General features: G+C 45.6%; 45 protein-coding genes and 1 tRNA gene (2 of these 46 cut by a window edge). 19 read left to right on the forward strand and 27 right to left on the reverse strand.

What is annotated here, in order from left to right; genetic code table 11:
* The 16 genes from T499_RS0110800 to T499_RS0110875 form a co-directional block, all read right to left on the reverse strand.
* Positions 1-670, reverse strand: the 5' portion of a protein-coding gene (locus tag T499_RS0110800) for a DegT/DnrJ/EryC1/StrS family aminotransferase (RefSeq protein ID WP_033150985.1). The gene continues 455 nt to the left of window position 1, outside the view; 670 of the gene's 1,125 nt are visible here — the first part of the coding sequence; its start codon is at positions 668-670; the stop codon falls past the left edge of the window.
* Positions 671-672: 2 nt separating this feature from the next.
* The gene (locus T499_RS0110805) at positions 673-1,131 is read right to left on the reverse strand and encodes an acyltransferase (protein ID WP_033150986.1); all 459 of its coding nucleotides are present in this window, start codon (positions 1,129-1,131) and stop codon (positions 673-675) included.
* Positions 1,128-1,547 (reverse strand): sugar 3,4-ketoisomerase, encoded by a 420-nt coding sequence (locus T499_RS0110810; protein WP_033150987.1) that lies wholly within the window; start codon positions 1,545-1,547, stop codon positions 1,128-1,130. Before T499_RS0110810 ends, T499_RS0110805 begins: the two co-directional genes overlap by 4 nt.
* Positions 1,534-1,947: a sugar 3,4-ketoisomerase gene (locus tag T499_RS0110815; RefSeq protein ID WP_033150988.1), complete on the reverse strand. Its 414-nt coding sequence runs from the start codon at positions 1,945-1,947 to the stop codon at positions 1,534-1,536. Before T499_RS0110815 ends, T499_RS0110810 begins: the two co-directional genes overlap by 14 nt.
* Positions 1,947-3,380 carry a lipopolysaccharide biosynthesis protein gene (locus T499_RS0110820; protein ID WP_033150989.1) on the reverse strand — a complete coding sequence of 478 codons (1,434 nt, stop codon included), beginning with the start codon at positions 3,378-3,380 and terminating at the stop codon, positions 1,947-1,949. The genes T499_RS0110815 and T499_RS0110820 overlap by 1 nt, the downstream gene beginning before the upstream one ends.
* Positions 3,380-4,564 carry a CDP-glycerol glycerophosphotransferase family protein gene (locus T499_RS0110825; protein ID WP_198021296.1) on the reverse strand — a complete coding sequence of 395 codons (1,185 nt, stop codon included), beginning with the start codon at positions 4,562-4,564 and terminating at the stop codon, positions 3,380-3,382. The genes T499_RS0110820 and T499_RS0110825 overlap by 1 nt, the downstream gene beginning before the upstream one ends.
* Before the next feature lie 136 nt (positions 4,565-4,700).
* On the reverse strand, positions 4,701-5,879 hold the full coding sequence (locus T499_RS0110830) for a hypothetical protein (protein WP_033150990.1): 1,179 nt from the start codon (positions 5,877-5,879) through the stop codon (positions 4,701-4,703).
* The gene (locus T499_RS0110835; protein ID WP_033150991.1) at positions 5,879-6,628 is read right to left on the reverse strand and encodes a DUF6564 domain-containing protein; all 750 of its coding nucleotides are present in this window, start codon (positions 6,626-6,628) and stop codon (positions 5,879-5,881) included. The genes T499_RS0110830 and T499_RS0110835 overlap by 1 nt, the downstream gene beginning before the upstream one ends.
* Positions 6,628-7,626: an NAD-dependent epimerase/dehydratase family protein gene (locus T499_RS0110840; RefSeq protein ID WP_033150992.1), complete on the reverse strand. Its 999-nt coding sequence runs from the start codon at positions 7,624-7,626 to the stop codon at positions 6,628-6,630. The genes T499_RS0110835 and T499_RS0110840 overlap by 1 nt, the downstream gene beginning before the upstream one ends.
* Entirely contained in the window at positions 7,623-8,354 is a 732-nt protein-coding gene (locus T499_RS0110845; RefSeq protein ID WP_033150993.1) for a metallophosphoesterase family protein, read from the reverse strand. Before T499_RS0110845 ends, T499_RS0110840 begins: the two co-directional genes overlap by 4 nt.
* Positions 8,351-9,472: a phosphonopyruvate decarboxylase gene (gene aepY, locus T499_RS0110850; protein WP_033150994.1), complete on the reverse strand. Its 1,122-nt coding sequence runs from the start codon at positions 9,470-9,472 to the stop codon at positions 8,351-8,353. Before aepY ends, T499_RS0110845 begins: the two co-directional genes overlap by 4 nt.
* A 3-nt stretch (positions 9,473-9,475) precedes the next feature.
* Complete coding sequence (gene aepX / locus T499_RS0110855; RefSeq protein WP_033150995.1) at positions 9,476-10,786, reverse strand: phosphoenolpyruvate mutase; 1,311 nt, start codon at positions 10,784-10,786, stop codon at positions 9,476-9,478.
* Positions 10,787-10,790: 4 nt separating this feature from the next.
* Positions 10,791-11,357: a dTDP-4-dehydrorhamnose 3,5-epimerase gene (rfbC, locus tag T499_RS0110860; protein WP_033150996.1), complete on the reverse strand. Its 567-nt coding sequence runs from the start codon at positions 11,355-11,357 to the stop codon at positions 10,791-10,793.
* Between the two features lie 274 nt (positions 11,358-11,631).
* Positions 11,632-12,696 carry a GumC domain-containing protein gene (locus tag T499_RS0110865; protein ID WP_033150997.1) on the reverse strand — a complete coding sequence of 355 codons (1,065 nt, stop codon included), beginning with the start codon at positions 12,694-12,696 and terminating at the stop codon, positions 11,632-11,634.
* 6 nt (positions 12,697-12,702) lie between these two features.
* A complete protein-coding gene (locus T499_RS0110870; protein WP_033150998.1) occupies positions 12,703-15,165 on the reverse strand; it encodes an SLBB domain-containing protein in 2,463 nt (820 codons plus the stop codon).
* 82 nt (positions 15,166-15,247) lie between these two features.
* On the reverse strand, positions 15,248-17,611 hold the full coding sequence (locus T499_RS0110875) for a beta-galactosidase (RefSeq protein ID WP_033150999.1): 2,364 nt from the start codon (positions 17,609-17,611) through the stop codon (positions 15,248-15,250).
* Between the two features lie 107 nt (positions 17,612-17,718).
* On the opposite strand from T499_RS0110875, the gene T499_RS0110880 reads away from it, so the two are divergent.
* Positions 17,719-19,638 carry an alpha-glucuronidase gene (locus T499_RS0110880; protein WP_033151000.1) on the forward strand — a complete coding sequence of 640 codons (1,920 nt, stop codon included), beginning with the start codon at positions 17,719-17,721 and terminating at the stop codon, positions 19,636-19,638.
* A 40-nt stretch (positions 19,639-19,678) separates the two neighbouring features.
* Here T499_RS0110880 and T499_RS0110885 read toward each other — a convergent pair whose 3' ends face one another.
* The 4 genes from T499_RS0110885 to T499_RS0110900 are packed head-to-tail and all read right to left on the reverse strand — an operon-like array spanning position 19,679 to position 22,454.
* Positions 19,679-20,857 (reverse strand): alpha/beta hydrolase, encoded by a 1,179-nt coding sequence (locus T499_RS0110885; RefSeq protein WP_232221094.1) that lies wholly within the window; start codon positions 20,855-20,857, stop codon positions 19,679-19,681.
* A gap of 23 nt (positions 20,858-20,880) precedes the next feature.
* A complete protein-coding gene (locus T499_RS0110890; RefSeq protein ID WP_033151002.1) occupies positions 20,881-21,300 on the reverse strand; it encodes a hypothetical protein in 420 nt (139 codons plus the stop codon).
* Positions 21,297-21,485, reverse strand: a complete 189-nt coding sequence (locus T499_RS0110895; RefSeq protein ID WP_033151003.1) for a type II toxin-antitoxin system antitoxin — start codon at positions 21,483-21,485, stop codon at positions 21,297-21,299. Before T499_RS0110895 ends, T499_RS0110890 begins: the two co-directional genes overlap by 4 nt.
* A 3-nt stretch (positions 21,486-21,488) precedes the next feature.
* Positions 21,489-22,454 (reverse strand): SPFH domain-containing protein, encoded by a 966-nt coding sequence (locus tag T499_RS0110900; protein ID WP_033151004.1) that lies wholly within the window; start codon positions 22,452-22,454, stop codon positions 21,489-21,491.
* A gap of 131 nt (positions 22,455-22,585) precedes the next feature.
* On the opposite strand from T499_RS0110900, the gene mnmA reads away from it, so the two are divergent.
* Positions 22,586-23,665: a tRNA 2-thiouridine(34) synthase MnmA gene (mnmA, locus tag T499_RS0110905; protein ID WP_033151005.1), complete on the forward strand. Its 1,080-nt coding sequence runs from the start codon at positions 22,586-22,588 to the stop codon at positions 23,663-23,665.
* Positions 23,666-23,704: 39 nt separating this feature from the next.
* On the opposite strand, the gene T499_RS0110910 is transcribed toward mnmA, so the two are convergent.
* From T499_RS0110910 to frr, 3 genes are read right to left on the reverse strand one after another with little or no spacing between them, the layout of a single operon-like run.
* Entirely contained in the window at positions 23,705-26,149 is a 2,445-nt protein-coding gene (locus T499_RS0110910; RefSeq protein ID WP_033151006.1) for an alpha/beta hydrolase family protein, read from the reverse strand.
* A 10-nt stretch (positions 26,150-26,159) separates the two neighbouring features.
* Complete coding sequence (gene rsgA / locus T499_RS0110915; protein WP_028907320.1) at positions 26,160-27,089, reverse strand: ribosome small subunit-dependent GTPase A; 930 nt, start codon at positions 27,087-27,089, stop codon at positions 26,160-26,162.
* Complete coding sequence (gene frr, locus T499_RS0110920; RefSeq protein ID WP_033151007.1) at positions 27,090-27,650, reverse strand: ribosome recycling factor; 561 nt, start codon at positions 27,648-27,650, stop codon at positions 27,090-27,092.
* 217 nt (positions 27,651-27,867) lie between these two features.
* Between frr and T499_RS0110925 the strand changes: the two genes are divergently transcribed.
* The 4 genes from T499_RS0110925 to T499_RS14300 are packed head-to-tail and all read left to right on the forward strand — an operon-like array spanning position 27,868 to position 37,350.
* A complete protein-coding gene (locus tag T499_RS0110925; RefSeq protein WP_198021297.1) occupies positions 27,868-29,838 on the forward strand; it encodes a sensor histidine kinase in 1,971 nt (656 codons plus the stop codon).
* 1 nt (position 29,839) lies between these two features.
* Positions 29,840-31,822, forward strand: coding sequence for a PAS domain-containing sensor histidine kinase (locus tag T499_RS14295; RefSeq protein WP_052173667.1), 1,983 nt, complete (start codon positions 29,840-29,842; stop codon positions 31,820-31,822).
* A 2-nt stretch (positions 31,823-31,824) separates the two neighbouring features.
* Positions 31,825-34,596 (forward strand): ATP-binding protein, encoded by a 2,772-nt coding sequence (locus T499_RS0110935; RefSeq protein ID WP_198021298.1) that lies wholly within the window; start codon positions 31,825-31,827, stop codon positions 34,594-34,596.
* Between the two features lie 18 nt (positions 34,597-34,614).
* Complete coding sequence (locus T499_RS14300) at positions 34,615-37,350, forward strand: ATP-binding protein (protein WP_198021299.1); 2,736 nt, start codon at positions 34,615-34,617, stop codon at positions 37,348-37,350.
* A 37-nt stretch (positions 37,351-37,387) separates the two neighbouring features.
* Here the strand turns inward: T499_RS14300 and nhaD are convergent, their stop codons facing one another.
* The gene (nhaD, locus tag T499_RS0110945; protein ID WP_033151010.1) at positions 37,388-38,719 is read right to left on the reverse strand and encodes a sodium:proton antiporter NhaD; all 1,332 of its coding nucleotides are present in this window, start codon (positions 38,717-38,719) and stop codon (positions 37,388-37,390) included.
* A gap of 205 nt (positions 38,720-38,924) precedes the next feature.
* Here nhaD and T499_RS0110950 point away from each other — a divergent pair, with 205 nt between their 5' ends.
* The 3 genes from T499_RS0110950 (at position 38,925) to recA (ending at position 41,929) form a co-directional block, all read left to right on the forward strand.
* On the forward strand, positions 38,925-39,530 hold the full coding sequence (locus T499_RS0110950) for a DUF6621 family protein (protein WP_013065334.1): 606 nt from the start codon (positions 38,925-38,927) through the stop codon (positions 39,528-39,530).
* A gap of 97 nt (positions 39,531-39,627) precedes the next feature.
* Entirely contained in the window at positions 39,628-40,866 is a 1,239-nt protein-coding gene (locus T499_RS0110955; protein ID WP_013065478.1) for a saccharopine dehydrogenase family protein, read from the forward strand.
* Positions 40,867-40,906: 40 nt separating this feature from the next.
* Positions 40,907-41,929 (forward strand): recombinase RecA, encoded by a 1,023-nt coding sequence (gene recA, locus T499_RS0110960; protein ID WP_013063920.1) that lies wholly within the window; start codon positions 40,907-40,909, stop codon positions 41,927-41,929.
* A gap of 39 nt (positions 41,930-41,968) precedes the next feature.
* On the opposite strand, the gene T499_RS0110965 is transcribed toward recA, so the two are convergent.
* Positions 41,969-43,369 (reverse strand): hypothetical protein, encoded by a 1,401-nt coding sequence (locus T499_RS0110965; RefSeq protein WP_033151011.1) that lies wholly within the window; start codon positions 43,367-43,369, stop codon positions 41,969-41,971.
* A 180-nt stretch (positions 43,370-43,549) separates the two neighbouring features.
* On the opposite strand from T499_RS0110965, the gene dnaK reads away from it, so the two are divergent.
* The 4 genes from dnaK to T499_RS0110985 all read left to right on the forward strand — a co-directional run bounded on the left by dnaK (position 43,550) and on the right by T499_RS0110985 (position 49,723).
* Positions 43,550-45,463: a molecular chaperone DnaK gene (gene dnaK / locus T499_RS0110970; RefSeq protein WP_033151012.1), complete on the forward strand. Its 1,914-nt coding sequence runs from the start codon at positions 43,550-43,552 to the stop codon at positions 45,461-45,463.
* A 901-nt stretch (positions 45,464-46,364) separates the two neighbouring features.
* On the forward strand, positions 46,365-48,317 hold the full coding sequence (locus T499_RS14305) for a hypothetical protein (RefSeq protein WP_157054599.1): 1,953 nt from the start codon (positions 46,365-46,367) through the stop codon (positions 48,315-48,317).
* Positions 48,318-48,491: 174 nt separating this feature from the next.
* On the forward strand, positions 48,492-48,986 hold the full coding sequence (locus T499_RS0110980) for a GNAT family acetyltransferase (protein WP_033151013.1): 495 nt from the start codon (positions 48,492-48,494) through the stop codon (positions 48,984-48,986).
* Positions 48,987-48,997: 11 nt separating this feature from the next.
* A complete protein-coding gene (locus T499_RS0110985; protein ID WP_033151014.1) occupies positions 48,998-49,723 on the forward strand; it encodes a DUF2461 domain-containing protein in 726 nt (241 codons plus the stop codon).
* Between the two features lie 4 nt (positions 49,724-49,727).
* Here T499_RS0110985 and T499_RS0110990 read toward each other — a convergent pair whose 3' ends face one another.
* Positions 49,728-50,462 carry an MBL fold metallo-hydrolase gene (locus tag T499_RS0110990; protein ID WP_033151015.1) on the reverse strand — a complete coding sequence of 245 codons (735 nt, stop codon included), beginning with the start codon at positions 50,460-50,462 and terminating at the stop codon, positions 49,728-49,730.
* 164 nt (positions 50,463-50,626) lie between these two features.
* Between T499_RS0110990 and T499_RS0110995 the strand changes: the two genes are divergently transcribed.
* The 6 genes from T499_RS0110995 (at position 50,627) to asnS (ending at position 56,872) form a co-directional block, all read left to right on the forward strand.
* A complete protein-coding gene (locus tag T499_RS0110995) occupies positions 50,627-51,925 on the forward strand; it encodes a phenylacetate--CoA ligase family protein (protein WP_013064721.1) in 1,299 nt (432 codons plus the stop codon).
* Positions 51,926-51,941: 16 nt separating this feature from the next.
* Positions 51,942-52,367 (forward strand): ACT domain-containing protein, encoded by a 426-nt coding sequence (locus T499_RS0111000; RefSeq protein WP_033151016.1) that lies wholly within the window; start codon positions 51,942-51,944, stop codon positions 52,365-52,367.
* Between the two features lie 86 nt (positions 52,368-52,453).
* Positions 52,454-52,528, forward strand: a tRNA-Val gene (locus tag T499_RS0111005).
* A gap of 107 nt (positions 52,529-52,635) precedes the next feature.
* Complete coding sequence (gene purB / locus T499_RS0111010) at positions 52,636-53,982, forward strand: adenylosuccinate lyase (protein ID WP_013063464.1); 1,347 nt, start codon at positions 52,636-52,638, stop codon at positions 53,980-53,982.
* Between the two features lie 53 nt (positions 53,983-54,035).
* The gene (locus T499_RS0111015) at positions 54,036-55,385 is read left to right on the forward strand and encodes a pseudouridine synthase (RefSeq protein WP_013064086.1); all 1,350 of its coding nucleotides are present in this window, start codon (positions 54,036-54,038) and stop codon (positions 55,383-55,385) included.
* A gap of 47 nt (positions 55,386-55,432) precedes the next feature.
* Positions 55,433-56,872 (forward strand): asparagine--tRNA ligase, encoded by a 1,440-nt coding sequence (asnS, locus tag T499_RS0111020; protein ID WP_013064884.1) that lies wholly within the window; start codon positions 55,433-55,435, stop codon positions 56,870-56,872.
* 42 nt (positions 56,873-56,914) lie between these two features.
* On the opposite strand, the gene T499_RS0111025 is transcribed toward asnS, so the two are convergent.
* Positions 56,915-57,671: the 3' portion of a CvfB family protein gene (locus tag T499_RS0111025; protein ID WP_033151017.1), read on the reverse strand. It continues 89 nt past the right edge of the window; 757 of the gene's 846 nt are visible here — the last part of the coding sequence; its start codon lies off the right edge, out of view — the gene reads right to left on this strand; the stop codon is at positions 56,915-56,917.

Here is a 57,671-nt window from a genome sequence, read left to right on the forward strand (position 1 = left end):
TCTTCTGAGAGCCATAGTTTGCCAATGCACGAACAGCAGCTGCCAACTCTGGATCGTTAGTAGTCACAGCACCTGCATCACCAAGCGCACCAAGGTTTTTTCCGGGATAGAAACTATGACCAGCAGCATCACCAATAGAACCTGTCATTCGACCATCCAAAAACTTACATCCATGAGCCTGAGCATTGTCCTCTATCAGCTTGAGATTATACTTTTTGCAAAGGGCACCAATCTTCTCTGTATAAGAAATACGGCCATAAAGGTGAACAATTGCAATGGCCTTTGTCTTTGGAGTAATAAAACTCTCAATCAGATCGTCATCAATCTCCAAGGTATTTTTCTTAGGTTCACAAAACACTGGTTTTAAGTCATTCTCAGTAATAGCCAAGATGGTAGCTATATATGTATTGGCAGGAACAATCACCTCATCACCAGGCTGCATAACCCCCATCTCGATATATGCACGAAATATCCAAATAAGTGCATCCAAGCCATTGGCACATCCTATAGTATATTTCGTTCCGATGAACTCTGAATAATGATTTTCAAATTGTTCATTCTCCTTACCTTGAAGATACCAACCTCCATTAACAACACGGCTAACAGCCTCGTTAATCTCTACACCATGCAGAGCCGTTACATCTTTTAAACTTAAAAAAGGTACGTTCATAACTAAAAATCTACTTTTCTATAAAACCTTGCAGGATTTCCCATCCACAATTCACCAGCAGGCACATCCTTTGTTACAACAGAACCAGCTGCAATAAAAGCTCTTTCACCAATAGTAATACCTGGCAATATAGTTGAACCTGCACCTATCGAAGCGCCTTTACAAACTTTAGTTTCCAATTGTTTCCATTCAACATTCTTTGAACGAGGATACATATCATTAGTAAATGTTACATTAGCTCCTACCATCACATTATCTTCTAATGTTATGCCATCCCAAATTTGAACTCCACATTTAATGGTTACATTATTTCCAATCACAACCTCATTCTCTATTAAGCAATGTGAGCATATATTACAATTCTCTCCTATCTCACAATGAGGGAAGATAACACAAAACTGCCAGATATTTGTACTATCTGGTACACTTTTGTTCATACAATCAGCTAATTGATGTATCATCTGTTTCTAAAATCTATGAATTCATCATAATCGCGAATATAGTCATTGGCATCATATTTCTCAGATGCCAAAACCATAGCCACGGCACCAGAAGAAAAATCATCTAGATCACGCCAAATTCCAGGCTTCACATATAAGCCCTGATATGGTCTGTTTAGAGTAAAACTCCGTTTAACATTGCCATCATCTAAAGTTACTCTGAAGCTACCACTAGCAGCTACTATCAATTGACTCAGCTCTCTATGCGCATGAGAACCTCGAGATTCTCCACCGGGAACATCATATAAATAATAGACTCGTTTCACATCAAAAGGTACTGTGTTGCCATTTTGGACAACTGAAATATTCCCCCTTCTATCACTATGATGTTGATTAAGCTCTATTATTGTACAATCATAAACACTATATTTCTCCATTCTTTTTCATGTTTAAGAACTCATCATAATCACGAATATAATCGTTTGCATCATACACTGTAGATGAAAGCACTAATGCCAACGAGTTCGTAGAGAAATTTTCCATCTCACGCCATAGTCCTTTTGGCACATACAATCCATAATAGGACCTATTTAAGGTGAATACATTTTTATTTTGCCCATCGTCCAAAACTACATCGAAACTCCCAGACAAAGCTACTATAAACTCTTGATTCTCTCTATAAGCATGACCTCCACGGCACTCACCTCCTGGCACATCGTATAACCAATAAGTTCTTCTGATTTTAAAAGGGATATGTGTATCTTGCTCAATAAAAGACAAGTTTCCCCTCGAATCCAAAAACTTCGGTAATTCCATTATTTTAGGACTATCCATCATTATTCAATTATTTTAAGTATTTTTAGCACATCATCATCTACGATCTTAAAACACAAACAGCACACCATATATACAATTATTCCAATAATGCCCCCTCCAAATAATTGCAGCCAAACATTAGTAACGAAATGAAGGAATGTCGATACAGATAATACCATTATACATAGTGACAAAAATATATACCGCCAATCCTTTATTTGCCCCCAAGCTCCATATCCGAACATACGGCCAGGCAAATACGCATTTATAAAGAAGCAAATGAATGTTGATACGAAATCACCAATAACAATAGCCTCTACTCCAATTGGAATGGTAATAGCAAAAGTCACAAGAATTAAGGGTAATTTTGAAAAATCCAATTTCATAAACAAGTCCGATCGCCCTACAGCATTCAAAAGATTCATATTGATTGCAGAAAGAGGTGTAAACATTCTAGCTAAACATAACCACTGCATCAAAGCAACACAAGGAAGCCACTTTTCTGTCAACAGAATAATAACTATGGGTTTTGCCAACAATGCGATTAAAACCATAATCGGGAAAATAACCATTGCTGTGAAAAATAACGATTTCCGGTAGACAGAAACCAACTTTGTTACATCATTCTGCAATTCGCTGAGTACTGGAAAAGTAACATTTCCAATAACATCGTAGGATGTAGTAGAAATCAGTTCTGAAAATTGAGAAGCTCTAGTAAAAAAACCTAATTGTTGACTACGATAATATTTTCCGATGCAAATGGTGCTAATATTATTTAGTACTACAGAATAAACTCCCGTAACCATCAGTTTCGACCCAAACCCAAACAGATAACAAAAGGACTTCTTAGAAAATGTGAAAGAGGGTTTCCATTTAGAATATACTGGGAATAAAACAATCAAAACCAAGGTAGAACACAGACTTTGTCCAACTAATGCCCACACTCCACAGCCATAATAAGCCATAAAAACACCAATAAAACCACTGATGATTGTCGATATAACATTAATCTGGGCAAGAGATTTAAAGTCAACCTTTGCCATCAGTTTAGCTCTTTGTACAATGTTAAAAGAACCTAAAATAAAATTTAGAGAAAGAATACGTGTCAAATCAACCAATATTGGCTCACCATAAAAAATCGCTATCCATGGAGCTGCTGCAAACATTATCCAATATATCCCAATGGACATACCTACATTTGCAACAAATGCTGTTGAATAATCTATATCTTGACAATTTTGGCGTTGAATAAGGGCTTTTGCCAGTCCTCCTTCAATAAATACACTAGAAATGGATATAAAGACAGACAGCATCCCCATCAAACCATAGTCTGATGGAGATAACAAACGAGCCAAAATTATACCAATAAAAAAAGAAGCCCCGCGTATTAGAACCTTTTCAATGAAATTCCAAGCTACGCCATGCAAAAGTTGTGAACGAACAGATTCTGCCATTAAATTCGGTACAATATCTGATTATCTATACTATCCAATATATCATTAACAATATTCTGAGAAGGAGAACCTTTTGGCATCAGAACTTCACTGATAAACTTTGTACGTTTCTCTTTCATAGAATCCTCCCCGCTTATTACATCTTGTATAAAACTTTCAATATCATCTGCATTACGAGCCATATAATGATAATCAAGACAACTAAGGCCAAATTTATTATGTAAAGTATTCAAATCTATTCCATTCAAAGTTCGTAAAACGGGTTTATTTAGATATAAATACTCCGCGATGAAAGAACCACTATCATGAATCATCGCATCACTCGACAAAAAGAGATCAACATAATCCCCCTCTACCACAACAGCATTTGGCATATTTGACCACTCTTCATAATATCTATCCGTTTTTTTCTGTCCCCATATTTCATTCAACTTGTTTCGCAACACAGGGTGTGGTTTAAAAGCAAATTGTACTTTATCTCGATACTTTCGTGCAAGCTCTATCATAGTGTCATAATATAACATAAATGAAGCATACTTATAAGTATCAGAATCAAGAACACTATGATGAGGAGCCCAAATAATGCGTTTTAATTTATTATCTTTAACCTTCCAATCTGTTCCTTTACAGATTGTCTGATTATAAATAAAGCATTCAATACCAGGATATCCAGTCACCACAACATTCCTTCCATGATTCCTTGAATAATCCGTAGCCATAGATTTATGGATATCTGTCTCAAGATATCTTCTCCACACTACATTATGAAGGAACTCATTGTATGCAAGTACGTTATCTGCAGTATCATTAAAAAAATAGGGGACATACACTGTCAAGATTTCCTTAAAATTCGTGATATAATATCGATTATCGATAAGTCCCTTATATGGATTTGTATAGAAAATAATATCAGGTCTCAATTCTACATGCACATCAACATATGTTTTATTTTCTGTGTTATATGCAGGATATACCTTATACCCCTTCTTTTCAAAGAACCTATAGCATTGTATCATCCTTTTAACCATATTATCGTAGCCATAATTAACTATGGGGCATATCAATACTATCGGTTCAAATCTAGTACTTTTTTCCATCAAACGGTAGACTCCATCGTACTTCCAAGTTTCTTCAAAAGTTGCAAAGAAAACACAACGAATCTTTTTTTTATTTCTAAGATTCATCAATGCCTTCCTATGATAATATCTACAATAGAACAATTGCAGCATATTAATAATATCAGCATAATATGTTCTAAAATGGTCTAACATCTATACTACTTAAAATAATCATTAATTACTACTCAAACTACCCTGTATTCTACTTTTGGCGAGCCTCTATAAGCCCATCAATTAACAAATTTGCTACACTTTCTGCTCCCTTTATATTTACAATCTTGGGAATATTGACATTAAACTTATTTTTTACATTACATATTATTTCATCAGTATAAACTATAGCACCATTAATAACATTTTCAATGCCATCTAAATAGATTGAAGCACGATTAATTTGTTCCATCCTTTCTAATGGATAGTCTTTACAAAAATAACCTTTCACCTCACTTCCTGTTGCATCTATTACAAATGGATAACCTCCTATATGTCCATCAACTCCTGGGGTATGAATTTTAATTTTTATATTATTCCTTATTGCTAAAAGTATACTATTGATAATATCAAAATTGCTAGAGGCGTTCATCATATTACGTTTCTGATCGGTAGGCATAGGAATTCCACAGGCCTTATAAACATCATCATGATTGATGTCAAGTTCCTTGCCTTGGTACTTGATGCTCAGCAATAGCTTAACACCCTCCGTATGACCTTCCTTACTGATTACCACATCATGGAAGTGACTTGCCACAAGGGTAATATCAATATCATTCAAATTCTTGATGTCAAACTTCTCAGCCACAAAGAACTTCATACGGGGAATTAGATGGTTTAGATTACCGCTACCAAAATCAAAGTAAGGCATACCAGCACTCTTCAGCCAAGGAATTACAGCATCAGAATAAGAAGTATTGATACTTATGGCATTACAATCTGCATTGCCGTAAGCCTCCATTATATTCTTCCCAAGGAGAACAGACATAGGGCTCCAAATACCGTATGCACGAAGATTGGACCAAGAAATGGTTCCGTACTTCAGTCCTGCATACAATCGACTACTATTGACAATAAAATCTGGCTGTATCTTTCTCAAAGAAGCCTCAATAGAAGCAACGTCCTTAAAATCACAACCTCCTTCAACCACAATCTCACTACGCATCTGCCTACGAATAGTTGCTGCAGTACGTATGATGTTTACGTCCTGCTGCATCTTCTCAGCATTGCGCCCTACTACAACCAGTTTTAACTGAGGGTCTGCTAACGATACCAGATAGTCCAGCAGATAGCATCCAACACTACCCAAGCCAAAGATGGCAATGGTTATCTTCTCACCTCCATCTAATTTCTTCTTAAGGAGGTTCAGCTTCTCGTTTAACGTCTTCATTAGCTTAATGCTTTGATCGCCTCACGGTAGTCTGCCACAGTATTGCAGTTGAACCAGAGGTTGATTCTTACTATATCTAATTGTGAGCTCTTGTAGGCTCCAAAATATTTCTGAATGATTTCCAGATTAGTGCCTTGTTCCTGTTCTGGAGTCAAGAACTGACATATCTCTCTCACTCTACTAAGTTTCTTAAACTTCCACATCTGGCCAGAATTATAGATGGATGTAAAAGGTTCGTGAATCTCTAAGCAGGTGTGGCTGGTATCATAGATGTAATGAGGATAGTTGTTCGCATCAAAATAAAGCGCAACAGCCTTATTGGAAAGAATGGGTTCATTATTCACTGAAATGACATCCTTCTTAGAAGTGATAATCTTCTCTACACTCTCCGTATCAAAGAACAAATCGCCCTCAATGAAGGTAATCTCATCAGCTTCCTTTGAAACCACTTCTATTCCTTTCAACAGGCTATAACCAGAACCATAATCTTGGTAGTGATCGTTATAAACCAGTTTCATCTTATGGTTCACATCCTTCATCTCAATGCGGATAAACTTCTCCAAATCCTCATACTTATAACCGCCTACCACAACGATCTCGTCCACAAGATCAAAGGTCTTATGAACTTGAAGACTAATCAATGAGTTAACTGGACTATCTTCATAATAGAGACACTTTAACACATCCTCTTTCGTATCCTTATTGAAGCGGCTGGACATACCGGCCACTGTGATAATGAGACTCTTCATTACTTTTCAATTGATGCAACGCACATATCAAGACCCTTATCAAGCGTAATGATTGGAGTCCAGTCTGTACGTGTACGAATCTTTTCTGTATTCAGAATTCTACGCTCAGGGTCTGAGCTGCGGTAGCCGTTGAAGATTATCTCCGGCTTGGGAAGTCCCATTTTCTCTGCTATCTTGTAGGTCAGATCAATGATGGTAATTTCCTCATCGGTAGCCACATTATAGACAGTACCATCAAGAGCTTTGTCTGAATTGATCAATGCCATTACTGAACGGCAGCTGTCAATGTTATGCAAGAATGCACGACGGTTCTTCTTGGAGTTCTCCAGCAGTGTCACCGCCCCCTTCTCCAGCAACTCATTAATGATGTGCGGAATAATATGTTTAGCAAAACGCTCATGCTTGCTATAGACGTTAGCAAAACGGATAGAGCAGCCTTTAATCTTGCCTTTGTCCACAACATCCTTCATAAAGAATTCCGTCATCAGTTTACCACAGGCATAACTGGTACGCTGACTGTGTTCTGCAGTTGACATCATCAGATAGTCGCTCTCACGAACACCTCCGTTCTCGTTCCAAGACTGCATGGAATACACTTCACTGGTTGAACAGTTGATGTATGTATCAGCCTTAACGCGGATAGCCTGTTCCAAGAACGACTTCATGGAAATCACATTGGTTTCCCAAGTGTGCTCCACCTCATAGAAGTGTTCCGTATGTACTACTGCTGCACAATTGATATAAACCGTCCGGTCATAGGCGCCCTTTTCTCGCAAAACCTGATCCTCGATGGCCTTCATCTGATCAGTATTATTGATGTCGTATTCATGGAACACGAATCCGGGATTGTCTAGATACTCTTTAACGGAATCTATTGAACTTGCAAAGAAGTTGTCAAAACCTATGATGCGACTATCCTTCTCTGCCTCTAATATTTGTCTCACCAGTTCGCTACCGGTCATTCCGGATGCTCCACTTAATACATATAGACTTTTCATATTCCTAATGTCAATCTGTCTTTATAAAATCTATCTACGATATCACTGTACAGTTCTTGCTCTTCTTTCATATCATACCAAACGCAACGATGTTCATAATTGCCACTCTCAACATCCAATATGCCATACTGTGCGTATGGATTGTGGTTCCTAGGTTGTCCTACAGAGCCAGGATTGATGAAAACTGTCCGTTTCTTGTTCCGATAGGCAACATTATCTGAAACAAAGAAATACTCAACATAATGAGGGACGTGGGAATGACCGCTAATTACATAGTCATACTCTACGAAACGTTCATCATTCATCTTATCAACACCAAACTTACCCCAGTAAGGGTCATCCAAATTACCATGCATAAACAGGAAGGATTTTTCTCCTATTCGGCACTTCTGGAATCCGCTATGTTCCATTTCCTTATCCAAGTAGTCATGTGACTCTAGTGTAAGAATTGAATTGGTATATTTCAGTACAGACCTACCTCTCTCGGTAGCAAAACGCTCAAGGTTACCGCCAAAAATAGAGTATTCGTGATTACCCCAAAGGTTCACCAACAATGGCTTATCTATGCCCTTAACCATCTCAATTATTTCATTGGGCCGTGGCCCATAATTGACCAAATCTCCTATAATGGCACAAGCATCTACTTTGCAAATAGTAGAGATATCTGCAAGAACAGCCTTGAATGCTGTTACATTGGCGTGAATGTCAGAAAGAATAACAATTCTCATTTCTTCAAGAACTGCATTAAAGCATCTTTGTTCTGAACAGGAGTTGTAGTCGGGCGACCAAGATCTTTGCGGTTCCCCTTCTTTACTTTTACCTCCAGGAATACCGGTCCCTCACAAAGTTTAGAAAGCTGCCTCTTTAATTCTTCCTTATTATCAACTGAGAGAACCTGCTTATATCCAACCGCCCTAGCTACAGCTGGCAGGTCTATCTTCAAGCCAACTGTAGGCTGGCCACCTACTGAATCATGTGCGCCATTATTAAAAACTACATGAACATAGTTTTTCGGAACCTTATTAGCAACGATAGCCATACTGCCCATGTGCATAATGCTGGCACCATCGCCATCGAAGCACCAAACCTTTCTATCCTGCTTAGCCAAAGCAATACCAAGAGCAATCTGAGAGGCATGCCCCATAGAACCTACTGTCAAGAAATCACGCTCATGACCTTCGTTCATAGCTGTGCGATACTCGAAGAGTTCACGAGAAATCATACCTGTGGTTGATACAATGGCATCCTTTTCACCAAGTGCAGAAGCAACTGTCTGAATAGCCTCTTCACGCGACATCGTCAAATCGTTCTTCTCAACATTCTGAAGGGTATAGGCATCAAAAGTATCTTTCTCGATAACGATAGCATAGCACTGTTTGGTAGCCTGCATAAAGGCTACAGCCTTCTTAATCTGGGCTTCAGCCTTATCCTCTTCCTTGCTCAGAACAGTATAGTCAATACCCATCACATTCAGCAGGCCAGTAGTAACCTTACCCTGTTTCACATGCTGCGGTTCATCGTGAACACCTGGTTTCCCACGCCAGCCAATTACCAACAGAACTGGGATGTTATATACATCTGGATCAGTAAGTGATGCAAGAGGATTAATAATATTGCCTTGACCAGAATTCTGCATATAAACGACCGGAATCTGATTGGTCGCCAAATAATGACCAGCTGCCAAACCCATAGCACCACCTTCATTGGCAGCAATGATATTATGTGCTGCGTCTGCATGGTCTGTAATATAGGCACACAGATTCTTCAATAAGGAATCAGGCACACCAGCATAAAAATCAATTCCATAGCTGGCAAGTGTATCATAGAAAAACTTTGGAGATATCATAGCTTAATTCTTCTTTGTTCCTGGAATCAAATTCAAAATCTGCTTGATAGGCATGCAGTATTCATCAGAAGCCTCTAAACTACGAGATGTTTCCAGAATACGCTCAGCGCACTTCACCATAGCAGGATATGCACTACGCAACATGTGATTAGCATAGATAACCACATTAATGCCCCACTCTGCCAGTTCTTCTTCAGTAAACTGGTTATAAGTAGTAGGTACTGCTACAATTGGTGTATGAGCATCCTTCTCACGGAAACGCTGGCAGAACTCCTTGATATCATCACCACTCTTATTCTTTGAGTGAATCATCACACCGTCGGCTCCTGCTGCCACATAAGCATGGCAACGCTCCAAAGCATCGTCAACAGGCTTGCCTGCAATCAGAGACTCACAACGCGAGATAATCATGAAGTCGCGTGTAATCTGAGCATCCTTACCAGCCTTAATCTTATTACAGAAGCCCTCGATGGTATCCTGCGTCTGGATGGCATCTGTGCCAAAGAGTGAATTCTGCTTCAAACCTACCTTATCCTCGATGATAACAGCCGATATTCCGAGGCGTTCAAGCGTGCGAACTGTAAAGACAAAGTGTTCCAATTTGCCACCAGTATCACCATCATAGATAACAGGTTTGGTGGTAACTTCCAGCGTATCATTTAAGTCATGTAGACGTGTGGTTAAGTCAACAGCCTCGATATCAGGTTTCCCCTTTGAAGTAGAATCGGTAAGAGAGGATGCCCACATACCATCAAACTCACGATGCTGACCATTCACCTCAACAGATGTATGTTCTGCTATAAGACCTGTTAGACCATTATGAGATTCCAATATACGAACCACAGGTTTAGCAGATATCAACCGTCTCAATGAAGATAGACGTTGCTGAGGTGTCACTCCCAAAGAATCAATTTCTTCCTTTAAGCCAGAGGCGGATATCCCCTTTGTATAAGGAATTTCTATTACCTCGCCACCAAGCTTCTCCATAGTCTTATATACCTCATCACGGATATACTTATCAGGCCCCTGTTGCCAATCATCACCATGAATAATATAGTCTGGCTCATACTTTAAAAGATTAGGTACATAACTCCATTCTTCCTGAGGAACAATTGAAGAAACGCCTTTGATATTCTCTATAACATTTTTCCGTTGCTCATAAGTAAGATAAGGCAAACGTTTATGAGTAGCTATTGCTCTATCTGTAAATAGACCAATCATCACATCGCCAAACTTGGCGCCCTCATTAATGATGTTAATCAAACCTGGGTGCATAATATCACCTATCATACCTAAATAAACAGTTTTCGCCATATTATTATTTATTTATGCTAAACACAAACGGACTATCAAAAACCTTCAACAATGGATGTCTTGTGTCCTTTTCACTTAAAATCGCCCTATCTGTAGGAATATGCCAATCAATGCCTAACGAATCATCCAAAATACTAACACCTCCATCAGCCTCAGGATGATAGAATTCATCGCACTTATATTGGAACACAGCAGTTTCGCTGAGTACGGCAAAACCATGAGCAAAGCCTTTGGGGATAAAGAACTGACGGTGATTATCTTCGGTGAGTTCTACAGCAACATGCCTGCCATAAGTGGGTGAGCCTCTGCGAATATCTACTGCGACATCAAGGACAGCACCTTCGACGCAGCGAACCAATTTGCTTTGAGTAAAGGGAGGGTGCTGAAAATGTAAACCTCTCATTACGCCATAACTTGACTTGGACTCGTTGTCCTGAACGAAATTAATTGGGCCGATTTTTTCTTCGAACTCTCTTTGAGAGAAGGATTCGAAGAAATAGCCACGGCTATCTTCAAAAATGCGGGGTTCAATAATGAACACGCCGTCAATTGATGTTTTTATAACTTCCATAATCTATATTATTGCACCGACGAGTAAAATTTATCACATAAGCACAAAGAAAATATTCCGGACTGACGAATATAAAACACTATAGGTCAGCACGTTACAAAATAATTAGTTTTTATTAACTACGTGGTACTTGGGAGCTTTAAGAAATCGATTTCCCTTTTCCGCATGCAAAGATAAGGGAATTTTATGATACCACCAAATAAAAAAGGCGGAAAATGACGATTTATTCTTTATTTATTCGTCACTTCCCGCCTTTTTATGTGGCATTATACCATTATGACAAGCCTAACAGCTGCTTTAAAAGATTTTCCTTAAGCAATACCCATATTGTAGTGAACAAGGCAGCTACAAACAAACAGAGCATTATCATCTGCCCTCTTTTGGGACCTGCAGGCCCTAGTGGAACTGTTGCGCGTTGAAGGGTTGTAAAGGCTGGAGTTGCCTCCTGTACTTTGGCTTTGTATGCCAATACCTGCGCACTTAGGGTATTATAGTTGTTATACTGCAACTGCAAATCGTTCTCCAAATCGGTCTGCATCTGACGGATGCTTTCCAATACTACATCTTGGTTGGCATCAACAAACTCCACGTATTTTTGACGCGCATGTTCATAATCTTTTTTAGCCTGTGACTGCAACATCTCGGCATATTCCAAATCGTGGCGAGACTTCTGAGTGCGATAATCTGTCAAGAAGTCCTGCAAACGCGCTTTAACCGAGTCAGCTAACAGAGCGGCAATATAAGGATCCTGGGTAGTAACATTGATTGAAATGAGATTTGATTTCTTATCAATCCTACAAACCACATTCTTCATAATCATGCCAGATATACGAGCCTGCTCACCTGTCAACTCAAAGTTATTAACCAACGTGTCAGGTTTACCTTCGGGTGCCATCAAGCCAAAGAAATCCTTCCACCATGGCTCCTTCCACTCATTCTTGAGGTAATCGTAATAAGTCATGGTAGTTTTATCTTTCTTGCCATGAACCTTGATAGGGAACAAAGAGGTTTTAAAATCAGTACTCTTCATCAAGTCGGGGTACAACGAAGGGGTAATAGCATCGCCACCAGCATTGCCACCTCCACCAAGACTAACACCAAAGGAACTGGCTAAGGAAGCTAACTGACTCGTACCGCCACCTCCACCAGACTCCGGCGCCAACAACACCTCACACTGATAGTAAGTAGGGATAGACTTAGCAATCACTACAGCCACCACAAAGGCGATAGGCAATACGATATAATAGAGCTTTCTGTTATTCTTGATAGCCTGCCAGATGGCAACAAAATCAATGGATTTAACCTTTTTGGTCTGAGAAATTATCTGATTCTGCTCCATATTACGTTAGAATGTCTTTATCAGGTTTGTAACTGTGGCCAGCATGGTAACCATGGTGGCGAGAGAGGTGCCAAGGTTAGCAATCATGCTAATCTTATCGTTAGTAGAACGAGTTTTGCTGGGCACGAAGATTTCGCAACCTGGCTCAATCTTAGCACCACTGGCCTTCTTAACGGCACCATTCTGATAGAGAATGAATGCACGCGACTTTTTGGCACCCATACCAAAGCCACCAGCCTGGTTACGCACGTACCACTTATAACTCTTGCCGCTGCTATAGCTGGCGGTGTTGGGGTACATGACGTTACCATCAATCTTAACGGTACCGCTGAACTCGGGTACAATGATACGGTCGCCCTCGCGTAATACCACATCATCATCGGAACCAGGATTTGCCAAAGCCTTATCGAGCTCGATGGCTACATAGTAAACACTATCCTGATCGACCTTATTGGCATCGAAACCGGCGCCAGACTGTACCTTAGCCAACTGGAGGATACGATTGAGACGGAACTTCTCGTCGGCATTCATGGGGCGCTCGATACGGGCACCACGGATATAAGCCTCCTTGGTAACACCGCCGGCAGCCTTCACCACCTCGCTGAGACGCTGATTTTTATGCGCCAAAGGATAGGTACCTGCAAAGAGCACTTCGCCCTCGACCGTAACATTGCGCTGAGGCATATAACCAGGGCTCTTACGGACATATACCTCGTCGTAAGGCTGCAGTGTGAAGTCCTTAGAACCGTCAACGACGAAACCATCTTTCAAAGTGAAAGAGAAAGTCTGGGCCACCTCACGAGAATCCTCGGTAGCCTTAGGATCAATCATACGACGTGATACATCGACCTTAACGGTAGAAGCGGCATCGGTGAGACCACCAGCCTGGATAATCAGGTCTTCGATCGACTCATCATCAGCATACTCGTAAGTAGCAGGGAACATCACCTCGCCAAAGATAGTAATAGTGCGCTCGTTGGTCTTTTCCTGCTTAGAGGCAATGGTAAGCACATCCTCGTTCTCCAGAGGAACATCGGCAACAGTGCCGTTGAGAATGCCCTGAATATCGAGTGAGATGACACGGCGGGTACGATCTTCCTTCATACGATGCAGTACACCGCGACCAGCAAAAGCATCCTCAGTGAGACCATCGGCCTGCTCAATCAAGCTCTTAACAGTAGTAACATTACCACCGAGGCTATACTGACCAGGGCGGAACACGGCACCGGCAATCTCGACCATATTCTCGTAACGGCGGAGGTTACCACTAACAGTTACAGAGTCGCCATCCTGCAAACGGAAGCTGCTCATATCGAACTCGTTGACATTATAAACAGAGTATTGTTCGCCAGCAGTACGGTTTACCCGAACAGCCTTTTTATAAGCATCGCCCGTAAAACCACCAGCATACTTGAGCAGGGTAGCAATGCTCTCGTTCTTCTTCATCTCGTAAGCCATGGGGCGCTTAACATTACCAGCCACATCGACGATGTTCTGATAAGGGCCAACCATGATGACATCATTCTCGGCCAAACGGATATTGCCAGAGAGTTTGCCATTGAGGATATAATCGTAGATATCGACCGAAGCAATCTGACGACCACCACGGAACACCTTGATATCACGCAGGGTACCTAAGCCATTAACACCACCTGCCATATAGAGAGCGTGGAAAACGCTTGCAAAAGCAGAAAGGGTGTAAGTACCAGGTGCCATCACCTCGCCCATCACATTGACCATAATGGTACGGGTCTGACCCAATGTCATACGAATTTTAGAACTGCTATAACGCTTGCCAAGGGTCTGTTTGATCTTGGCATTGGCTGCAGCTACAGAGAGGCCAGCGATGTGGATAGGGCCATAACCGGTAACCACGATAGAACCATCGGGGCCCACCTCCATCTGCTCAGACTTCTGCGAACCGCCATATACATCGACGAACACCTTATCGCCAGGGCCTACAATATACGAGGTTGGCGTGGCGATATTCATGTTTGGCTCGAACGAAAGGGCTTTGTTATTGAAGATATCACGGCCAAATACACGTTTGCCATTAATGGTATTCACTGAGTCAGGGATGTATATCTTCTGTCGATTCTCGATAGATGTTGTTTCACCATCAGCATCGGTACTTGTACCAACTTTCTGTACATACAATTCGTTACCCTCTGCATCGACACGCACGGCACCATTACTCTCACGCATACGGCTATCGGCTGTAAGCTGGTCGGTGGTTGAACCTGATGAACGCACCGCTGAGGTGCCATTCATCTTTTCGTACTGACTGCGCACACGCTGCAACTGCTGCATGGTAACGCCTTTTTGCATGAGTTTAGTAGCAATCTGCGACTGAGAAGCGCCATTCTTTGATTCGCGCTGAACATACTGCATCACCTGAATGTCGCTCATCTGAGCCTGCACCAACAGGGTGGTGAGCAACAGTGATAATACCAATAGAGATCTCTTCATTTCAAAAAATACTAGCTATTTTTAAACGGCTGCAAAGATACTGATTTATTTTAAAACAAACAACTTTTTTACCTAATTTATATTAATAGACAAAGATTTTGTAATCCTTGATGCTGCCGGGGGCTCCTTCCTCCATACGTGGCAGATAATCAAAACCAGTAATTGTCTGCTCGCTACCGAGGTCGATAACCATGAGATGTGGCAGGGCCGCACCACGCTCAGTACGCCAGTAGGTTGACTCCTGCAAATCGAAAGATTTTTCAGCAGTATTATTACCGCGTTTCGTCTCCTCGCTATCGGCATATTTAACCGTCCAAGGTTCACGACTGAGGCGTGTACCATCGGCATTAACAGCATAGAGCTCGGCCACAGACACTACATCCTTACCTTCGTGTGTAGATAATGCCTGGATAGCCAAATAGCGACCAGTCTTGGGAGCATCGAAACGCACCATCTGCCAACCATTACCGGCTGACAGCTGACCTACATGTGCGGGAGTAGCCGAATTCAAATCAGGCTTATCACCAGGATTATTATGTGTCCGCGATTTTTCAATATTCAGCTTATCAAGTTCGGGCTTATTCTGTGCAAAGAGCCAAGGTGAAAGGCGCTTACCATCCTTGGTGAGATAGAATGCCTTGGCCGAAGGACCAACAACATCGAGCACAACGACCTCGTTCTTACCTTTCTTGAGCCAGCAACCAGGCACATAAAGAGTCTGCTGAGGACCGATAGACCAGAAACGTCCAACGGCATGACCATTGACATACACCTGACCTTTACCCCAGTTCTCCATATTCAGGAAGGTATCGCCTACCCTCTTGAGGTTGAAATAGCCACGATAATAGCCTGAGCCCTTGAACACCATTTTTGTGAGCGAATCGCGCTTGGCAGTATCGAGTGCCTTCTTGGCAGCTACATAGCTATCGGGAATGGTAAAGATATCCCAACGCTTGAGGTTCCAGATAAGTTCGTGACCATCCTTATCGGTTGACAGGGTGACACTCTCGGTGATGCCCTTGTAATCCTTGATGGCGCGACCAAAGTTGATACGCCCCATGGCTTCGATAAGAATCTTGAGCTCCTGACCTTTCTTAACTGCAGGCAACAGAAGGCTCTTTTCGTTACGTACACGATCAATCTTACCGATATAGGTGCTATCGATGAATACCTGTGCAAAGTCATGACCATCATTGAGGGTAAGCACACTAGGGGTATCGATATCGGGCAGCGAGGTGATATATACCATTGATCCCCAGCCCTGATTCAGCTCCTCCATGGTGCGCAGCGGACTGTTCATCACCAGACTGTCGGCACCCAATAGGATATCTGCGTGCTCCTTCATTTCGAAGGCAGGGATATTAATCATGTTAGCAGGGCGCGCAGGGATAGCAGGCAGCGGTGTTTTGCTGTACTTCTGCATCATCTTACGCAACTGGAAGAATTTCTCGGTGGTGCCACCATACTCATTGATAGGGGCATCGTAATCGTAACTGGTTACATCGGGTGCAAAACCGGGAGAGTTAGCGCCAGCCCAGTGACCAAACGAGGTTCCACCATGTGTCATATAAAGTGAGAACGAGATATTCTTAGACAGCATCTCGTCCATACCATCCACCATATCCTTGGCTGGGCGTGTTTCGTGATTAGCCCCCCACTTATCGAACCAACCGCTCCAGAACTCAGAGCACATCAGAGGGGCATTGGGGCGTAGCTGCTTGAGGCGTGCAAACTCGTGATCGATATTAGCACCAGTACCGAAGTTCATGGTCCACACCAAATCATCAAGACCGTTCTTCTCGAAATTTGAACTCCAGTCGCACTGGAACAGTGTGAGTTTATCGCCATAGATGCCACGCAGGCAATCGCGAATCTCAGAGATATAGGGTTTATCCTGACCATAAGATCCATACTCGTTCTCGACCTGTACCATAATGATAGGACCACCATTCTGAATGGTGAGGGGAGCTAACTGCTCGCCCACCTTCTGTTCAAAGATTTTTACGCGCTCCATAAAATAAGGATCGCGCTCGCGCAAACGAATGTCTTTCTTCTTGAGCAACCACCAAGGCAGACCGCCCATCTCCCACTCGGCACATACGTATGGACCAGGACGCACAATCACGTACATGCCATTTTTCTGTGCCAAACGGCAGAACTCTGCCACATCGTTATTATCGGTGAAATCGAACTGCCCCTCGCGCTGTTCATGGATATTCCAGAACACATAGATACAGAGGGTGTTCATGCCCAAAGCCCTACACATTTTGATGCGATGCTCCCAATAAGGGCGGGGAATACGCGGATAGTGAACTTCGGCCGCCTTAACCACGAAAGGCTGGCCATTTAACAAGAATGTCTGGTTGCCAACAGTGAAATCACCGGCATGTACCAGCATCGGGAAAATAAGCAATAAAGCAGTAATCAGTAGTTGGATCTTTTTCATTTTGTATCTTTTATTTCGTTATTTGGTGCAAAGGTACAAATTTTTAGGCACGGATTACGCGGATTACACAGATTTTTTATATTTTTGCAACAAAAATATCAATAAATATGAAGAAACTAACATTACTCTTAATGGCATTGGTCTTTGCTGGGATGGCAAAGGCTGAGGATGGTCACCAACTGTGGCTAAGACAACAACCTATCAACAAAGCAAAGGTTACCGGACCTGAGTGCATAGCAGCCCAGGAACTGAGAGCGTACAGCAAACAGGATGTAACCCTGAAGCTGGATGCAAGTATGAAACAGGATGCGTACTGCATCAAAGTGAATAGTGAACAGGGAAAAGTGAACAGTGTAATCTCTGCCAAAAACGAGATTGGATTATTGTATGGCGCCTATGCATTGTTGCGTGGCGAGACTACTGGCAGTGAGCCATTCTACAAACTGCGCATATTGAACCACTGGGACAACCTGAATGGCACTATCGAGCGCGGCTACGCTGGATTGAGCATTTTCTGGAAAGGCAAAGCTGGAGAAAGAAAATTCCATGGTCGCACCATCTTTGTAGAGGATCCCGATCAGCCCATCGACGCAGAACTGATAAAAGAATATGCACGTGCCAATGCCTCGATCGGTATCAATGGTACAGTACTGAATAATGTAAATGCCTCGCCCAAGATGCTGTCGGCTATATATATTAATAAGGTAAAGCAGTATGCCGACATCCTGCGCCCCTATGGCATCAAGGTGTATCTCTCGGTTAACTTTGCTTCGCCCATGAGCATTCCTGCCAAAGGCTTTAATGGCGGCAAGCCCATCAAGACGGCCGACCCGCTGAACCCCAAAGTAAAAGCCTGGTGGAAAGCAAAGGCTAAGGAGATATATGCACAGATTCCCGACTTTGGCGGATTCCTGGTAAAGGCCAACTCGGAAGGACAGCCTGGACCATTCGACTATAAGCGCACGCATGCTGATGGTGCAAACATGCTGGCCGATGCAGTGAAACCATTCGGCGGCATCATCATGTGGCGCAGTTTTGTATATGGCGCTGCCCATAGTGGCGAGGACCGTGTCAAACAGGCTGTAAGCGAATTTAAGGACCTGGATGGCAAGTTCCGCGACAATGTGATTCTGCAGTCAAAGAATGGTCCTCTGGACTTCCAACCACGCGAACCGTACGCTCCTATCTTCGACAATATTAAAAACACAAAACAAATGGCCGAGTTGCAGATTACTCAGGAATACTTAGGCCAGTCGCGCCACCTTACCTACTTAGCCCCCATGTGGCGCGAGTTCTTTGGATTTGTTGCACCCGAGAAATTAGTTGGCATTGCAGGTGTTGCCAACATCGGATTGGATAAGAACTGGTGCGGGCACCACTTCTCACAGGCCAACTGGTATGCCTTTGGTCGTCTGGCATGGAATCCGAACCTGACCAGCGAGCAGATTGCAGAAGAATGGCTGTGTCTGACATTTAATGCTTCGAATAACGAAGCATTAAAGTCGATGATGCTGCGTAGTCGCGAAGCTTGTGTAGATTATATGATGCCAATAGGATTGCACCATATCTTTGCATTTGATGAGCACTACGGACCCGAGCCCGATGGTTACAATGCACACGTCCCCCTGGAGTGGTGCCCTGTTTACTACCATAAGGCCAACAACGACAGCATTGGTTTCGACCGCACTCATACCGGTTCGAATGCCACAGCACAGTATCGAGAGCCTTACTGCACACTGTACGACAACATCAACACCTGTCCAGAACGCTACCTGCTGTGGTTCCACCGTGTGCCATGGAGCTACCGAATGAAAAGCGGTCGCACCGTACTTGAGGAGATGGACTACCGCTACGCACGTGGTGTAAAAGAGGTTGAGGACTTTATCCGCATCTGGAACGAGGCCAAACCTAACATCGACGAGCAGCGCTGGCAGGAAGTAGATGCCCGACTGCAGCACCAACTGGAGAACGCCAAAGAATGGCAAAAAGTTTGTATGAATTACTTCAGTAGTTTCACTAAGAAATAAAAACAATAAATCCTCGCTGGTTATAAGCGAGGATTTATTGTTATAATTGCTTTACCCATGCTATGATGTCGTTGATAACTTCTTCGGAGAAGGTCTCTTCGATGGTGGCATATTCCGTGGGCATGCCTGTGGCGCAATGTTGGAATAGGTGGTTGAGACCTTCGTACTCCTTGATGAAGTTCTTCTTGTTTTTGGGAAGTGTGCGACGTAAGGCGGGCAGATTCTGAGTGGCGATAACCTGAAGGTCCTTGCTACCATTAAGAGCTATTACGGGGCATTTGATTTTAGCGATGTCGCCTTGTGGGTCGTAGTCGATGAACCATTTCACCCATGGGTTCTGCATCTCTGGCATCTGGCGCAACTGCTCTATGGTCAAGTTCTTGACTTTTGGCCCTCCCATAGCCTTGGTTTGGGCCAATAACACACTATCGCCTTTCACACTTGTACCTGCAAGAGATACGATAAAATCCAACTTCTTTTGGGCCGCCAACATAAAGGCGATGGTACCACCTTCGCTATGGCCCACGAGGCCAATCTTCTTAAATCGCTTCTGCGAGCGCAACCATTCAATGCCAGCTTCTGCATCTGCAGCAAAATCAAGTGTAGTTACGATAGGATCCTTGCCACCTACAGATTTACCTGTGGCTCTGTCGTCATATCGCAAAGTAGCTATGCCAGCACGAGCCAACCTATCAGCAATCACAGCAAAGGGTTTGTGTCCAAAAACCTCTTCATCGCGATTCTGGGCGCCACTGCCAGTTACCATCAATAGCACATATTTTGAACCTCCAGCGGGTATAGTCAGTGTTCCTGCAAGTGTGGCTCCAGCCTTGGAGTTTTGGAATGTCACTTCTTCTGTTGTGTAGGGATATGGTGGTTGTGGGTTCTGAGGTCGCTTCAGTTCTGCCTTCTTACCTGGCTTAAGATTCAATGGCAGCTTAAAACCGCCCTGGGTAAAAGTTCCCTTCAACTCACCATCCTGCAATCGTGCGCCATACGACGCATGAAGCGATGCAACGATTACGTTTACAGAATCAGCAGATATGAAGTTGGTGGTAGCAGGTATACCAAATGCGCCTTGGTCTGGACTATCGAGCGTACACTTGCCATCGTCGTTCAGATTCAGCACAACCTTAATCTTCTGCAGACCTGCATTCAGTTCGCCACTCCAAGTACCATTAATTTTCTGTGCGGAGGCACTAACAGCAACAAATGCCATTAGCGATAAAAAATGTTTGTGTATCATTTTGATTTGTGGATAAAAATAGTTGAGATGAGGGCTGTGACTACTAACGTAACACCAAATGCGGTATGTATGATGGGATTATCTGGCGATATAGCGACCATCAGCAGACAGAACATCGCCATTTCTACAGCTATAATTCTAACCGTTCTGATTGATAGCTCAACCTGATGGATATTCTTTGGTTCACTACCAATGTTTATATTCTTGGGCGAATAGGCCACCAACAATAGCACGATGGAGATAACGCTAAGAACTATAGTGGCCATATGCTTGCCTTGAAAATTATCAAAATCGAAATACTTTGTGGCCAGAGCTACTGCATACATCACAATAAGGATGATGGCAGTTACAACCTCGAAGATGGTTCCCTCGAGTGTGCGATGCACTTTCACTTCTTGAATATTAAATTCGCTCATGATTCTTCTTCAGTTTTTGGGGCTCGTTTCTTGGGCAGACGCTTGGCTTTGCGAAGGGCCTCAGTGATGATCCACTGCAGCTGACCATTGGTGCTGCGGAACTCGTCCGCAGCCCAAGCCTCTATCGCGTCCATCGTCTCAGCGTCGACACGTAGAATGAAACTCTTTGTTTCTTTCTTAGCCATGAATCAATGGTTCAATGTACCAGTATTTACAACGGGCTGAGCAGAGTCATCGCCACAAAGCACTACGAGCAGGTTCGAAACCATAGCTGCTTTCTTATCGTCGTCGAGGTCGACAATATCTTCGCTTGAGAGCTTATCAAGTGCCATTTTTACCATAGACACAGCACCCTCTACTATCTTTTCACGAGCAGTGATGATGGCACTTGCCTGCTGGCGACGAAGCATCACTGCAGCAATCTCAGGGGCATAAGCCAAGTAATTGATACGTGCCTCAACCACCTCAATACCTGCAAGGGCCAAACGCTCATCAAGTTTCTGCTCCAACTGTTCGTTAATCTCATCGGCACTTGAGCGCAGAGTGGGCTCGCCCGACTTAGAATCCTCATCGTCGTAAGCATACTGACCAGCCACCTGGCGCAGGGCAGCATCGCTCTGCACACGTACAAAATTCTCGAGCGCGTTCATCAGTCCCTTGGTGTCGCTACCTATAGCAGCAGGATTAGCGGCCATGGTTTGTGTATCAACCTCGAACAGAGCCTTGTAGGTGTCCTTCAGTTTCCAAACCAGTACCAGGCCAATCATTACAGGGTTACCAGTCTTGTCGTTTACCTTAATAGGCTCTGCATCCAGATTTCGCGCACGCAGACTAACCTTTTTAGTGCCATAGAATGGATTGATCCAGTAGAAACCAGTCTGTGCAAATGTGCCAGCGTACTTACCAAACCATGTGGTAACGCGTGCCTCATTAGGCTCCAACTGTGTGAGTCCACACCACATGATGATATTAATAACAACCAGCAGTATACTTGCTCCAAGTTCCCAACCACCTATTTCGCCATTGCTGGCATCAAGTTGGATAATACTATGCACAATACCAACGATTGCCAATATGATAACTGCAATGTTTACAAACAACATCAGGAATCCGTTCATCACCGATCCTTTAAACTCAAACTCTTTTGTCTCCATAACTTTATAGTTTAATGATTAATAATCTGATATCATTTTGATATCGCAAAGATATGTACTATTTTTGAACTAACAATGGATTTCTTCAAAAATTTAACGATATTTCAGAAAAAAGTAGTAATTTTGCCGCCATGAATATCAAAGATATTGAGAATAAGCGCATTGCAGTGTTATTGTCTGGTGGTGTAGACAGTAGTGTGGTCGTATATGAGTTTGCTCGTATGGGACTACATCCGGACTGCTTCTATATTAAGATCGGTCCTGAGGAGCAAGAGGAGTGGGACTGCTCGAGTGAGGAGGACCTCGAGATGGCAACAGCTGTATCGCATAAGTTTGGATGCAAACTGGAGGTTATCGATTGTCATAAGGAGTATTGGGACCAGGTGACTAAGTACACCATGGACAAAGTGCGTGCAGGATTAACACCTAATCCCGATGTCATGTGCAACCGACTGATTAAGTTTGGTGCCTTTGACGAGAAGCGTGGTCACGACTACGACCTGATTGCAACAGGCCACTATGCTATGACAGAAACAGACGAGAATGGTGACAAGTGGCTCTGCACCAGTCCTGACCCTGTGAAAGATCAGACTGATTTCCTGGCACAGATAGCTGACTGGCAGCTGAAGAAGGCCCTGTTCCCAATAGGTCATTATGTAAAGGATGAGGTGCGTGTGATAGCTGAACGCGAGCATTTGGTTAATGCAAAACGTAAGGATTCGCAAGGTATCTGTTTCTTAGGAAAGATTAATTATAACGACTATATTCGCAGGTATCTTGGCGAACAACCAGGTGATGTGATTGAACTGGAAACAGGCAAGCGCATTGGCGAACACAAGGGCTTGTGGTTCCACACCATTGGTCAGCGTAAGGGCATGGGCTTTGGTGGCGGTCCTTGGTTTGTAGTTAAGAAAGATGTGGCTAATAATATATTATATGTATCGCACGGCTACGATCCCGAAACAGCTTATAAGGCCGATTTCCCTGTGCACGATTTCCATTTCCTCACTAAGGAGTTACAGCCAACGGAGGTTACCTTTAAGATTCGCCACACACCAGAATACCATCCGGCCACATTAGAGTGGACAAGTCCAAGTACTTGCATGGTTCACTCAAAAGATAAAATCCACGGTGTGGCACCTGGTCAGTTCTGTGTGGTTTACGACAAGGATCATCATCGCTGCTTAGGCTCAGGCGAAATCACCATTTAACAATAAATCCCTCGCCGGTAAGCGAGGGATTTTTGTTTATTAAAGATGTTTCTTAGGATAGAGAGTATCCCACCAAGTGGGATCGTCCTTCAGCCACTTCTGGAACCACGCCATCTGGGTGGCCAACCACTTTTCTTTCTTAGAATAATCGAGAATGTGATGATTCTCACCCTCAACTTCTACCAGCGATACTTCGCGTCCTAAGAGCTTCAGAGCAGTAAACATCTGCAGACTCTCGATGAGCGGCACGTTGGTATCAGCATTTCCATGGAGCAGCAACAGTGGTGTGTGGATCTTATCGGCATTGAACAGCGGACTCTGATCGACATACAACTGGCGATGACTCCAAGGATAGCTATTGGCCATCGACACCTCGCTGTAGTTATAGCCCCAATAGCCCTCGCCCCAATAACTGGTGTGATTGGCAATACCGGCATGCGAAACAGCGGCAGCAAAGATATCGGTCTGTGTTTGCAGGTACTGGGTCATAAAGCCACCATACGAAGCACCCATACAACCAATCTTATCCTTATTAATAAATGGATGAGCCTCGCAGATTTTCTTAGTTCCCTCGATGATATCCTCGGCAGGACCACGACCAGCAGTGTTAACATGGCGCGACGCCCACTCCTGACCAAAACCGGTTGCACCACTGGGCTCAAGGATATAAGCTACATAACCCAGAGAGTTCCAATACTGTGGAGCATATGGAGATTCGAAATAACGCGACACAGGCGAGCAACCACCATAGTAGTAAACAATCATAGGATACTTCTTGGTAGCATCGAAATCCTTAGGCAAATAAAGACGACCATAAACAGTATCGCCCTTACTGTTGGTGAAGTTCCAATCCTGACAGGTACCAATCTCTGCGTCGCCAAGAGCCTCAGCGCCATTAAACATTGTACTTTGAGCATTGAACTTTGCGTTCTTTATAGTAGCCACATAGGCTGATGCAGGCTCCATCGTTTTATACGACAGATATGCCAGTACAGGAGCATGGGCAGCCATATTGAAACGATAAGTATAATCGCCCTTAACAGGCAGTTTTGTTATGTTCCCCGTCTTAGGATTCAGTACAAACATATTGACATAATCGCGATCTTCGGCTGAGAAGTAAATCTGTCCATCAGCCCATGACCAATCGACATCATCAATTGAAGGATCGAAATCCTTAGTTAAGGGCTTAACCTGTTTTGAAGCGATATCAAACAGGAAAAGTTCATTCTCTGTCATACTAGGTGTAACCTCGGCAGGCAACTGGCAACCGATACGATTAAAGGCCTCGGGATTACCCACAAACAATATCTGCGATCCATCTGGCGAGAAAGAACCACCACCCAGGAATTCAGCACCTGAAAGCAGCGTATCAACCTTCAATGTCTGAGCATCCATCACAAACACATCAGAAACAGTGGTGGGACGCTTAGTAAGACGAGAGCGATTGCTGATAACCAACAGCTTACTACCATCCTGTGAGATATCATACAGATACTCGCCCTTATTACCAAAGGTAATACGCTGGGTAATACCTGTTTTGATATCGTACTTGGCCAGATAGTTACGTTTGCGCCAACCAGGCTGGCGATCATCCATCTCGAGAATCTCGAATACTTCCTTATCCTCCTGTGGACCTTCTTCTTCAAGTGTAAAAATGAGATAATCCTCGGTAGGAGAAACCGTGTAGCTACCCTCTGGGATATCATAGGCAAAACGCGTACGAACACCTGTCTTGGGGTCAACCTTATATAATACGCGATGACTACCCTCTTTCTCCTCTTCCAACCAAGCGATGCTCTTTGGCATCCAGCGTGGATTGCGTGAAGGCTGCGAAATCAGTCGACCAGACTTCACATCGCGCAACTCATAATTCCAACGAGTATTACCACCACGGTCGGTTGTCTGATAAGACACACAAACAAACTGACCATCGGCCGAAAGATTGATACCACGAACGCGCTTACCATCTGTCAGATCGTGTACCATATAAGGATGATTAGGTGTTAGCTGATAGGTGATGGATGTTGGTGTATCGAAAACCACCTGGATAGAATCGGTATCCTTAGGCTCGGCCAGATACTGGATGGTAAAGGTGTGATGTTCGGGTGCAAGCTTTAACTCACCGCCAGCCTCAACACCATCGATAAAAAGCTTGGAGTGCTTGGGACCTTTCACCTCGATCTTACCCTTGATAAAATCGGAGTTATTAACATAGAAACTCAGCAAACCTACGCTCTTACTATCAGGCAACGATGGAAGAACCTGACCAGAGAACTTTCCTGTAAAGTGAGAGGTTAAAGCAATGGAACCCAACTGCGAAACGGGATCGAACTTCTTGCCCTGCACATCAACTGTATCGATAGCAAAAGGGGCTGAAACTGCATAAGGACCTGCGAGATTAAACTCGGTTACAGGCGTCTTTACTTGGGCTGTAGCCATCATGCCAATAGCCAACAGCATTTGTGTTGTAATAAGTCTTTTCATTTATGTTTGTTTAATAAGCTGCTCTATATTTGCCTTCGTCCTTATCCTCGAGCATCGAGAGATACGACTGATAGCGGCTTTCGGCAATGTAATGGTCCTCGAGTGCCTTGAGCACAGCACAACCAGGTTCGTGGGTATGGGTACAATTTGAGAATTTGCAATCCTGAGAAAAATGGAATATCTCCTTGAAATAGCTGGTAAGCTCCTCTGGTTCCATATCGAACGTACCAAAGCCCTTAATACCTGGGGTATCGATAAGCCAGCCCTCATCCAACCGTATCATCTCACTGAAAGTGGTGGTGTGCTGACCGGTGTTATGGGCATCGCTAATCTCGGCTGTTCGCTGACTGGCACCAGGCACTAAACGGTTAATAAGCGTTGATTTACCTACGCCACTATTACCACTCAGCAAGGTTATCTTATCCTTGAGCAAGGGTTGCAGAGCCTCAACACCTGCACCTGTCTCGGCCGAAATCTGATAACACTCATAGCCAATGGTTTGATACAGATGTACCATCGCCTCCTGATAGCGGCGTGTATCTTCATCGAGCAGGTCGGTTTTATTAAATACCAGGATAACCGGCACACGATAAGCCTCGGCCGAAGCCAGGAAACGATCGATAAAGGTAGTGGATGTCTGCGGATTAACCACCGTAACCACCAAAATGGCCTGATCGACATTAGCCGCCAGGATATGACTCTGTTTGGAGAGGTTGATACTTTTACGGATAATGTAATTACGGCGATCCTCGATCTCGGTAATAAAAGCCGTACCCTCGTTGTTAGGTACAATCTCTACCCTATCGCCCACGGCTACAGGGTTAGTACTACGGATACCTTTCAAACGAAAGTTACCCTTTATCTTACACTCAATCAGCTGGCCATCGTCGGTTAAGACGGTGTACCAGCTGCCTGTATTCTTAATAACAAGTCCGCGCATTTATACGGTCATGATTTCCTTGTTCTTGGCCGTAATCAGCTCATCAATCTTCTTGATAAACTTATCGTGCAACTTCTGGAGCTCAGCCTCGGCATCCTTCTCCAAGTCCTCCGACAGACCATCCTTAATTGCTTTCTTAAGCTTATCCTTGATATCACCACGCACGTTACGTACCTCAACCTTAGCCTTCTCAGCAATCTTGTTGCACTGCTTGGTAAGATCGCGACGACGCTCCTCAGTGGGCTGAGGAATATTCAATCGGATAATCTCACCATTATTCTCAGGAGTGATACCTACATCGCTATCCATAATAGCCTTCTCGATGTTACGGATCTCCTTGCGATCCCAAGGCTTGATAGCAATGGTACGAGGATCGGGCACACTCACGTTAGCCACCTGATTGAGGGGCACCTTGCTGCCATACACTTCTACGCGCACAGCATCGAGAATAGCCACGTTGGCGCGGCCGGCACGGATACGATTCAGCTCCTCCTCGAGGTACATAGCCGCCATTTCCATGAGCTCTTCGCTCTTGTTTAAAATTTCTTTTACGTCAACCATATTTTTGTACTTTTAGTCATTTTCTGATGACAAAAGTAACGTTTTTCTGCGAAACTTCCAAATAATTGCGTTTTTTTCGTTCAAAAATTTTGTTATTTGCGCAAAATCAGCTATCTTTGCGGGTGTTTACTACCATACTTACGGACAATTTATGCTAATATACAGCAATCATATATATATTTATCTGATAGCGGTTTTCTTGATATCCGTTATTGGCATGGTAGTATACAATCGGCTCATCTACTATCGCGAACGCAAAATAACCAGGAAAGTACAGCGGCTGAATATGCAGCTGACACTGATTATGGATGCCAACAAAACTGATACCTGGACCTATCATACCAAGAAGAATATATTTAAGGTTATATCAAAACAGGATCTGACCGAGACACTCTATACACCTTTCGACTTTTCACAGCTTTACGACCGCGATGACTTTAAAAAGATAAAGAAAGCCATTACAAACATACTGAACAGAGAAACCCTATCGGAAACACTGACCGTGAAGAGTGCACCCAACAAAGACGGATTAGTGAAATGCTACGAGATAACCCTCTCGGTACTGCACAGGAACCGCCACGACATACCAAGCGAGATTCTAGGTACCCAGCGCGACATTACTCTGGAGCAGCAAAGGGCAGAGAATACCCGAAAACTGATGCTGAGATACCACACAGTATTTAACTCGTCGCTAGTTGACATGATTTACTATGATGCAGATGGCTATCTGGCCGACCTGAACGATAAAGCCTGCGAGACATTTGGTGTGAAAAACCCTCAAGCCTTGCTTGACCGCCAGATGAAAATGACCGATATTCCCTCGTACAGGGAGATGGACGTACGCACTATAGAGCACACCCAGCTATCGTCGATTACCGATATCAGTCAGACAAAAGCTACCGATGAGCGTGTTCCCGAGGTAACACGCCAAGGCAAGATATACTATGAGGTGATGTTAGGGCCTATCCGAAACGAGGACAACCAGCTTTATGGTGTGATTGCAGCAGGCAGAGACATTACCGAGATGGTAGAGTCGACACACAAGCAGAAGGAAGCCAGCAAGCTGATTGAGAAACGTACCAAAGACATACAGCAATACATCAGAGACATCAACTACTCGCTGAGAATCAGTGAGGCACGCCTGGTAAACTACTACCCCGACACCCATGAACTGGAGATTCTGAGCGACCTGACCGAAACAGGTAAACGTATAGCACAGCTACATGCCGTAGCACTGATACATAGCGACGACCGTCCCAAAGCCAAGCACTTGATTCTGCATATGGACAAACGACGTTTGGGCACGATATCAGAAACACTGCATACCAAACTGCCCGACAAGCAGGGACGCGACATTTACTTGAACTTTAACCTGATGCCCATCACCAACCACGATGGCATAGTAACGCATTACTTCGGTCTGCTACGAAACGACACAGAGATGTCGTACACTGAAATGCGACTGCAGGAAGAAACAGCCAAAGCCCAGGAAGAGGAGCAGCTGAAGAACGCCTTCCTGTTGAACATGAGCTATGAGCTGCGCGTGCCCTTACACGCAGTGATTGGTTTTGCCGACCTGTTCAAAACAGAGCACAGCATGGAAGACGAGCCGATATTTGCCAACGAAATCAAGAAGAACACAGATGTGCTGCTGAACCTGATCAACGATATCCTGTTCATATCACGCTTGGATGCCCACATGATAGAATACAATTACGAGGTGCACGACTTTGCCACCTTGTTCGACAGTTGGTGCCAGCATGGTTGGAGCGAGACGAGCAATGATGCCAGAAAGATCATCAACAACTCCTATAAATCGCTTCGTGTAAAAATTGATAAGCACAACTTGGGTATTGCCATCGAGAAGTTGTGTAACTATGTAGGTTTGAGTACCAACGAGGGACTTATCAAATCAAGATACGAATACCTGCACGACGAGCTGATTGTGATTGTTGACAGCACCGATGGCGGTATGGACCTGGAAGATGCCACCAAGATGTTCGACCGCTTTGTAAGCGATGGCAAGAACAAGCGCATTGGCACAGGACTGGACCTGCCTATCGTAAAAGAGATGATAGAACAGATGGGCGGTACCATCGATGTGCTGTCGGAACCCGACAAGGGTAGCTCGTTCTTTATCGCCCTGCCCTGCGAGATGATTGACTTTGAAAGAAAAATAGTGATATAGTATGCAGATACTGATAGTTATATTAACCCTGGTGGTGATTATCATAGGCATGATATTGAACCGCATTACACTCTACAGCATTCGAAAGAATATCTGGAGAGCCAAGGATATGGCTACCATCATGCAACGCACACTAAACGACAACAACTATGTGGTACGACTCAAACTGCAAAACCACCTGGCCTATAACCTATATGGCGATTTCCTGCCTGCCAACGGTATGACTTTCGAACAGAGTCTGGAATACATACACCCCGACGACCGTCATTTCTATAGCGAGTTTATTATTCGGTTAGTAAAAGGTGCCGAATCATCGGAGTGTATCTTCAGATGGGATAGCAGTTTGGACAAGCATGAAGAACAATGGCGCTATATTCACGATATAGGTATTGTGGAATACGACTATGATGACAAGAAAACGCCAATCAATTTTTACTGTATTCTGGACGACCAGACCGAACAGATACTGACCGAGAAAGAAGAGCGCGAACTAACCGACCGCTACCGCAAGCTGTTTGAGCAGAGTATCGTTGGTCAAGCATTCTACGACAAGGACGGCCATCTGCTGACAGCCAACCACAAGTTGCGCGAGATACTGAAGTTTAAGTCGGAAGACGACCCTTTCTATCATCGCTACAGTCTGTTTGAGTTGCCAACCTTCCGTTATATTCTACAAAAGGATCTTACCGACGACCTCTACTTCTGCACCAAGACAGTGATGTATGAGCGTGGCGTGAACTGTTATTCAGAAATAAGAATACATCCCATTTTCAATGAAGATCACCAATTGGAGTTCTTCACACTGTATATGCGAGATGTTACCCAGGAACGCGAGTTATACCAGCAGGACAAGGAGAACGAAGCATCGCTGCAACGTACCAACCAGGCCATCGAACAGTACGAGACAGAGCTGAAATACCTGATGGAGAATGTTGACATGCACTTTTTCCGCACCTCGTTCGAGAAACGCGAGGTTACCTTCTATCGCGAGATGAGCGTGATAGAAAGCAAAATGGGATTCGACGAGCTCATATCACACTTTATCGACGATCCGTTTGCCGAAGGATTACGACATCCCTACGAGTTCTTTAACGAGCCTAAGTCGACCCTGACCCATATGCGTCCGTTCTTCCACGACAGCGATGAACTGGAGTGGACCTTTATCGACAGCATTCCATACTATGATGAGAACGGCAAGCAGACAGGCACCTATGGTGTGGTAAGAAACGTAACCGACCTGATTTACAAGCAGGAACAACTGAAGGAAGAAACCGAACGCGCTAACCAGGCTGGTATGCGCAAGAGTACCTTCCTGGCCAGCATGAGTCATGAGATACGCACCCCACTGAACGCCATCGTAGGTTTTTCGGATGTATTGGCAACCATGAGTACACCCGAAGAGCGAGAGGGTATTATACAAGTGATATCCAACAACTGCGACATGCTGTTACGTCTGATGAACGATATTCTGGCACTCTCATCGTTAGAGAGTGGCGACATCATCGTCAAGCCCACCAGAACCGACTTTGCCAAGTGCTTTAACAGCGTAGCCACCTCGTTGGCACAGCGCATCAAGAACCCCAAAATAGAATTCCTGGTAGAGAGTCCCTACCCCACCTATATCACAACCATTGATGGCGGACGTACCCAACAGATAGTAACCAACTTTGTTACCAATGCCATCAAATATACCCAACAGGGGCATATAAAGATTGGTTATGAGCAGCAGATGCGACAGGATAAGGAAGGCTTGTACATCTACTGCGAAGATACCGGTGCTGGCATACCCAAGGAGCACCAGGGGAAAGTATTCGACCGCTTTGTAAAGCTGAACGATTTTGTACAGGGCACCGGTCTGGGCCTGAGCATCTGCAAGCTTATTGCCGACAACAGCGGTGGTGAGATTGGCGTTACATCCGAAGGCAAGGATTGTGGCTCCACCTTCTGGGTATGGATTCCATGTAAACAAGAAATTACTGAATGATTATGAATAGATTTAGAATATTTGTACTACTTTTGGCCTGCCACCTGTCATTTGGCACCGCATACGCTCAAAAAGACAGCATCATTGTTTACAATGATCAGCGACCGCTGGTGTATGAGGATGCCTGGGACCTGTGGCCCTATGTATTCCTGAACGAGAACGGCGAACCTGACGGCTATAATATCGACCTTTTGAAGATGATTTTCAAAGAACTCGACATTCCATACGTTATCAGACTACGCCCTACTCTGGAAGCCCAAAAAGACCTGAAAGACCATAAGTCGGACCTGATGCTGAGAATGGATGCCGACTTTGCCCGCAACAACTCATCCTACGGCAAAACCATTGTACAGATATTCACCCATAGTCTGGTAACGCCCAAAAGTCAGGCTATCCATGCCAAGGCTGGAAAAGACCTTACCGACTACTCTATCATTGTACACGAGGGAAGTTTCAGTCACCATAAACTGATTGATAACGGATGGGCCAAGGAAATCATCCCCTTCGACGACATGAAAGAGGCCATACAGACAGTAAGTTCTGAAAATAAAGGTGTGATACTTTGGAACTCTGTGTCGCTGAAGTGGCTGATGATGAAATACCATACCGACAACCTGGAACTCACTCCCTTCGACTTTCCCTATGGCGAATATAAGTTCTTTGCCAACGACCATCACCTGCTGGCGCAACTGGACAGCGTTTACTCGAAACTGCGCGCCAACGACCAGTTGACTGCTATCCAGAACAAGTGGTTCTATCCCGAGCGACAAGAGTCGGGTATCCCTTCGTGGATTTGGGATTGGATTAAGTTCTTTGCCATCCTGGCTTTGGCCATTATCATTTACTATGCCTTCTTCAAGATTCGCGAACACAAAATGACAAAGAAGATCTTGAAGGAAAACGAACGTCTGTCGTTGGTTATGCGTACCAGTAACGTAAAGTTCTGTACTTACGATGTGGTCTCACAGTTCTTTGTGATGATGGATTCGGCCGGCTACCCCGAGCGCAACTATTCGCTGCTGGAATTCTCACACCGATTCGATCCTAACGACTTTACGCAACTTACCGAAGCCTTGCGCCTGGTTATCGAGGAGAAAGTTCCTACCTATACCTTGCAACTCAAGGAATACGAGAACGACCTGATTCATAGCAACAACTACACGGCTACCCTGTCGGTATTGCGACGCGATAAACACAAGAAACCATCAGTTATTATCTGTTCGAAGACCGATACCACCCAGGAGCGCATGCGCCAACAGCTCATTAAGGAGTCGATGCTGCGTTATCAGTCGCTGTTTAACTCGGCTATGGTAGATATGGTGTACTATGATGCCGATGGTTATATCACCGATATGAACTCCAAATCACTTGCTATAGTAGGAGTTGACATAGAAACAATCAGAAAACAGCACATCTCACTATCCGATGTGCTGGGTATAGAAGATTTGGATCTCGACGACTTCGAAATCTTCTATGCCACACAGATTTACAACGGACCTGACGATGGGCGTACACTGAACAATCTGTTGAAACGCGACAAGTTATACTACGAGCTGCAGGTAATGCCTATCCGCGATAACAATGGTAAGCGCATCGGTTTCTTCGGTTCTGGACGTAATGTAACCGAGGTTGCCCATTCGTACCGACAGCTGCAGGAGAACACCAACGAACTGCAAGAGGCACAGGACGAGGTTACCAACTATGTGCGTAACATCGACTATGTGCTGGCTGTAGGAGGCATCAGTCTGGCCAAGTATCACCTTGACACGCACACACTAACCGTATTCAGCGAAATCAATCACGAGAAATATTCGCTAACCCAAACCAGAGCATTGGCATTCATCGCCCCCTCATCAGAGAAACAGGCACTGCGCATACTGAACAAGATGGATAATAAGCAGCCTGGCAGTCTGCGAGCCGAAATCAAGACCTGCATCAGGCGCAAGGACCACGTAACCCTGCACCTGCAGTTTAACTTTGTGCCCACCTATAAGGATGGACAGATAGTGGAATACTTCGGACTGATTCGTGACATCAGTGATATCAAGGCCGTGGAAGAGAAACTAGCATTGGAGTCGGTTCGTGCCCAGGAGGTAGAGACAGTGAAGAACGCCTTCCTGCACAACATGAGCCACGAGATACGTACACCATTGAATACGGTAGTAGGATTCTCCGAATTGTTTGAGATGGATCACTCGCCTGAAGACGAGGCTGTATTTATCAATGAGATTAAGGAGAACTCGGCCTCGCTGCTCAAACTGATCAACGACATTCTGTTCCTGTCGCGACTGGATGCCGGCATGATTACCATCTCGCCTCAGCCCATCGATCTGGCCAGCATTTTCGAGGGCCGTTGCTCATCTGTTTGGGACAACCACAAGCAACCAGGCGTAGAGTATATTGCACAGAATCCGTTTAAGCGATTGATAGTTGAGATTGATGAGCCCAATGTATCGATGATTCTCAACAAGATACTCACTAATGCCATACAACACACCACCTCGGGATCGGTATTGGCACGCTACGAGTTTATTGCCGACCGCCTGATTGTATCGGTAGAAGATACCGGATGTGGCATTAAGCAAGAGGACATCGAACACATTTTCGACCGATTTGTAACTGGTGCCAACAATGGCGCAGGCTTGGGTCTCAGTATCTGCCATGAGTTGGTAGAGTATATGGGCGGACAGATAGAGCTTAAATCTACCGAAGGCAAGGGCACCATGGTATGGTTCTCGATACCTTGTAAGCTGATAGAAATGGAACGTTGTTAAATCCGAAACTTGATGATCATGACAAAAAAGATATTCATACTTGCTATTACCAGTTTGCTTGCCTTGTGCCACGTACAGCAAGCAGCGGCCAAATATATACGTGAATACACCACCGAAAAACCGCTGATTATTGTGAGCGACTGGGAGTTCCCGCCTTATGAGTTCAGAAACGACATGGGTGAACCTGATGGCTACAATGTTGAGGTATTGAACTTGATATTAGACAAACTGGGTATTCCGCACAAGTTCATCATGAAAGAGTGGTACCAGTGTACAGAGACTTTCGACAGGCACGAGGCCGACCTTATCCACTGTCTGAAGTTTAAATACGACCGTCCCCCATTCGAGTACACCCAGAACATGATTACCTATTATAATGTAAGGGCTGTACGACTGAAGGGGACCCGTCCGCTCCGACGCATCAGTCAGCTTACTAAGAATGATACACTGACAGTAAAGAAAAACGACTATGTTGACTTGAAGGTAGCCGAACAGAAGAGCAAGCCGTTTAGGGTAGAATACCATTCACCCCGCGAGGCCCTGATGGGTATCCGAAGTGGCAAGTACAAGTACTACATGTGGGGCGAACAGCCACTGATGATGAAGGTTAAGGAGCTGAACATTGATGGCATTGAGTTTGACGAGACCGACATCCCTGCTGGCGAGTTGCGTATCATCGGTTACGATAAGGATCTGATTCATGCTATTGACGATACGTTTGCACGTATGGAGCAGTCGGGCGATGTCGAAAGGATATACGACAGGTGGTTCCATCCCGAGAATGTACACAACGATGCATCGCCCATGACACTCATTCTGCTGGTTGTCATCATCGCAGCAGCCATCATCTTCCTGCTGTTCAGTCAGGTGATGCGTACCCGCGTTCGAAAGGCTGTTGAGAAATCGGTTGACCTGAACGAGATGATGCAGAAAGCACTGAGTTCAGGTAAATACTATGTGATTGAGTTCGACATCCAGACACAATGGTTGAAAAACAGATATGGCGACATGCTACCTGAAGAAGGTATGAGTCACGCCGAATTTATGGATCGCCTACCCGAAGAAGAGAAGGGTAAATTCAGCGAAGCCATGCGCTTAATGAGTCAAGGTCATAAGGATCTGGGCTATCTGAAGCGTCGTTATAACAGAGGAACAATAGAAAAACCCGACTGGCATTGGATTGAGGGACACGCCGTAGTAGAATACGACGAAGACAAACCACGTTACATCATTACCTCGTTCAGGGATTACACCAACGAGGTACAAGAGGAGCGCATGAACGAAGAGATAGCTAGCAAATACCAGAACATGTTCGAATATGGCTTGATAGCCATGTCGTTCTATGACAAGGATGGTAAACTGATTGACGTGAACCGTCGTATGGCCGACCTCTGCGAGTTTGACAAGGATGGCGAGGAGTTCTTCCGCCAGATGAACCTGTTCGAAGTTCCCCTGGTAAAAGGCCTGTACCACAAAGGCGACAAAGAGAACTTCCACGTTTGTCAGCGCATGTTCTATCCCGAGATTGGCATCTACAAGTATATCGAGATTAAGGTACGCCCAACATTCGATGAGAATGGCGAGATGCAGTTCTACGTGGTAACGGCTCGCGATATGACTGCCGAACGACACCTATATCTGGAACAGCATAGGCACGATACCGAGATTCGTAAAGCCACCGAAGATATCAAGACCTACGAGAACCAACTGGGTTATCTGCTTGAAACCTGTAAGATGTTTGTTTGGACATTCGACTTGAAAGAGGGACTCATCCACTTCAGCTATAGTGGTCGCAAAACCGACTATACCAAGACTCTGGATGAATTCTATAGAGGCGTAACTGACGAGTTTAGCGAAAATGCACTCAAGGATGCTATGGCAACAATAGCCCAAGCTAGGCCATACAACCAAACCATCCACTTCAAGTACACCGTTATCAACCCTAATCCTGTATGGTATGCCATCAGCGGTATTCCCAGTTTCGATGAGAATGGAAAGGTATATCAATATTTTGGTGTGGCTCGTAACATCGATACCCTGATGGAAGCCCAGCAGAAGCTGAAAGACGAGACCCTGCGCGCTGAGGAATCAGGTAAGATGAAGGCAGCCTTCCTGGCTAATATGACCCATGAGATACGCACGCCACTGAATGCCATTGTGGGATTCAGCGATCTGTTGCCAGTGGTTGAGGAACATAGCGAGCGTATGGAGTTTATCCGCATTATCCGCAACAACTGCGACATGCTGATGCGACTCATCAACGATATTCTCGAAGCCTCGAATGTTGGTCAGGCACTGGCCATCCAGCCCGAGCAGGTTGACTTTGCCAAGGTATTCGACGACATCTGTCAGACGTTGGCACAACGTGTGGATGAGGCTGGCGTGCTGTTCATCAAGGATAATCCATACGAAACATTCCCTGCTACGCTTGATAAGGGCCGCATACAACAGGTACTTACCAACTTTACCACCAATGCCATCAAGTACACCCACGAAGGACACATCAAGGTGGGCTATCGCGAGCAGGATGGCGGCATCTACTTCTACTGCGAAGATACAGGTGCTGGTATCCCCAAGGATAAGCAGGCTGCTGTGTTTGAGCGTTTTGTAAAGCTGAACGACTTTGTACAGGGTACAGGTTTAGGATTGAGTATCTGTAAGGCTATAGCCGAACGATGCGAAGGAAAGATTGGTGTTGAATCAGAAGGTGAAGGTCATGGTTCTACCTTCTGGATGTGGATACCAAGGAAATAAAAAAAAAAGCCCTCGCCATTTAGCGAGGGCTTATTATTTAGAAGAACAATGCTCTTTCAACCCAGTAAGTAAGAATACCTGCCAGATAGCCCACAAAAGCCACCCAGGTAATCTTCTTCATATACCAGCCAAAGGTAATCTTCTCGAGACCCATCACAACCACGCCAGCAGCCGATCCGATGATAAGCATTGAACCGCCCACACCAGCACAGTAGGCCAGCAACTGCCAGAAGATACCATCGATAGCCATATCGCCAGTAGCAGCCACAGGATACATACCCATACATCCGGCTACCAGAGGCACGTTATCAACAATCGACGAGAGCACACCGATAATACCTGTTACCAGGAAGTGATTACCCTCGAAAGTGGTATCAAGTACGCCACCCAGCATGGTGAGTACGCCAACCTCCTGCAGTACGGCTACAGCCATCAGGATTCCCAGGAAGAACATAATGGTAGACAGGTCGATACGCGACAGCAGATCGCTTACACGCTTGGCCATTGTGTCATCATCCGAAGCACTGTAGTGGAAGATCTCTGTAACTGTCCAAAGCAGACCCAGAACAAGCAGGATGCCCATGAATGGAGGCAGATGAGTAATCGTCTTGAAGATGGGCACAAAGCACAGACCGCCTACACCCAGCCAGAAGATGATGTCGCGCTGCGACTTGGTAAAGGTGCTAACATCGGCCTTTGGCAGATTCTGCTCCTTATCAAATTTGCCTTCCAACTGATACTGCAGGATAAAGGCTGGTACCAGCATAGAAATCAGCGATGGGATAAAGATTTCGGTCAGCACACCCTGAGTAGTAATAACGCCCTTAATCCAAAGCATGATGGTGGTTACATCGCCAATAGGCGAGAATGCGCCTCCCGAGTTAGCCGAGATAACTACCAGAGCTGCATAGATCAATCGGTCGTTACGACTCTGAACCAACTTACGCAGCACCATAATCATCACGATAGATGTTGTTAGGTTATCAAGAATAGCTGAAAGGAAGAAGGTCATAAAGGCCATTCGCCACATCAGCTTACGCTTAGAGCGTGTCTTTATGGCATCGCGAACAAAGTTAAAACCACCGTTTGAGTCTACAATCTCTACGATGGTCATGGCACCCATCAGGAAGAACAAGGTACCTGCGGCATCGCCCAAATGATGTTCGATAACTTCGGATATGTGGTGCATCACATCACTGCCCAGTAAGCTGGGATAATACGACATTGGATCGAGCATAAGCAGTGTCCAGCACAGCACACACATCAGCAGCGCAATAGCCGCTTTATTTACTTTTGTCAGGCTCTCAAGAGCTATACAAAGATAGCCTATACAGAACACAACGACAATCAAAATTGTTAATGTTGACATTTTTGTTTAGAATACTTTTTAATTATTGTTTTGAATTTGGCTGCAAAGGTACGAATAAGTGAGAAGAAAACCAAATATTATTTGAGTTTTCTCGAACGGAAGTACCTTAGAGCGAAGCTCAGAGGTAATAATAAGTTAGAAGAATACCAAATAAAACCCGAAAAGTTTGTTGCTTAGCGAAAAAGTTTGTATATTTGCACTCCATATGAACAACGAACTGAATAATGAAGTAAAGTGGAGTGACAACGTGGTACTGGTAGATGCAGACTACGTTGACACTGTGGCATTTAATCTCATTGTTAACTTCGAGCGCATGATTGGAAGACGCATTCCACAGGCAGATATCGCCAAGTGGCTTGACTGCGTGGCACTCGATGGCGGCGTGAGAGAGGGTGAGAACGATATACAGGTAATCCTGATTCACCAGAAGGACCAGCAGCAGATGAAAAACTTCGTACCAGGAAACTATGCTAACGACTTGAGCGAAAAGGCATTCAAGGATCATCTGGGCGAGTTTACCATCAATGCCTACCAGCCCGAAGAGTTTGCCAAGACTGGCGATTTCTTTTGCGAGGTACTCGAACTGGTTTGCGCCCAGAAAAACATTAAGCGCCTGATGGTGATTCCAAATGCCGAAGATGCCTCTATATATAATAAGGTACGCGAGACGTTGCGCCATGCCGACGATGATGACAAGCGCATCACCGTGTTCAGCATGCAGCCACAAACAGGCGGCAACTATCGTCAGGAAATCTTAGGCTACTCGCTGATGGCAGCATTAGGCATTAAGGCCGACGAGATTAAAGATTAAAGGCCTCGATTAAGTGAGAGCAAAGCCAAGCTTGCTTGAGCTATGCCGAACGTGAGAGGGCTCAATACGAAGTATTAACATTAAAAATTATAGGACTATGGCAAAAGTATTAATGATTGGCGCTGGTGGCGTGGCTACCGTTGCAGCGTTTAAGATTGCTCAGAACGCTGACGTGTTTACAGAGTTTATGATTGCTAGTCGCCGTAAGGCTAAGTGTGATAAGATTGTGGAGGATATCCACAAGGCTGGATATAAAATGGATATTAAGACCGCTCAGGTTGATGCTGATGATGTAGAGCAGCTCAAGGTGCTGTTCAACGACTTCAAGCCCGAGCTGGTTATCAACCTGGCCCTGCCCTATCAGGACCTGACTATTATGGATGCCTGCTTGGCTTGCGGTTGCAACTATCTCGATACCGCTAACTACGAGCCAAAGGACGAGGCTCACTTTGAGTATTCATGGCAGTGGGCTTATCGCGAACGCTTTGAGAAGGCTGGACTGACAGCTATCTTGGGCTGCGGTTTCGACCCAGGTGTAACTTCAATCTACACCGCTTATGCTGCCAAGCATCACTTCAAGGAGATTCAGTATCTGGATATTGTTGACTGTAACGCTGGCGACCACCACAAGGCTTTCGCTACCAACTTCAACCCAGAGATCAACATCCGCGAGATTACCCAGAAGGGACTGTACTGGGAAGATGGCAAGTGGGTTGAGACCGAGCCACTGGAGATTCACAAGGATCTTACCTATCCAGAGATCGGTCCTCGCGACAGCTACCTGCTGCACCACGAGGAAATCGAGAGTCTGGTTATCAACTACCCCACTATCAAGCGTGCCCGTTTCTGGATGACCTTCGGTCAGCAGTATCTGAAGCACCTCGAAGTGATTCAGAACATTGGCATGAGCCGTATCGACGAGGTAGAATACGAGGCACCATTGGCCGATGGTACTGGTACTGCCAAGGTAAAAATTGTACCTCTGCAGTTCCTGAAGGCTGTGCTGCCTAACCCACAGGATCTTGGCGAGAACTACGAGGGACAAACCTCTATCGGCTGCCGCATCCGTGGTATTGGCAACGATGGCAAGGAGCACACCTATTATGTATACAACAACTGCAGCCACCGTGCCGCCTACGAGGAGACAGGTATGCAGGGTGTTAGCTACACCACAGGTGTACCAGCGATGATTGGTGCCATGATGTTCTGCAAGGGTCTTTGGAACACCCCAGGTGTTCACAACGTAGAGGAGTTCGATCCCGATCCATTCATGGAGCAGCTCAACAAGCAGGGTCTGCCTTGGCATGAGATCCACGATGGCGACTTGGAATTATAATCAATTATAAATAATAACTCATAAAATAGTAAAACTAACTATGGCAAAAGAAAAAGATGAGGCCTTGTCGCCTCAGCAGGAGAAGTTGAAAGCGCTTCAGGCTGCCATGTCGAAGATTGAGAAAGACTATGGTAAGGGCTCGATTATGCGCATGGGAGACGAGCAGATAGATAATGTAGAAGTTATCCCAACAGGTTCGATAGGTTTGAATGCAGCCTTAGGTGTAGGTGGCTACCCCAAAGGTCGTATCATCGAGATATATGGTCCCGAGTCGTCAGGTAAAACCACACTGGCCATCCACGCTATTGCCGAGTGCCAGAAGAATGGTGGTATTGCCGCTTTCATCGATGCTGAGCATGCTTTCGACCGTTTCTATGCAGCCCACCTGGGTGTTGATGTAGAGAACCTCTATATCTCACAGCCCGATAATGGTGAGCAGGCTCTGGAGATTGCCGACCAGTTGATTCGTTCGAGTGCTATCGATATCATCGTCATCGACTCTGTAGCCGCTCTGACTCCTAAGAAGGAGATTGAGGGCGACATGGGTGATTCTGCAGTTGGTCTGCAGGCCCGTCTGATGAGCCAGGCACTCCGCAAGCTCACCTCAACCATCTCGAAGACTAACACTACCTGTATCTTCATCAACCAGTTGCGTGAGAAGATTGGCGTAATGTTCGGTAACCCCGAAACTACCACAGGTGGTAACGCCCTGAAGTTCTACGCTTCAGTACGTCTGGATATCCGCAAGGTTACTGCCATTAAGGATGGCGACAACATCATTGGTAACCAGGTACGCGTAAAGGTGATTAAGAATAAGGTGGCTCCCCCATTCCGCAAGGCCGAATTCGAGATTACCTTTGGCGAGGGCATCTCAAAGATTGGCGAGATTGTAGATCTGGGTGTTGAGTACGAGATTATCAAGAAGAGTGGTTCATGGTTCAGCTATGGCGACTCGAAACTGGCTCAGGGCCGCGATGCAGTAAAAGCGCTGCTCAAGGATAACCCAGAGCTTTGCGAGGAACTCGAAGCAAAGATTATGGAAGCTATTGCTGACAAGAAATAATAAAAACAATTATCCCAGCCGCTTGGCTGGGATAATTGTTTATTCGGCTGTTGGATCGGCTTTACCACCCATCCAGCCCTTTACTGGCTGAGGTTTCTTCTTTTTCTTACCAGTGCCTTCGTTCATATCCTTTACGCTGGTTTTCTTAACCACACCCGTTCCGTCGAACTCTACATACAGCAGTTTATCGTTCGAGCGGTTAAACACCCAGAAGTACTGTCCACCCTGTCCGGGCTCGACCTTATCGGGCTCACCAGCTGCCATCTGAACCTCGTCCTCGCTCATACCGACACCTACGTGTCCGGCACGAATCATAGCACGACTGGCTTCGCTGGTTACAACCTTCTTACCAGGACCAGGAGCAAATATCAAACCGAAGAACTGATCGGGATGGGCCTCGCTCTGATACTGATCAAGGAAGCACTCGGAATAGAAGTAGGTACCAAGGGTGGTATTCTTCAGCTTAACGGTAGCCATATTATCACTCTTGTGGGGCGTAATCGATTCAATCTTGTACTCAGCCAAACGTGGGATAGCCTGCTGCTTGCTGGTGACCTCGTTCAGCATCTTTACAGGAATCTTGGTGTGTACAACCTTACCAATAAACAGCTTGTAGTTGCGACTGCTGATTGACATGATGTCGTCCTGCAACTCAAACGAGTTATTAAACAAGAATCGAGCATCTTCACCTGCCAACTCATCGTCGCGCAGTCCGCAGTTGGTTCTCGACATCGTTACGTTCTGATAGAACTGGTTGCCATCATTATCCTCGACCACGATTTTAACAGGGAAATTACGCGAGCCAACACCTACAGCCACTACCTTTACCACCATATCCTGGTCAACCAGCACCTCCTGATAGCCCTCGCCATCATACTCGGTATCCATACGGTAAAGCTTGGTCTTGGTGTACAGCATCTTATCCATCAGCTTCTCCTTGGCAATATCCACATCGCCCAGATAGGCCAATGTGGGCACACCCGTTTTCTGGAAGCAATAGTCCTCAAAGGTGCCGTAATCTATCTCGTAATAATAGAATTTGCCATCATCCTGACACTGGAAGTTAATCAGGGCATGACCATCCTTACTCTCCGAATGGCCTTTATAGATCATGATTTTGTACTTCAATGTGAGGTTGCTCACATTCTTGCCCGTGGCAGTTTCAGTAAAAGTTTTCACCACCAGGTCGTACTTATCAGGCATCACCATAAACTTCATACCTTCCTCCCAATCGCACAAACTGTGGAAGCGGAAGTTCTGGCTGATGAAGTCCTTAGCACTCTCCTCATCCTCCTCCATCGCTTCGGCAATCTCGTCTGCCATATGATTCTGAGCACTCTTGGTAGCGCCCTTAGTCTTTACAATATAAGAGTTGGTCTGAGCCGAGGCTGCCATAAAGGCAAACGCCATACAGGCAGTTAAAAACGTTTTTTTCATCATGACCGATTGTTTTAATATAGAATTCTGTGTGCAAAGATAGACTTTTTCGGATGAATATCCAAATATTTTGTGCCAAAATGACGTAATAAAAAACATTTTTATCATAAAAGGACATTTTGGCACATGCTTTGCACTCCCGATTGTGACAAATTGAGTATAAATTAAAAAAATATAAGAATTATGGGAAAGATTATTGGAATCGATTTAGGAACTACCAACAGCTGTGTTGCCGTATTCGAGGGTAACGAGCCTGTAGTAATTGCCAACAGCGAGGGTAAGCGTACAACACCTTCAGTAGTTGGTTTTGTTGATAACGGTGAGCGTAAGATCGGTGACCCTGCTAAGCGTCAGGCCATCACTAATCCTAAGAACACTGTTTACTCTATTAAGCGTTTCATGGGTGAGAACTGGCAGCAGACCGAGAAGGAGATTGGTCGTGTACCATATACTGTAGTTAACGAGGGTGGTTACCCACGTGTTGACATCAACGGTCGTAAGTACACTCCACAGGAGATTTCTGCTATGGTTCTGCAGAAGATGAAGAAGACTGCCGAGGACTACCTGGGTCAGGAGGTTACCGAGGCTGTTATCACAGTACCTGCTTACTTCTCTGATTCTCAGCGTCAGGCTACTAAGGAGGCTGGTCAGATTGCCGGTCTCGACGTAAAGCGTATTGTAAACGAGCCTACAGCCGCAGCTCTGGCTTACGGTGTTGACAAGGCTAACAAGGATATGAAGATTGCCGTATTCGACCTGGGTGGTGGTACATTCGATATCTCTATTCTGGAGTTCGGTGGCGGCGTATTCGAGGTACTCTCTACCAATGGTGATACTCACCTGGGTGGTGACGACTTCGACCAGGTTATCATCGACTGGCTGGTACAGGAGTTCAAGAACGACGAGGGTGCCGACCTGACTGCCGATCCTATGGCTATGCAGCGCCTGAAGGAGGCTGCCGAGAAGGCTAAGATCGAGCTGTCTTCTTCTACAAGCACCGAGATTAACCTGCCTTACATCATGCCTGTAGCAGGTGTACCTAAGCACTTGGTTAAGACTCTTACCCGTGCTAAGTTCGAGCAGCTGGCTCACGACCTCATCCAGGCTTGTCTGGCTCCATGTCAGAAGGCTATGGCCGATGCTAAGCTGAACACAGCTGATATCGACGAGGTAATCCTGGTAGGTGGTTCAAGCCGTATCCCAGCTGTTCAGACTCTGGTTAAGAACTACTTCGGTAAGGAGCCTTCAAAGGGTGTTAACCCCGACGAGGTGGTAGCCGTAGGTGCTTCAATCCAGGGTGCTATCCTGAACAAGGAAGGTGGCGTAGGCGACATCGTACTGCTCGACGTTACTCCTCTTACACTGGGTATCGAGACCATGGGTGGCGTAATGACCAAGCTGATCGAGGCTAACACCACTATCCCTTGCAAGAAGAGCGAGACATTCTCTACTGCAGCTGATAACCAGACCGAGGTAACTATCCACGTTCTGCAGGGTGAGCGTCCAATGGCTTCACAGAACAAGTCAATCGGTCAGTTCAACCTCACAGGTATCGCTCCTGCACGTCGTGGTATTCCTCAGATCGAGGTAACCTTCGATATCGATGCCAACGGTATCCTCAAGGTATCTGCTAAGGATAAGGCTACAGGTAAGGAGCAGGCCATCCGCATCGAGGCTTCATCTGGTCTGTCACAGGACGAGATCAACCGCATGAAGGCCGAGGCTGAGCAGAATGCCGAGAACGATAAGAAGGAGCGCGAGCGTATTGACAAGCTGAACCAGGCCGACTCAATGATTTTCCAGACCGAGAATCAGCTGAAGGAGCTTGGCGATAAGATCCCTGCACAGCACAAGCCAGCTATCGAGCAGGCTTTGCAGCAGCTTAAGGATGCCCACAAGGCAGGCGACGTAGCTGCTATCGACACAGCTATCGCAGCCCTGAACACTGCTTGGCAGACTGCTTCGCAGCAGATGTACCAGCAGAGCGGTGCAGCCGGTCAGCCTGGTGGCGATCAGTTCCAGGGCGGTCAGCAGCAGGCCCAGCAGGGTCCAAAGCCTGAGGACATCCAGGATGCCGACTTCGAGGAGGTAAAGTAAATAATTGATTTACTTACAACATAACCAAGAGGTGCAGATTCAACGTCTGCACCTCTTTTGTTTTATTTCTCAATCAACCAGTATGCCATATGACTACATTTCAAAAAAAAATTTCCGGCATATTGCCTACATGCCTACATAAAAACGCTCAAAAACCGCATGCATAAAGGGTTTCTGGTGTTTTCAAGCCTACATAAAGTACCACAAAAGCCTACATAAAGCCTACATAAAATCGACCGAAAAGTAGCTTTTTAGGGTACGAAAAGTAGCTTTTGGGCCTTTTGATGCTTACTTATCAGTATGCGAAAAGCTACTTTCTGCCTTGCGAAAACATACTTATTAATGTACTTGCAATATTTCTTCCTAAAGGATGCTGCAAAATTCTCTAGAGAATTTTCGGCTAAGTGGCCTACTAAATATTGCTAGATGCCTAGGTAACAAAGAAATTCTCTAGAGAATTTTATAACAGGTGTTAAGGATAAAAGTTGCTAACCAGGCAAACAATATCTGTTAGTACGTAGGTAAACGGCAAAAACATGTAGGCTGCATGTAGGCTTTATGTAGGCTTTTGTGGGGCTTTATGTAGGCTGTAATCTTTGTAACATGTTGTATAATAGGTATTTACGATAAAAATATGTAGGCATGTAGGCTAATTACATAATTTTCAATAATAATAATGCTTATTCTATAGAAAAAATATACGATAGGGCATCTAAGATTTTGGCATATATCACGCGTAATCTATCGACCATACAATGTTTTTTGTTTGCGAACACATTATTTTTGCGCAGCAGTTAACACTAATTAACCCTACACCAAGTACAACATACTTGTATTTTTCGTATATTTGCGCCAAATATATCAATGATGAATGCAATTACTAATCTAACCTATTACAATTATGACAAAAAGAACTAATTTCGGATTTATAGCAATTGTAACCACCCTTCTGGTTACGATCATGCTCTCGTCGTGTAGTCATGATAAATATCTCTACAGCGAAGAGAAAGTTGAACAGAATTATAACGAAAAGTATGCTGCAGCTTTTGAAAAAGCGTTTGGTAAGGTTGGTTCCAATGTTGACTGGGGATTCAGCAGCAAAAAAAACAACACACGCGCTCTAACCCGTGCTGCTGGCACTTATGCTTCGTATAAAGGCAACCTACAGCCTACGATCACATTCCCGACCGACTGCGATGCCAGCAATTTCTTGGATGCAGTACCTGCAGGTGTTAACCAGCTGTCACCAAATGGAGCTGGCCCGGGAACTTATTACATTAATAATGAGACCCAATCTGTTTCTACGTGGGCTGGCGCTAGCCATATCTATGTAACAGGTACCGTTGACTTATCAGATGAAGACGCATCAGTAGGTGTACCAAAATTTGCACCATCTAATAGTTCGGTAATCTATCTGATTGAAGGTTCAACCTTAAAGTTAGGCGAAATTAGTGCCATCAATTTCAATGTTGATACCATTTATATTGCTGAAGGTGCTACACTCGAAACTGCAGGTTTCCTCAAGGCTAACACCAACACAAAGGTGTATAATCATGGAACTATCAAAGCTGGTACTTTTGAAGTAAACATGGCAAGTTTCCTCTATAATGTTGGCACACTGGAAGCAGGAAGCGTAAATGCCGAAAGCAATGCTAGCCGAATTGTAAACGATGGTACCATCACTGCCACCAATGTTACTGTAAAAGCAGGTGCTGTACTGAATAACGCCGAGTGGACCGTCACTGGTACAACTAAGGTCAACTCCAACAACTCGGGATGGGTAAACAACGGTCATTGGACTACTTATGACTATGCTTACATCGGTGGAAGCGAGAACGTCATCAATAACTGTTTCCTTGAGGTGACTCACGACTTTGAGATGAATATCTCATCAGCCCAAGGCGCATTCAAGATTGATGCAGGCTGTGGTGTATTGACAGAGAACTTCTATGGCGGCAGGGATTCAAGCACAGGTGCCGTATCAGGTCCATTTAAGATTGTGATGGGTGAGAATGCCGTGTTTAAAGTTGAGAGAACAGCCCAGTTTGAATCTGGAACAACTGCTAATGAAGGCTACGGCATTTATGGAATCTCACCAACTGGATATGCAGTGTTCCAGGCAAAGGATATTGTCAGAGACGCCTATCTCGAAAGTATCAACAGTCATGGCGCTATAACCTATGGCGGCAACCTGTACATTTCGGCCGAGACACATTTTGCACAGGATAGCGGCAATAGTTTTATCTACGAGCAGGACGGTTTCAGCATTGCTGACAACATCTATGCCGCAGGCTTCAAATCGGGCAAGCCCAATATTACCATTCCCGAAACACCATGTAACCCAGGCTTTATCGGTGGCAGCACCCCACTCTACCGCGTGATTGCTGAGGACCTGTCGGCTTCAGAAGCCGGAGATTTCGACTTCAACGACGTTGTCTTCGACGTAGTGAAGGCCGAAGGCGGCAAGACCACACTGAGACTGATTTGTGCTGGCGGTGTGCTCCCGCTGAGAGTGATGGATATTGAGGTACACGGCATATTCGGCGAAACAACTCCCAACGAAAAGGGCGAATATAAGATGTATAACACGGGCGCTGGTCCGAATGTTGACCCCGTTGAGTTCGAGATTAATGGCGAGTACACCACTCCCGAGCAGATTAAGAATATCAGGATAGATGTTTCGAAGAACGGTTCGTGGATGGAGCTCCAGGCCACAAGAGGTGAAGCAGCCTGTAAGATACTGGTTGACGACACATTTGTACCAGTGCCAGAAAGAAGAAATATTGCTAATGAAAATAAGAAATTCACAGACTATGTACAAGGTACATTTGTAGATGAATTCTGGTGGAAATAAATTATGTCATTAACATGTACCTGAAAAACACGAGGGGGCTCGCCATCAAGCGAGCCCTTATTTGTTAAATAATCGTTTGGGCCGTTCATTAATAGCACTTTTCCAGCGCCTGTTTCATAAGTTTTTTGTAACTTTGCCGGCGAATTAAAAAGTTTAATAATTGATAATCAGACAATGAATAGAACCATCACAAAAGCCAACCCGCAGCAGGTTGACGACATCATGAACGTCATCGCTGCAGCCAAAAAGATTATGCGGCAATCGGGCAACATGCACCAATGGGCCGACAATTACCCCTCAACAGATGTGATTCTGCACGACATAGAGATTGGTGGCGGCTATGTGGTAGAAGACGATGGCACCATCGTGGCCTATTTCGCCTTTCTACCCAGTCCAGATCCAACTTACGCCAAAATCTACGAGGGCAACTGGATAGAGGACACTCTACCCTATCACGTAGTGCACCGCATTGCCAGTTACCCTGATGCCCACGGTGTTTTTAAGAGCATCATGGACTTCTGCTTTGCCCACGACAGCAACATCCGCATCGACACCCATCGCGACAATCAAATTATGCAGCACGTCATTCTCAAAGAAGGCTTTACCTACTGCGGTATCATCTACCTACTTTCAGGCGACGAACGTCTGGCTTATCAGAAAACGAAATAAATACAAAGAATATGGATACAAAACGAATTCTAAGCTATCTGAAGCAGTTGATGGCAAATAACAACCGTGATTGGTTTTGGGAGCATAAGGCTGAGTACGATGCTGTAAGGGCAGATTTCGAAGCTGGAATTGAAATGGCAATTAACAGGATTGCAAGTTTTGACCCCTCGATTGCACATCTTACAGTAAAGGATTGCACGTATCGTTTTAATCGCGACACACGTTTCTCACCCGATAAGTCGCCCTACAAGAACCACTTTGGCGGCTATATTGCAGCTCATGGCAAGAAGGCTCTGCATGGCGGATACTACCTGCACCTGGAGCCAGGACATTGTATGGTGGCGTGTGGTAACTATTGGTTGCCAACCAATATACTCACATCGTGCCGCAATGAGATGATGGGCAACACAGCAGAGTGGCTGAAGTGCGTAGAGAACAAAGAATTCAAGAAATACTACGGTAGCCTTGTAGCCAGTAGTTTCTCAACACCTACAGATGTATCGAGCTGGGACCAGCCCCAGGGCTTTGGACTGGAGAAACTAAAGAAATGCCCAGTGGGATTCCCCAAAGACTGGCCCTACGTAGAGTATCTGCGCATGAAGGATTACTGTTGCTGGCATCAGGTGCCAGACGACTTTTATGAAGGCGAAAAATGGCTCGACGAAATTGAACGCATGTTCAAAGCCGCCAAGCCAATGATGGATTTCATGAACTCGGTAATCGACGATTACGAGTAGTCCCTTACTCGTAATGACGAATCCTTACATCGATACCTGTTCCTTCAAGCTGAGCAGGTATCGAACTCAGGTCGGTTTGTCCGTAGTGATAAGGGAACAGCACCTTGGGTTTGATAACCTTTGCTGCACGTACCAACTGATCGGGCGTCATCGTATAAGGCTGGTTACAAGGCAGGAAAGCAATGTCGATATCCTTAATCTGTGCCATCTCTGGGATATCCTCGGTATCGCCGGCAATATAGATACGCAAGCCATCGATGGTAAGGATATAGCCATTATCGCGCCCCTTGGGGTGGAACTGCTCGCGACCAGCCGTAGAGTTATACGCAGGCACAGCCTCAACGCTAACATCGGCAAACTGCAGTTTGTCGCCGTTCACCATCACCTTACCTGAACCATACCTATTGGCACAGCGCTTATTCATCACCAGCTGCGTTTTGTCAGCCGATAATGTTTTAAGTGCAGCAGCATCGTAATGGTCGGCATGCTCATGGGTTACAAAGATGTAATCGGCCTTAGGCATGGCTGCATAGTTGATAGAACGATTGCCCAGCTTTGATACAGGATCAATCTGTATCTCCTTGCCATCGTACTGAATACGGATACACGAGTGCATCAGCGCATGTAACTTAACGGTTTTTCCACTCGCGGTGGTAAACTCATCTACCTCGTAAGGTGACTGGCCACAGGCTGTGTTGAGACCTAAAACGGCCATTAGCAATAAAAATAGTTTCTTCATACCTTATTAATATATAGAACTGGGGCAAAAATACGATAAATATACGAAAGTTCCAAACCAAATAAATAAAATATACACTTTTGATGGTACTTTCTTGGTTGATTCAAAAAAATACCTTAACTTTGTGCCCGTAAAGTACATATAATCAACGACAAGAAACAGACATGATTTGGAATGAAACAATGGAGTGTATGGATCGCGAACAGCTTCGCGAAATCCAGAGTCAACGCCTAGTAAAAATGGCAGAGTATGTATATTACAACACCCCCTTCTACCGTAAGAAGTTTCAGGAGATGGGGTTGGAACCAGGCGATATCAAGAGTATCGACGACATTACCAAACTGCCTTTTACTAATAAGCTCGACCTCCGCGACAACTATCCCTTCGGACTGGCTGCCGTGCCCATGAGTCAGATTGTCAGAATCCACGCCTCATCGGGAACAACCGGTAAACCAGTTGTAGTACTTTACACCCGCAAAGACCTTGCTATGTGGAGCGAAGCCATCAGTCGTGCCTTTACCGCCTATGGTGCAGGTAAGGACGATATCTTCCAGGTAGCTTACGGCTATGGCCTGTTTACTGGAGGTCTTGGCGCTCACGACGGAGCCACCAATATCGGCGCATCGGTAATCCCCATCTCTTCAGGTAACACCCAGAAGCAGATGACTCTGATGCACGACTTTGGCACCACCATTCTGTGCTGTACCCCCAGCTACGCCATGTTCCTGGGCGAGGCCATGAAAGAGTGCCCATGGAGCCGCGACGAGTTTAAGCTGAAAGTGGGCGTGTTTGGTGCAGAGCCTTGGACCGAGAAGATGCGTAAGAAACTGGAAGAGAGTCTGGGTATTAAAGCTTACGATATCTACGGACTGAGCGAGATTGCCGGTCCTGGCGTAGGCTACGAGTGCGAGCACCAGTGCGGCACCCACCTGAACGAGGACCTGTTCTATCCAGAGATTCTGGACCCAAAGACAGGCGAGCCTCTACCAGAAGGTCAGTTCGGTGAGCTGACATTCACCCACCTTACTAAAGAGGGTATGCCATTGCTCCGCTATCGCACCCACGACCTGACAGCCCTGCACTACGACAAGTGTAAGTGCGGACGTACCTTGGTACGTATGGACCGCATCCTAGGCCGTTGCGATGATATGCTGATTATCCGTGGCGTGAACGTATTCCCATCGCAGATTGAGGATGTCATCCTGAAGCTGCCTGAGTACGAGCCTCACTTCCTGCTCACAGTAGACCGCGTGAACAATACCGATACCTCAGAGTTGAAGGTTGAGGTGAAGGAGGAGTACTTTACCGACGATATGGCCACGATGGTTGGTTTGCAGAAGAAGCTGGAAGGCGAGCTGCGTAGCGTGATCGGACTGGGCTTCAAGGTTAAGTTGGTTGAGCCAAAGGGCATTGAGCGCTCGGAGGGCAAGGCCAAGCGTGTGATTGACAAACGTAACATCTAAAAATACAATCGTAATTATGAAGACTAAGCAACTATCAATTTTCCTTGAGAACAAGTCAGGCCGTCTGACTGAGGTGACCGAGGTGCTTGGTGCAGCAGGCATCAACCTTTCGGCCATGAGTATTGCCGATAACAGCGACTTTGGTATTCTGCGCTGCATTGTTTCCGATCCCGACAAAGCCTATCAGGTTCTGAAAGAGGCACACTTTGCCGTGAAGATTACTGATGTGATCGGATTTGTATGCCCCAACACCAGCGGTTCGCTGGCCATCGTACTGAAGCACCTCTCACAGAACGGTATTTTCATCGAGTACATGTATTCGTTTGCTAATGGCGATGTGGCCACAGTGGTAATCCGCCCCACCGATTTGGATGCCTGCGAGAAGATACTTTCAGACAAAAAAGTGGAGTTGATGGCCGCAAACGACCTCTATCAGCTATAAATTTACAAGAAACTGCAAGATTTTCGCCTGAAAATTTTGCAGTTTCATTTTTTCTTTGTACCTTTGCACCCGCAAACAAGAAACAAGGGCGTTTAGCTCAGCTGGTTTAGAGCATCTGCCTTACAAGCAGAGGGTCGGCGGTTCGAATCCGTCAACGCCCACAACACAAAAAATCCGCTTTCCGCAGCCGATGAGGTTGCGGTTTTGGGTTAAAGAAGGATATTGAACGTTTAGAAATTATCGATAATTACAGGAATTAATTTAAAACATGGATTTAAGTTTATTGACAGCCATCTCGCCTATTGATGGCCGTTACAGAAGTAAGACCGAACCATTGGCAGAATACTTTTCAGAGTATGCCTTGATACGTTACAGGGTACGCGTTGAAATAGAGTATTTTATTGCCTTGTGTGAATTGCCATTACCTCAACTTCAGGGTATCAACCACTCAACATTCGATCAACTTCGTGACATCTACCGTAATTTCACACCCGCTAATGCACAGCGTGTGAAAGACATTGAGTCGATTACTAACCACGACGTAAAAGCCGTAGAGTACTTTATCAAGGAGCAGCTCGACGCCATGGGCGGTTTCGAGAGCTACAAGGAATTCATCCACTTCGGTCTCACATCGCAGGACATTAACAACACCAGCGTTCCCCTTTCTATCAAGGAGGCTCTGGAGCAGGTTTACTATCCTATGGTGGAGGAGCTGATTGAGCAACTGCACGATTATGCCGAGCAGTGGAAGAACATCCCTATGCTGGCCAAGACCCACGGACAGCCTGCATCGCCAACCCGCTTGGGTAAGGAGGTGATGGTGTACGTGTACCGTCTGGAAGAGCAGCTGCGCGGTTTGAAGGCTACCCCTATCACTGCCAAGTTCGGTGGTGCTACCGGTAACTACAACGCTCACCACGTGGCTTATCCACAGTACGACTGGCGTGAGTTTGGTAACACATTCGTAAGCGAAAAGTTAGGATTGGAGCGCGAGCAGTACACCACTCAGATTTCGAACTACGACTGGTTGGGTGCTATCTTTGATGCTATGCGTCGTATCAACACCATCGTTATCGACTTGGATCGCGACTTCTGGATGTACATCTCTATGGACTACTTCAAGCAGAAGATCAAGAAGGGCGAGGTTGGTTCGAGTGCTATGCCACATAAGGTGAACCCCATCGACTACGAGAACTCTGAGGGTAACCTGGGTATTGCCAACGCCATTCTGCAGTTCCTGGCAGCAAAGCTGCCCGTAAGCCGTTTGCAGCGCGACCTGACCGACTCTACCGTTCTGCGTAACGTAGGTGTACCTATGGGTCATGCTGTGATTGCTTTCCAGAGCACACTGAAGGGTTTGCGCAAGCTCATTCTGAACGAGGAGAAGCTGCAGGAGGATCTCGACAACACTTGGGCAGTAGTAGCCGAGGCTATCCAGACTATTCTGCGTCGTGAGGCCTACCCCAACCCATACGAGACCCTGAAGGCGCTGACTCGTACCAACGAGAAGCTGACTGGCGAAAAGATCAAGAATTTCATTGAAACACTCGAGGTGAGTGAGGATGTAAAAGAAGAACTTCGTGCCATTACCCCATCAACCTATACAGGCATTTAATTACACATTAGTATATTTATAGAATTTAGTTACATTTTAAAGAATAACAAGTCATGGATTTCGAAAACAACGAGAAAAAACAGGAAGAGACTGCACAGGACGGATATCAGAAGGAGTATCGTCCAGGTCGTTCACCACGTCCACGCATTCATACCGCTGCACGCCCAGTATATGAGCGTCCCAGCTATCGCAATAACAACGACGAAGGCGAGTTCCGCCCAGAGGGATTCGGTGCAGGTTTGCAGAGCAATGCACCTCAGCGTCCTCAGGGAGGCTATCGTCCACGTAACAACTACAATAACGATGGTGGCTACGGTCAGCAGCGTCAGGGTGGTTACGGCCAGCGCCCACAGGGTGGCTACGGTCGTCCTCAGCAGGGCGGTTACGGTCGTCCTCAGCAGGGCGGTTACGGCCAGCGTCCACAGGGTGGCGGTTATGGCCAGCGTCCTCAGCAGGGTGGCTACGGTCGTCCTCAGCAGGGTGGGTACGGTCGTCCCCAGCAGGGTGGCTACGGTCGTCCTCAGCAGGGTGGCTACGGTCGTCCTCAGCAGGGTGGCTATGGCAAGCCTTACGGAGCAGCTCCTTATAAGAAGGGTCCACGTCAGCGCACAGCCGACTACGATCCAAATGCAAAGTACTCAATGAAGAAGCGCATCGAGTACAAGGAGATTAACTACGATCCAAACGAGCCACTGCGTTTGAACAAGTTCCTGGCTAATGCCGGTGTTTGCAGCCGTCGCGAGGCCGACGAGTTCATCCAGGCAGGTGTAGTATCGGTTAACGGCGAGATTGTAACCGAGCTGGGAACAAAGATCCTGCGTACCGATGTTGTTAAGTTCCACGATCAGCCCGTAAACATCGAGAAGAAGGTTTACGTACTGCTCAACAAGCCAAAGGACTACGTTACTACCAGCGACGATCCTCAGCAGCGTAAGACTGTAATGGACCTCGTTAAGAACGCTTGTCCTGAGCGTATCTACCCCGTAGGCCGTCTCGACCGCAACACCACTGGTGTGCTGCTACTCACCAACGACGGCGATCTGGCTTCTAAGCTTACACATCCTAAGTACCTGAAGAAGAAGATTTATCACGTTTACCTCGATAAGAACGTTACCGCTCACGACCTGGCACAGATTGCCGAGGGCATCCAGCTTGAGGATGGTGAGATTAAGGCCGACGACGTTCAGTATGCACATCCTACCGATAAGAAGCAGGTTGGCATCGAGATTCACTCAGGTAAGAACCGTATCGTTCGCCGTATCTTCGAGAGCCTGGGCTACCGTGTTCAGAAGCTCGACCGCGTACAGTTCGCTGGTCTGACTAAGAAGAACTTGAAGCGTGGCGACTGGCGCTACCTGACCGAGGAGGAGGTTGACCGCCTGCGTATGGGAGCTTACGAGTAATATCTAGTAAATCTAGCAAATCTAGAATATCTAGCAAATACAAAAAGATGAAAAGAACAAAGATTATTGATGTGCTGAAGAGCACTGAATATGGCAAGGAGGTTTGCGTTAAGGGTTGGGTGCGCACGCACCGCAGCTCTAAGGCTGTAGACTTCATTGCACTCAACGACGGTTCTACCATCAAGAATGTGCAGATTGTTGTTGATCCTACTAAGTTCGACGAGCAGGTATTGAAGGATATAACCACTGGTGCCTGCATCAGCGCCGAGGGTACACTGGTTGAGAGTCAGGGTGCCGGTCAGAGCAGCGAAATCCAGGCTACTAAGCTTGAGGTTTACGGTCTGTGCGGCAACGACTACCCCATGCAGAAGAAGGGCCAGAGCTTCGAGGTAATGCGTAAGAACGCTCACATGCGTCTGCGTACCAACACTTTCGGAGCTGTGATGCGCATCCGCCACAACATGGCGATGGCTATCCACACCTACTTCCACGAGCATGGATTCTTCTACTTCCACACACCACTGATTACTGCCAGTGACTGTGAGGGAGCAGGCAACATGTTCCAGGTAACTACCAAGAACCTGTACGACCTGAAGAAGGACGAGAACGGCAAGATTATCTACGACGATGATTTCTTCGGAGAGCAGACTTCGCTGACTGTATCTGGTCAGCTGGAGGGTGAGCTGGGTGCTACCGCACTGGGTTCTATCTACACCTTCGGTCCTACTTTCCGTGCAGAGAACAGTAACACACCTCGCCACCTGGCTGAGTTCTGGATGGTTGAGCCTGAGGTTGCTTTCTTGGATCAGGAAGAGCTGATGGATCTTGAAGAGGACTTCATCAAGTACTGCGTACGCTGGGCTCTCGATAACTGTAAGGACGACCTCGAGTTCCTGAACAAGATGATCGATAAGACTCTGATCGAGCGCCTGGAGGGTGTACTCAAGGAAACCTTCGTTCGCTTGCCTTACACTGAGGGTATCAATATCCTGCAGGAGGCTATCAAGAACGGCAAGAAGTTCGAGTTCCCATGCAACTGGGGCGACGACCTTGCCAGCGAGCATGAGCGCTACCTGGTTGAAGAGCACTTCAAGAAGCCTGTTATCATGACCGACTACCCACGTGCATTCAAGTCGTTCTATATGAAGCAGAACCAGGACACTGCCGATGGCGGTTCAGTAGGTTATAAGGGTGCTGTTGCCCCTGGTCCTACCATGCAGGGTACCGATGTACTCTTCCCACAGATTGGTGAGATTATCGGTGGTAGTGTTCGTGAGGAGAGCTACGATAAGTTGATGGGCGAGATTAATCGCCGCGAGATGGACCAGACCCACCTCTGGTGGTATATCGACACCCGCAAGTGGGGTTCATGCCCACACGCCGGTTTCGGTCTTGGTTTCGAGCGTCTCATCCTGTTCGTAACAGGTATGCAGAACATCCGCGACGTGATCCCCTTCCCACGTACTCCGAAATCAGCAGAGTTCTAAACATAAAAAAGCCTCGCCAATCGGCGAGGTTTTTTATTGCTTTTACTTTACTAAGCGAATGCCATCAGGTTCGATAGTGATGAGGCGACGCTTATAGAGATCGCCAATAGCTTTCTTATAGGCCTTCTTTGATACCTGGAAGCGATCATAAATCAACTCGGCAGGCGATTTATCTCCCAGATTGCAGAATCCATCATTCTCGTACAGATAGCGTAGCAGTGTCTCAGCAAAGTCCAGCGTTTGCTGTCTGCCTGTCTGCTGCAGAACGATATCAATCTTGCCATCCTGACGCACATGATCCACATAGGCCTTGAGTTTCATACCACTGTGCAGAGGCTGGAAAATCTGATTCTCGAATATCAGGCCCTGGAACTTATTGTTCACAATCACCTTGAAGCCCAGATCGGTCTTCTGCCACACTAAAATATCCACCTCGGCACCATGCTGCAACGATGGCAGATCGGTAATAATAGGTGTAGTGAGATATTTCTCTACCTTGGCCGTAGCCATCAGGCGATAGCTGTCTTCATCTACCTTAATATATACGATATGACGCTGACCTTGCTCCATACGTTTTTTCTGCTCACGGAAGGGGCAGAAGATATCTTTCATCAGCCCCCAGTTAAGGAATGCGCCAAACTGGTTAACCCATGCCACCTCTAAACTTACAAACTCGCCCACCTTGGCATAAGGTGTCTCTGTTGTAGCCACAGGTCGCTCTTCCTGGTCGAGGTAGATAAACACCGTAACCTCGTTACCAATTTTCATATCGTTTGTAACATAACGCTGGGGAAGCAGA

Origin of the sequence: Prevotella sp. RM4 (assembly GCF_000701965.1) — a bacterium.
GTDB lineage: Bacteria > Bacteroidota > Bacteroidia > Bacteroidales > Bacteroidaceae > Prevotella > Prevotella ruminicola.

Excerpts from the sequence above, each read along its gene's own strand:
- T499_RS0110805 (WP_033150986.1), bottom strand. The coding sequence starts at position 1,131 with ATGATACATCAATTAGCTGATTGTATGAACAAAAGTGTACCAGATAGT.
- T499_RS0110810 (WP_033150987.1), bottom strand. The coding sequence starts at position 1,547 with ATGGAGAAATATAGTGTTTATGATTGTACAATAATAGAGCTTAATCAA.
- T499_RS0110815 (WP_033150988.1), bottom strand. The coding sequence starts at position 1,947 with ATGATGGATAGTCCTAAAATAATGGAATTACCGAAGTTTTTGGATTCG.
- T499_RS0110820 (WP_033150989.1), bottom strand. The coding sequence starts at position 3,380 with ATGGCAGAATCTGTTCGTTCACAACTTTTGCATGGCGTAGCTTGGAAT.
- T499_RS0110825 (WP_198021296.1), bottom strand. The coding sequence starts at position 4,564 with ATGAATCTTAGAAATAAAAAAAAGATTCGTTGTGTTTTCTTTGCAACT.
- T499_RS0110830 (WP_033150990.1), bottom strand. The coding sequence starts at position 5,879 with ATGAAGACGTTAAACGAGAAGCTGAACCTCCTTAAGAAGAAATTAGAT.
- T499_RS0110835 (WP_033150991.1), bottom strand. The coding sequence starts at position 6,628 with ATGAAGAGTCTCATTATCACAGTGGCCGGTATGTCCAGCCGCTTCAAT.
- T499_RS0110840 (WP_033150992.1), bottom strand. The coding sequence starts at position 7,626 with ATGAAAAGTCTATATGTATTAAGTGGAGCATCCGGAATGACCGGTAGC.
- T499_RS0110845 (WP_033150993.1), bottom strand. The coding sequence starts at position 8,354 with ATGAGAATTGTTATTCTTTCTGACATTCACGCCAATGTAACAGCATTC.
- aepY (WP_033150994.1), bottom strand. The coding sequence starts at position 9,472 with ATGATATCTCCAAAGTTTTTCTATGATACACTTGCCAGCTATGGAATT.
- aepX (WP_033150995.1), bottom strand. The coding sequence starts at position 10,786 with ATGGCGAAAACTGTTTATTTAGGTATGATAGGTGATATTATGCACCCA.
- rfbC (WP_033150996.1), bottom strand. The coding sequence starts at position 11,357 with ATGGAAGTTATAAAAACATCAATTGACGGCGTGTTCATTATTGAACCC.
- T499_RS0110865 (WP_033150997.1), bottom strand. The coding sequence starts at position 12,696 with ATGGAGCAGAATCAGATAATTTCTCAGACCAAAAAGGTTAAATCCATT.
- T499_RS0110870 (WP_033150998.1), bottom strand. The coding sequence starts at position 15,165 with ATGAAGAGATCTCTATTGGTATTATCACTGTTGCTCACCACCCTGTTG.
- T499_RS0110875 (WP_033150999.1), bottom strand. The coding sequence starts at position 17,611 with ATGAAAAAGATCCAACTACTGATTACTGCTTTATTGCTTATTTTCCCG.
- T499_RS0110880 (WP_033151000.1), top strand. The coding sequence starts at position 17,719 with ATGAAGAAACTAACATTACTCTTAATGGCATTGGTCTTTGCTGGGATG.
- T499_RS0110885 (WP_232221094.1), bottom strand. The coding sequence starts at position 20,857 with ATGGCATTTGTTGCTGTTAGTGCCTCCGCACAGAAAATTAATGGTACT.
- T499_RS0110890 (WP_033151002.1), bottom strand. The coding sequence starts at position 21,300 with ATGAGCGAATTTAATATTCAAGAAGTGAAAGTGCATCGCACACTCGAG.
- T499_RS0110895 (WP_033151003.1), bottom strand. The coding sequence starts at position 21,485 with ATGGCTAAGAAAGAAACAAAGAGTTTCATTCTACGTGTCGACGCTGAG.
- T499_RS0110900 (WP_033151004.1), bottom strand. The coding sequence starts at position 22,454 with ATGGAGACAAAAGAGTTTGAGTTTAAAGGATCGGTGATGAACGGATTC.
- mnmA (WP_033151005.1), top strand. The coding sequence starts at position 22,586 with ATGAATATCAAAGATATTGAGAATAAGCGCATTGCAGTGTTATTGTCT.
- T499_RS0110910 (WP_033151006.1), bottom strand. The coding sequence starts at position 26,149 with ATGAAAAGACTTATTACAACACAAATGCTGTTGGCTATTGGCATGATG.
- rsgA (WP_028907320.1), bottom strand. The coding sequence starts at position 27,089 with ATGCGCGGACTTGTTATTAAGAATACAGGCAGCTGGTACACCGTCTTA.
- frr (WP_033151007.1), bottom strand. The coding sequence starts at position 27,650 with ATGGTTGACGTAAAAGAAATTTTAAACAAGAGCGAAGAGCTCATGGAA.
- T499_RS0110925 (WP_198021297.1), top strand. The coding sequence starts at position 27,868 with ATGGTAGTATACAATCGGCTCATCTACTATCGCGAACGCAAAATAACC.
- T499_RS14295 (WP_052173667.1), top strand. The coding sequence starts at position 29,840 with ATGCAGATACTGATAGTTATATTAACCCTGGTGGTGATTATCATAGGC.
- T499_RS0110935 (WP_198021298.1), top strand. The coding sequence starts at position 31,825 with ATGAATAGATTTAGAATATTTGTACTACTTTTGGCCTGCCACCTGTCA.
- T499_RS14300 (WP_198021299.1), top strand. The coding sequence starts at position 34,615 with ATGACAAAAAAGATATTCATACTTGCTATTACCAGTTTGCTTGCCTTG.
- nhaD (WP_033151010.1), bottom strand. The coding sequence starts at position 38,719 with ATGTCAACATTAACAATTTTGATTGTCGTTGTGTTCTGTATAGGCTAT.
- T499_RS0110950 (WP_013065334.1), top strand. The coding sequence starts at position 38,925 with ATGAACAACGAACTGAATAATGAAGTAAAGTGGAGTGACAACGTGGTA.
- T499_RS0110955 (WP_013065478.1), top strand. The coding sequence starts at position 39,628 with ATGGCAAAAGTATTAATGATTGGCGCTGGTGGCGTGGCTACCGTTGCA.
- recA (WP_013063920.1), top strand. The coding sequence starts at position 40,907 with ATGGCAAAAGAAAAAGATGAGGCCTTGTCGCCTCAGCAGGAGAAGTTG.
- T499_RS0110965 (WP_033151011.1), bottom strand. The coding sequence starts at position 43,369 with ATGATGAAAAAAACGTTTTTAACTGCCTGTATGGCGTTTGCCTTTATG.
- dnaK (WP_033151012.1), top strand. The coding sequence starts at position 43,550 with ATGGGAAAGATTATTGGAATCGATTTAGGAACTACCAACAGCTGTGTT.
- T499_RS14305 (WP_157054599.1), top strand. The coding sequence starts at position 46,365 with ATGACAAAAAGAACTAATTTCGGATTTATAGCAATTGTAACCACCCTT.
- T499_RS0110980 (WP_033151013.1), top strand. The coding sequence starts at position 48,492 with ATGAATAGAACCATCACAAAAGCCAACCCGCAGCAGGTTGACGACATC.
- T499_RS0110985 (WP_033151014.1), top strand. The coding sequence starts at position 48,998 with ATGGATACAAAACGAATTCTAAGCTATCTGAAGCAGTTGATGGCAAAT.
- T499_RS0110990 (WP_033151015.1), bottom strand. The coding sequence starts at position 50,462 with ATGAAGAAACTATTTTTATTGCTAATGGCCGTTTTAGGTCTCAACACA.
- T499_RS0110995 (WP_013064721.1), top strand. The coding sequence starts at position 50,627 with ATGATTTGGAATGAAACAATGGAGTGTATGGATCGCGAACAGCTTCGC.
- T499_RS0111000 (WP_033151016.1), top strand. The coding sequence starts at position 51,942 with ATGAAGACTAAGCAACTATCAATTTTCCTTGAGAACAAGTCAGGCCGT.
- purB (WP_013063464.1), top strand. The coding sequence starts at position 52,636 with ATGGATTTAAGTTTATTGACAGCCATCTCGCCTATTGATGGCCGTTAC.
- T499_RS0111015 (WP_013064086.1), top strand. The coding sequence starts at position 54,036 with ATGGATTTCGAAAACAACGAGAAAAAACAGGAAGAGACTGCACAGGAC.
- asnS (WP_013064884.1), top strand. The coding sequence starts at position 55,433 with ATGAAAAGAACAAAGATTATTGATGTGCTGAAGAGCACTGAATATGGC.